The organism is Bacillus basilensis (genome assembly GCF_050630465.1).
GTDB lineage: Bacteria > Bacillota > Bacilli > Bacillales > Bacillaceae_G > Bacillus_A > Bacillus_A basilensis.
In genome coordinates this window covers 1-57,671 of the sequence record NZ_JBNTQO010000013.1, presented here as the reverse complement: position 1 = coordinate 57,671, position 57,671 = coordinate 1, and the positions used below count along the sequence as shown (strand labels likewise).

Annotated in this window: 53 protein-coding genes and 4 tRNA genes (1 of these 57 running past the window's edge); 13 read left to right on the top strand and 44 right to left on the bottom strand. The window is 35.7% G+C overall.

Annotation, left to right across the window (positions count from 1 at the left end; translation table 11 throughout):
• Positions 1-354 carry the 5' end (the start) of a LytR/AlgR family response regulator transcription factor gene (locus ACQVV1_RS21105; protein WP_242254079.1) on the bottom strand. It extends 387 nt beyond the left edge of the window, so 354 of the gene's 741 nt are visible here — the first part of the coding sequence; the start codon lies at positions 352-354; its stop codon lies off the left edge, out of view.
• Entirely contained in the window at positions 332-2,101 is a 1,770-nt protein-coding gene (gene lytS, locus ACQVV1_RS21100; RefSeq protein ID WP_431169459.1) for a two-component system sensor histidine kinase LytS, read from the bottom strand. Before lytS ends, ACQVV1_RS21105 begins: the two co-directional genes overlap by 23 nt.
• Before the next feature lie 327 nt (positions 2,102-2,428).
• Between lytS and ACQVV1_RS21095 the strand changes: the two genes are divergently transcribed.
• On the top strand, positions 2,429-3,727 hold the full coding sequence (locus ACQVV1_RS21095) for an MFS transporter (RefSeq protein ID WP_431169458.1): 1,299 nt from the start codon (positions 2,429-2,431) through the stop codon (positions 3,725-3,727).
• A gap of 117 nt (positions 3,728-3,844) precedes the next feature.
• On the opposite strand, the gene ACQVV1_RS21090 is transcribed toward ACQVV1_RS21095, so the two are convergent.
• Together ACQVV1_RS21090 and ACQVV1_RS21085 are read right to left on the bottom strand one after the other, a co-directional pair.
• Complete coding sequence (locus tag ACQVV1_RS21090) at positions 3,845-5,413, bottom strand: BCCT family transporter (protein WP_242254074.1); 1,569 nt, start codon at positions 5,411-5,413, stop codon at positions 3,845-3,847.
• Positions 5,414-5,774: 361 nt separating this feature from the next.
• The gene (locus ACQVV1_RS21085) at positions 5,775-6,845 is read right to left on the bottom strand and encodes a nitric oxide synthase oxygenase (protein ID WP_242254073.1); all 1,071 of its coding nucleotides are present in this window, start codon (positions 6,843-6,845) and stop codon (positions 5,775-5,777) included.
• A gap of 216 nt (positions 6,846-7,061) precedes the next feature.
• On the opposite strand from ACQVV1_RS21085, the gene sodA reads away from it, so the two are divergent.
• Positions 7,062-7,688 (top strand): superoxide dismutase, encoded by a 627-nt coding sequence (gene sodA / locus ACQVV1_RS21080; RefSeq protein ID WP_242254071.1) that lies wholly within the window; start codon positions 7,062-7,064, stop codon positions 7,686-7,688.
• An 88-nt stretch (positions 7,689-7,776) separates the two neighbouring features.
• On the opposite strand, the gene ACQVV1_RS21075 is transcribed toward sodA, so the two are convergent.
• Both ACQVV1_RS21075 and ACQVV1_RS21070 read right to left on the bottom strand, forming a co-directional pair.
• On the bottom strand, positions 7,777-8,658 hold the full coding sequence (locus ACQVV1_RS21075; RefSeq protein WP_309259576.1) for an NAD-dependent epimerase/dehydratase family protein: 882 nt from the start codon (positions 8,656-8,658) through the stop codon (positions 7,777-7,779).
• A gap of 105 nt (positions 8,659-8,763) precedes the next feature.
• Positions 8,764-9,354 carry an AmiS/UreI family transporter gene (locus tag ACQVV1_RS21070; RefSeq protein ID WP_000542569.1) on the bottom strand — a complete coding sequence of 197 codons (591 nt, stop codon included), beginning with the start codon at positions 9,352-9,354 and terminating at the stop codon, positions 8,764-8,766.
• Positions 9,355-9,777: 423 nt separating this feature from the next.
• On the opposite strand from ACQVV1_RS21070, the gene ACQVV1_RS21065 reads away from it, so the two are divergent.
• Positions 9,778-10,179, top strand: coding sequence for a hypothetical protein (locus tag ACQVV1_RS21065; RefSeq protein ID WP_242254069.1), 402 nt, complete (start codon positions 9,778-9,780; stop codon positions 10,177-10,179).
• Between the two features lie 170 nt (positions 10,180-10,349).
• On the opposite strand, the gene galE is transcribed toward ACQVV1_RS21065, so the two are convergent.
• Both galE and trhA read right to left on the bottom strand, forming a co-directional pair.
• Complete coding sequence (gene galE, locus ACQVV1_RS21060) at positions 10,350-11,366, bottom strand: UDP-glucose 4-epimerase GalE (RefSeq protein WP_242254067.1); 1,017 nt, start codon at positions 11,364-11,366, stop codon at positions 10,350-10,352.
• Between the two features lie 225 nt (positions 11,367-11,591).
• Positions 11,592-12,239: a PAQR family membrane homeostasis protein TrhA gene (gene trhA, locus ACQVV1_RS21055; RefSeq protein ID WP_309259578.1), complete on the bottom strand. Its 648-nt coding sequence runs from the start codon at positions 12,237-12,239 to the stop codon at positions 11,592-11,594.
• A 164-nt stretch (positions 12,240-12,403) separates the two neighbouring features.
• Between trhA and ACQVV1_RS21050 the strand changes: the two genes are divergently transcribed.
• Complete coding sequence (locus ACQVV1_RS21050; protein WP_242254065.1) at positions 12,404-12,964, top strand: DUF1836 domain-containing protein; 561 nt, start codon at positions 12,404-12,406, stop codon at positions 12,962-12,964.
• A gap of 42 nt (positions 12,965-13,006) precedes the next feature.
• Here the strand turns inward: ACQVV1_RS21050 and dbpA are convergent, their stop codons facing one another.
• Positions 13,007-14,452: an ATP-dependent RNA helicase DbpA gene (dbpA, locus tag ACQVV1_RS21045; RefSeq protein WP_309259579.1), complete on the bottom strand. Its 1,446-nt coding sequence runs from the start codon at positions 14,450-14,452 to the stop codon at positions 13,007-13,009.
• Positions 14,453-14,640: 188 nt separating this feature from the next.
• Positions 14,641-15,672 carry an acyltransferase gene (locus ACQVV1_RS21040; RefSeq protein WP_309259580.1) on the bottom strand — a complete coding sequence of 344 codons (1,032 nt, stop codon included), beginning with the start codon at positions 15,670-15,672 and terminating at the stop codon, positions 14,641-14,643.
• 240 nt (positions 15,673-15,912) lie between these two features.
• Between ACQVV1_RS21040 and guaC the strand changes: the two genes are divergently transcribed.
• Both guaC and pepF read left to right on the top strand, forming a co-directional pair.
• Positions 15,913-16,896, top strand: coding sequence for a GMP reductase (guaC, locus tag ACQVV1_RS21035; protein ID WP_063223981.1), 984 nt, complete (start codon positions 15,913-15,915; stop codon positions 16,894-16,896).
• A 136-nt stretch (positions 16,897-17,032) separates the two neighbouring features.
• The gene (gene pepF, locus ACQVV1_RS21030; RefSeq protein WP_242254062.1) at positions 17,033-18,850 is read left to right on the top strand and encodes an oligoendopeptidase F; all 1,818 of its coding nucleotides are present in this window, start codon (positions 17,033-17,035) and stop codon (positions 18,848-18,850) included.
• Positions 18,851-18,888: 38 nt separating this feature from the next.
• Here pepF and ACQVV1_RS21025 read toward each other — a convergent pair whose 3' ends face one another.
• The 24 genes from ACQVV1_RS21025 to ACQVV1_RS20910 form a co-directional block, all read right to left on the bottom strand.
• On the bottom strand, positions 18,889-19,767 hold the full coding sequence (locus tag ACQVV1_RS21025) for a radical SAM/SPASM domain-containing protein (RefSeq protein ID WP_000713633.1): 879 nt from the start codon (positions 19,765-19,767) through the stop codon (positions 18,889-18,891).
• 181 nt (positions 19,768-19,948) lie between these two features.
• On the bottom strand, positions 19,949-20,428 hold the full coding sequence (rlmH, locus tag ACQVV1_RS21020; RefSeq protein ID WP_431169457.1) for a 23S rRNA (pseudouridine(1915)-N(3))-methyltransferase RlmH: 480 nt from the start codon (positions 20,426-20,428) through the stop codon (positions 19,949-19,951).
• Positions 20,429-20,487: 59 nt separating this feature from the next.
• Complete coding sequence (locus ACQVV1_RS21015; RefSeq protein ID WP_001052824.1) at positions 20,488-20,673, bottom strand: CxxH/CxxC protein; 186 nt, start codon at positions 20,671-20,673, stop codon at positions 20,488-20,490.
• Positions 20,674-20,726: 53 nt separating this feature from the next.
• Entirely contained in the window at positions 20,727-21,902 is a 1,176-nt protein-coding gene (locus tag ACQVV1_RS21010; protein ID WP_063223985.1) for a S1C family serine protease, read from the bottom strand.
• 63 nt (positions 21,903-21,965) lie between these two features.
• Complete coding sequence (locus ACQVV1_RS21005; protein ID WP_000522836.1) at positions 21,966-22,760, bottom strand: MBL fold metallo-hydrolase; 795 nt, start codon at positions 22,758-22,760, stop codon at positions 21,966-21,968.
• The gene (locus tag ACQVV1_RS21000) at positions 22,744-23,586 is read right to left on the bottom strand and encodes a two-component system regulatory protein YycI (RefSeq protein WP_060633058.1); all 843 of its coding nucleotides are present in this window, start codon (positions 23,584-23,586) and stop codon (positions 22,744-22,746) included. Before ACQVV1_RS21000 ends, ACQVV1_RS21005 begins: the two co-directional genes overlap by 17 nt.
• Positions 23,567-24,883, bottom strand: coding sequence for a YycH family regulatory protein (locus tag ACQVV1_RS20995; RefSeq protein ID WP_242254058.1), 1,317 nt, complete (start codon positions 24,881-24,883; stop codon positions 23,567-23,569). Before ACQVV1_RS20995 ends, ACQVV1_RS21000 begins: the two co-directional genes overlap by 20 nt.
• On the bottom strand, positions 24,880-26,721 hold the full coding sequence (gene walK / locus ACQVV1_RS20990; protein WP_063223987.1) for a cell wall metabolism sensor histidine kinase WalK: 1,842 nt from the start codon (positions 26,719-26,721) through the stop codon (positions 24,880-24,882). Before walK ends, ACQVV1_RS20995 begins: the two co-directional genes overlap by 4 nt.
• A gap of 3 nt (positions 26,722-26,724) precedes the next feature.
• Positions 26,725-27,432, bottom strand: coding sequence for a cell wall metabolism DNA-binding response regulator WalR (gene walR / locus ACQVV1_RS20985; protein ID WP_000971865.1), 708 nt, complete (start codon positions 27,430-27,432; stop codon positions 26,725-26,727).
• Positions 27,433-27,713: 281 nt separating this feature from the next.
• Positions 27,714-27,786: transfer RNA gene (locus tag ACQVV1_RS20980), tRNA-Phe, on the bottom strand.
• Between the two features lie 41 nt (positions 27,787-27,827).
• A tRNA-Asp gene (locus tag ACQVV1_RS20975) sits at positions 27,828-27,903 on the bottom strand.
• Between the two features lie 21 nt (positions 27,904-27,924).
• Positions 27,925-27,996 (bottom strand) — tRNA-Glu (locus ACQVV1_RS20970).
• Between the two features lie 13 nt (positions 27,997-28,009).
• Positions 28,010-28,085, bottom strand: a tRNA-Lys gene (locus ACQVV1_RS20965).
• Between the two features lie 142 nt (positions 28,086-28,227).
• On the bottom strand, positions 28,228-29,517 hold the full coding sequence (locus tag ACQVV1_RS20960) for an adenylosuccinate synthase (RefSeq protein WP_063223988.1): 1,290 nt from the start codon (positions 29,515-29,517) through the stop codon (positions 28,228-28,230).
• A 215-nt stretch (positions 29,518-29,732) separates the two neighbouring features.
• Complete coding sequence (gene dnaB / locus ACQVV1_RS20955) at positions 29,733-31,094, bottom strand: replicative DNA helicase (RefSeq protein ID WP_063223989.1); 1,362 nt, start codon at positions 31,092-31,094, stop codon at positions 29,733-29,735.
• 27 nt (positions 31,095-31,121) lie between these two features.
• The gene (rplI, locus tag ACQVV1_RS20950) at positions 31,122-31,568 is read right to left on the bottom strand and encodes a 50S ribosomal protein L9 (protein WP_060633062.1); all 447 of its coding nucleotides are present in this window, start codon (positions 31,566-31,568) and stop codon (positions 31,122-31,124) included.
• Positions 31,565-33,538 carry a DHH family phosphoesterase gene (locus tag ACQVV1_RS20945; protein ID WP_242254056.1) on the bottom strand — a complete coding sequence of 658 codons (1,974 nt, stop codon included), beginning with the start codon at positions 33,536-33,538 and terminating at the stop codon, positions 31,565-31,567. The genes rplI and ACQVV1_RS20945 overlap by 4 nt, the downstream gene beginning before the upstream one ends.
• A gap of 78 nt (positions 33,539-33,616) precedes the next feature.
• Complete coding sequence (locus ACQVV1_RS20940; RefSeq protein ID WP_431169456.1) at positions 33,617-34,552, bottom strand: YybS family protein; 936 nt, start codon at positions 34,550-34,552, stop codon at positions 33,617-33,619.
• A gap of 81 nt (positions 34,553-34,633) precedes the next feature.
• On the bottom strand, positions 34,634-34,867 hold the full coding sequence (gene rpsR / locus ACQVV1_RS20935; protein WP_000918873.1) for a 30S ribosomal protein S18: 234 nt from the start codon (positions 34,865-34,867) through the stop codon (positions 34,634-34,636).
• A 45-nt stretch (positions 34,868-34,912) separates the two neighbouring features.
• Positions 34,913-35,434, bottom strand: coding sequence for a single-stranded DNA-binding protein (gene ssb / locus ACQVV1_RS20930; protein WP_000981963.1), 522 nt, complete (start codon positions 35,432-35,434; stop codon positions 34,913-34,915).
• A gap of 26 nt (positions 35,435-35,460) precedes the next feature.
• Complete coding sequence (gene rpsF / locus ACQVV1_RS20925) at positions 35,461-35,751, bottom strand: 30S ribosomal protein S6 (protein WP_001233781.1); 291 nt, start codon at positions 35,749-35,751, stop codon at positions 35,461-35,463.
• Positions 35,752-35,942: 191 nt separating this feature from the next.
• Positions 35,943-37,043, bottom strand: coding sequence for a redox-regulated ATPase YchF (ychF, locus tag ACQVV1_RS20920; protein ID WP_000524667.1), 1,101 nt, complete (start codon positions 37,041-37,043; stop codon positions 35,943-35,945).
• 115 nt (positions 37,044-37,158) lie between these two features.
• On the bottom strand, positions 37,159-37,356 hold the full coding sequence (locus tag ACQVV1_RS20915; RefSeq protein WP_000436051.1) for a DUF951 domain-containing protein: 198 nt from the start codon (positions 37,354-37,356) through the stop codon (positions 37,159-37,161).
• A 20-nt stretch (positions 37,357-37,376) separates the two neighbouring features.
• The gene (locus ACQVV1_RS20910) at positions 37,377-38,258 is read right to left on the bottom strand and encodes a mechanosensitive ion channel family protein (RefSeq protein WP_242254050.1); all 882 of its coding nucleotides are present in this window, start codon (positions 38,256-38,258) and stop codon (positions 37,377-37,379) included.
• 259 nt (positions 38,259-38,517) lie between these two features.
• Here ACQVV1_RS20910 and yyaC point away from each other — a divergent pair, with 259 nt between their 5' ends.
• Positions 38,518-39,114, top strand: coding sequence for a spore protease YyaC (gene yyaC / locus ACQVV1_RS20905; protein ID WP_431169455.1), 597 nt, complete (start codon positions 38,518-38,520; stop codon positions 39,112-39,114).
• Between the two features lie 20 nt (positions 39,115-39,134).
• Here the strand turns inward: yyaC and spo0J are convergent, their stop codons facing one another.
• From spo0J to rpmH, 10 genes are all read right to left on the bottom strand, one after another.
• The gene (spo0J, locus tag ACQVV1_RS20900) at positions 39,135-39,986 is read right to left on the bottom strand and encodes a stage 0 sporulation protein Spo0J (protein ID WP_431169454.1); all 852 of its coding nucleotides are present in this window, start codon (positions 39,984-39,986) and stop codon (positions 39,135-39,137) included.
• Positions 39,979-40,740 (bottom strand): sporulation initiation inhibitor protein Soj, encoded by a 762-nt coding sequence (soj, locus tag ACQVV1_RS20895; protein ID WP_000516117.1) that lies wholly within the window; start codon positions 40,738-40,740, stop codon positions 39,979-39,981. The genes spo0J and soj overlap by 8 nt, the downstream gene beginning before the upstream one ends.
• A gap of 189 nt (positions 40,741-40,929) precedes the next feature.
• The gene (gene noc / locus ACQVV1_RS20890; protein WP_000799026.1) at positions 40,930-41,802 is read right to left on the bottom strand and encodes a nucleoid occlusion protein; all 873 of its coding nucleotides are present in this window, start codon (positions 41,800-41,802) and stop codon (positions 40,930-40,932) included.
• 105 nt (positions 41,803-41,907) lie between these two features.
• Positions 41,908-42,627 (bottom strand): 16S rRNA (guanine(527)-N(7))-methyltransferase RsmG, encoded by a 720-nt coding sequence (gene rsmG / locus ACQVV1_RS20885; RefSeq protein WP_242254046.1) that lies wholly within the window; start codon positions 42,625-42,627, stop codon positions 41,908-41,910.
• A 21-nt stretch (positions 42,628-42,648) separates the two neighbouring features.
• The gene (gene mnmG / locus ACQVV1_RS20880) at positions 42,649-44,538 is read right to left on the bottom strand and encodes a tRNA uridine-5-carboxymethylaminomethyl(34) synthesis enzyme MnmG (protein WP_063223994.1); all 1,890 of its coding nucleotides are present in this window, start codon (positions 44,536-44,538) and stop codon (positions 42,649-42,651) included.
• A 46-nt stretch (positions 44,539-44,584) separates the two neighbouring features.
• Entirely contained in the window at positions 44,585-45,961 is a 1,377-nt protein-coding gene (mnmE, locus tag ACQVV1_RS20875; protein WP_309259583.1) for a tRNA uridine-5-carboxymethylaminomethyl(34) synthesis GTPase MnmE, read from the bottom strand.
• A gap of 229 nt (positions 45,962-46,190) precedes the next feature.
• On the bottom strand, positions 46,191-46,808 hold the full coding sequence (jag, locus tag ACQVV1_RS20870; RefSeq protein WP_063223996.1) for an RNA-binding cell elongation regulator Jag/EloR: 618 nt from the start codon (positions 46,806-46,808) through the stop codon (positions 46,191-46,193).
• Positions 46,805-47,572, bottom strand: coding sequence for a YidC family membrane integrase SpoIIIJ (gene spoIIIJ / locus ACQVV1_RS20865; protein WP_063223997.1), 768 nt, complete (start codon positions 47,570-47,572; stop codon positions 46,805-46,807). The genes jag and spoIIIJ overlap by 4 nt, the downstream gene beginning before the upstream one ends.
• A gap of 52 nt (positions 47,573-47,624) precedes the next feature.
• A complete protein-coding gene (gene rnpA / locus ACQVV1_RS20860; RefSeq protein WP_063223998.1) occupies positions 47,625-47,972 on the bottom strand; it encodes a ribonuclease P protein component in 348 nt (115 codons plus the stop codon).
• A gap of 76 nt (positions 47,973-48,048) precedes the next feature.
• Positions 48,049-48,183, bottom strand: a complete 135-nt coding sequence (rpmH, locus tag ACQVV1_RS20855; protein WP_000831901.1) for a 50S ribosomal protein L34 — start codon at positions 48,181-48,183, stop codon at positions 48,049-48,051.
• A gap of 565 nt (positions 48,184-48,748) precedes the next feature.
• Here rpmH and dnaA point away from each other — a divergent pair.
• The 6 genes from dnaA (at position 48,749) to gyrA (ending at position 57,408) form a co-directional block, all read left to right on the top strand.
• A complete protein-coding gene (dnaA, locus tag ACQVV1_RS20850) occupies positions 48,749-50,089 on the top strand; it encodes a chromosomal replication initiator protein DnaA (RefSeq protein WP_097951318.1) in 1,341 nt (446 codons plus the stop codon).
• A gap of 178 nt (positions 50,090-50,267) precedes the next feature.
• The gene (dnaN, locus tag ACQVV1_RS20845; RefSeq protein WP_063223999.1) at positions 50,268-51,407 is read left to right on the top strand and encodes a DNA polymerase III subunit beta; all 1,140 of its coding nucleotides are present in this window, start codon (positions 50,268-50,270) and stop codon (positions 51,405-51,407) included.
• A gap of 127 nt (positions 51,408-51,534) precedes the next feature.
• Positions 51,535-51,747, top strand: coding sequence for a S4 domain-containing protein YaaA (yaaA, locus tag ACQVV1_RS20840; RefSeq protein WP_000821369.1), 213 nt, complete (start codon positions 51,535-51,537; stop codon positions 51,745-51,747).
• 12 nt (positions 51,748-51,759) lie between these two features.
• Positions 51,760-52,887, top strand: coding sequence for a DNA replication/repair protein RecF (recF, locus tag ACQVV1_RS20835; protein ID WP_060633074.1), 1,128 nt, complete (start codon positions 51,760-51,762; stop codon positions 52,885-52,887).
• A gap of 38 nt (positions 52,888-52,925) precedes the next feature.
• Positions 52,926-54,848 carry a DNA topoisomerase (ATP-hydrolyzing) subunit B gene (gene gyrB / locus ACQVV1_RS20830; RefSeq protein ID WP_063224001.1) on the top strand — a complete coding sequence of 641 codons (1,923 nt, stop codon included), beginning with the start codon at positions 52,926-52,928 and terminating at the stop codon, positions 54,846-54,848.
• A gap of 88 nt (positions 54,849-54,936) precedes the next feature.
• Positions 54,937-57,408, top strand: a complete 2,472-nt coding sequence (gyrA, locus tag ACQVV1_RS20825) for a DNA gyrase subunit A (RefSeq protein ID WP_063224002.1) — start codon at positions 54,937-54,939, stop codon at positions 57,406-57,408.
• Positions 57,409-57,671 lie beyond the last annotated feature (263 nt).

Here is a 57,671-nt window from a genome sequence, read left to right as displayed (position 1 = left end):
TTTTTTATACTTCTTTAATGTTTGTACAATACGCTCTTCATCAAATGGTTTTAAAATGTAATCTAACGCGTCTACTTCAAATGCTTGCAGCGCATACTGATCATAGGCAGTAGCAAATACAATTGCAGGTGGATTTTTCATCTTCTTTAATATATTCGCGATTTCAAATCCGTTATCATCGGATAGCTGAATATCTAGAAACACAATATCTGGTTTATTTTTCATCAACTCTTCTAATGCGTCTTCTACACAATCAGCCTCACCTATTATATCAACTTCTTTCGTTCTCTCTAATAGATACTTTAGTTCATCACGTGCTAACATTTCATCGTCAACTACTAATACTTTTAACAACCCGCTCTTCCTCCCCTATCTTTTTTGGAATAACAAAAGTAATCTCTGTCCCCTCATTTAATTCACTTTCGATATGAAGCATCGTTTCTTTCCCAAATAACCCAATAAGACGTTCATTAATATTATATAAAGCTGTTCCTGTCCCTTTCTTTGACGAAACTACCATTCTTCCTAATTGTTCTAAACGTTCTTCCTCAATTCCTTGTCCATTATCTTTTACTTCAAAGTGAACCATACCCTCTTTTTCAAAGACATGCACTTCCACTTCGCATACTGGTTGCTTCTTCGGAAAAGCATGTCGCAATGCATTTTCAACCAATAGTTGAAGAACAAATGGTGGTACTAAGGTTATCTTTAGCTCATCCTCAATATACATCTTTACTTCATACTTATTTGGGAACCTTGCTTGTTCTAGTGATAGGTATGCCTGTACATGGTTTAATTCTTGTTCTAGTGGAATCAATAACTGACGTGCCCCTTGCAAATTACAACGGAAATACACGCTAAGCTGTAATAATAACTTCCTTGCCTTTTCTACATCTGTTCGGCATAAAGCTGATACTGTATTAATCGCATTAAATAAAAAGTGTGGGTTAATTTGTGCTTGTAATGCTTTTATTTCCGCATCTTGCAATAATTTGCTTTGCAACTCAGCTTCACCTAATTCAAGTTGTGTAGAGAATATTTTTGCTAATCCTTCTGCTAATTCCTCTTCCACACGACTTAACTGGTTAGGATTTTTGAAATATAGTTTTAATGTCCCTATCGTATTTCCATGTGAAGTTAGTGGAATAACGATAGCAGCTTGCAAAGGACAGCCTTCGTGTTGACAATTAATAACCTCACGTGATTTTGCTTTCATTATTTTCCCTGTATTTAACACTTCTTTCGATAAACCAGTTATTAAACTATGTGAAGGAATATGGTGATCTGATGCTAATCCAACGTGAGCCAATATTTTCTCTGTATCTGTTAAGGATACCGCATCTGTCCCTGTAAAGCGGTGAATAATTTGTGCCACATGCTTACATGACTCTTCTGTTAAGCCTTGGCGAAAATACGGTAACGTTTTATCTGCAATACGTAATACCTTATGAGTCTGAAGTGCCTTTGCGTTCTCTTCCTGACGCAAAATAGCTTGTATCATAGAAAGTAAAATAAAACTTCCAAAACTATTTACAAGGATCATCGGTATCGCAATTGTTTTCACAATACTCATTCCATCCTCTACAATTAATAGGATCATAATCATTTCTAAAGAAACGATAAAAACACTTAAAATCGCTGAAAATTTAGGCGTAATTGTACGATTATATCTTTTAAAAATGTATCCAATATAACCTGTTATAATCCCCGCTAAAATTGAAGAGATTGCACAACTTAGTGCTGTCGTCCCGCCAAGCATATAACGGTGAATACCAGCAATTGATCCTACTCCAATTCCGACGATAGGTCCGCCAAGTAATCCACTAATTCCAACACCCATAATACGTGTATTCGCGATTGTGCTCGATGAAGAAACGCCTTGTAGCCAATTTTCATTCATAATCGTATTTCCTGCTATTTCAATTCCTGTGTAATTGCTTACAATTGTAAACACCGAAAAAATACAAATAAGTTTAAGCTTATCTACATATCCGTCTTGCTTATGAAGAAGGCGCCTGAACGTTTTAATATGCGAAAGTAAAAACCCTAAAATAACAATAAGTCCGACGCGTTCAATCATCATAAGTACTAAATTTAGCATCTGTGATTCATTCCTTTTTATAGTAGTTAGTTTTATTATGGGAAAATAATGAAGTAGACGTCAAGAAGAATGAAATACCTTTTGAAATATTTTACACAGAACAATTCCATCTTTATTTGACAATATAATAGAAGAGTGCTAAAAATAAAGTAATATAATACAGTCCTTTAACCCAACCCCGTGAGGTTGAGAAGGAAGTCGGAATACAATATACGTATGTTCTTTTTAGGGATACGTATGCTTTTTTGGCCTTCTCATCATATCAGGTGAGAAGGCCTTTTGTTATTCTTCCATAGCGACTGTAGAAGAAAATAAGGGGGAATAATGATGAACGTCACTACTGATTTACAATCAACAACAGAGGAGACGAAAGAGAAAAGATATAAAACACTATTTGGTTCTGCGCTAGGATATGCAGCAGAAGGTTTAGATATGTTGCTCTTATCTTTCGTACTTGTCTACATTTTAAAAGAATTTCATTTAAGCCCTGTTGAAGGCGGAAACTTAACATTAGCTACCACAATAGGTATGCTAATCGGGTCTTATTTATTTGGATTTATTGCTGATTTATTTGGGCGTATCCGTACGATGGCCTTCACAATCTTACTATTTTCACTAGCAACAGCACTTATTTATTTCGCAACCGATTATTGGCAATTATTAATTCTTCGCTTTTTAGTTGGAATGGGAGTTGGTGGTGAATTCGGGATTGGAATGGCCATCGTAACTGAAACATGGTCTAAAGACATGCGTGCTAAGGCGACATCAGTTGTTGCACTTGGATGGCAATTTGGCGTACTAGTCGCTTCACTCCTTCCAGCATTTATCGTCCCGCATTTTGGATGGAGAGCTGTTTTCTTATTTGGACTCATTCCCGCTTTATTAGCTGTTTACGTTCGCAAAAGTTTAAGTGAACCGAAAATATGGGAACAAAAACAACGATACAAAAAAGAATTGCTACAAAAAGAAGCTGAAGGTAATTTAACAACTACTGAAGTAGAACAACTAAAGCAAATGAAAAAGTTCCCACTTCGAAAGTTATTTGCCAATAAAAAAGTAACGATAACAACAATTGGACTTATTATTATGTCATTCATCCAGAACTTCGGATATTATGGAATCTTTACATGGATGCCCACTATTTTAGCGAATAAATATAACTACACATTAGCAAAAGCGAGCGGTTGGATGTTCATCTCTACAATCGGCATGCTCATTGGAATTGCAACTTTTGGTATTCTAGCCGATAAAATTGGTCGCCGTAAAACTTTTACAATCTATTATGTCGGTGGTACTATCTACTGTCTCATTTACTTCTTCTTATTCACAGATTCAACATTATTGCTATGGGGAAGTGCATTGCTTGGATTCTTTGCAAATGGCATGATGGGAGGATTCGGAGCAATTTTAGCTGAAAACTATCCTGCTGAAGCTCGCTCTACAGCAGAAAACTTTATTTTCGGTACAGGACGTGGTTTAGCTGGATTTGGGCCTGTCATTATCGGATTACTCGCTGCAGGTGGTAATTTAATGGGAGCACTCTCTCTCATCTTCATTATCTATCCAATCGGTTTAGTTACGATGCTATTATGTGTCCCAGAGACGAAAGGTAAAGTATTAGAATAGATTAAAACTGTACAAAATGATTGTTCGAGAACTATCCCCCTTCAAGAAAAGTAGTTGGATAAATAGTAAAGAGGAAGCATCTCATTTAAGATGCTTCCTCTTTTATTTGTTTATTTATTATTTTGATTTACTAGCCTTCTGAAATAAGAAAGCAGTTTTATCTTCTTCTTTTACAATACCTTGTTTTAATGCTAATTCCCCTGCGACTTTAGGCGCTAGCCATAGCATTGGGAACAACAGAATTGACACTGGGACAGCCGTTACTACGATGAATGATTGCAATGCATTAATACTTCCCTCACCCATGTATAAAAGAATCGCTGCAACTGCGCCCATAATAAGCGACCAAAAAACTCGCAAACTAATTCTAGGATTTCCATCTCCAGTCACTGCCATTGAAATCGAATACGCCATTGAATCTCCTGTTGTCACTACAAATAAAATTGTTAATAAAAGAAATGCAGGTCCAATAATATTGGAGAGTGGCAGTTGCTCTGTAATTGCAATCATAGCCGCTGGCATACCCGATTCACTTAATGCGGTCGAGATAGAACCAGGATTCATTAACTCATAAAATACACCTGATCCCCCTAGTATAGTAAACCAAAACGTTGTAATAATAGGTGCAATAATTCCAATTGCAACGATGATTTCTCGGATTGTTCTCCCTCTTGAAATTCGGCTCACTAAAATTGCCATCATCGGTCCATATCCAATAAACCATCCCCAGAAAAAGATTGTCCACGATCCTAACCAACCTGTATCACCGCGGTATGTGCTCATTGGAATAAATTCATTTATATAAAATCCAAACGAAGAAACAAATGAATCAATAATAAATCCACCTGGTCCAAATAGTAATACAAATACCATTAATAGAACTGCTAATCTAACATTTAAATTACTTATAATTTGAATTCCTTTATCAATTCCTGTTACCGCGGATATAGTAGAAACAGCTACTACACAAACAATAATGGCTAATTGAGTAGTAAACACATCAGGAATGTCAAACAATGCTTGTAATCCATAACTTGCTTGTAGTCCTAAAAATCCAATTGGACCAATTGTCCCTGCCGCTACCGCAATAATGGCAAATGCATCGATCATCGTTCCAAGTATACTCTTTCGCAATTTCTCTCCAAAAATAGGATATAAAAGCGTTCGAGGTTTTAACGGCATACCTTTATGGTAATGCCCATACATCATCACTACTGCACTAATTGTCCCTAAAATCGTCCAAGCTAAGAAACCCCAATGCATATAACTTTGTGCTAAAGCCGGCATGACTGCTTCTTGCGTTCCAGCAGATATACCTTCATGTATTGGTGGCACCGTCAGCAAGTGGTACATCGGCTCTGCCGCTGCCCAAAAAACGCCACCTCCGGCAAGCAATGTAGACATAATAATAGCGAGCCATTTTGTCGTACTAATCTCAGGTTTCTCTAGCCCCCCAAGTTTAACTCTCCCATATTTCGAGAACGCCATACACATTGCAACAATAAATGTACCAATTAATAAAACTTGCCAAAAAGCACCAAAATATTTAATTGAAGCTGTAAAACTGCTATTAATGACTCCCTCTACGTAACTTTTATTTAAAAAAACCGCAATTACAAATAATAAAAGTGAGCCACCACTAATAAGAAATACAGGCCAATCCGTTTTTCGACTCTTCATCCTCATTTACACTTCCTCCTTCCTCAGCAATCTAAAAAAAAAACTTTATTATGTTTTATTTTTTACACCCAAAACACAATGATTATATAAGTATAATAATTTATCAATTTCCTACACACTTATGTTGTCCCTAAAAATATGCTAAATCCCTTATTTAAAAGAAAATTTCTATTCCTCTTACATAAAAAAGCAAAACAAAAGACCTTATATTTATATAAGGTCTTCGAAACAGAAATTTGATTATAACATAAGGAACTTCTTGGTTCAAAAAGTCCCTTCCAAAAATAACCGAGGGTAAAGGCTTCCATTTGCTACGTAACGGTAATTTTAAAAAATTATATTTTGCAGAAAAAAACTATACTAAATATCATTTATGAAAGAAATTCGGCTTCAAAATTTCATTCGGATACGGTTTATGATAAATATGAGTGGTAGCTGGAGATAACGGTGGAATGAGCCACACCCAATTCCCTGTTACAACCCGACCACAAGCGGCTTCTTGCTTCTCAAATTGCTGAAATTGTTGTGCAGCAGTATGGTGGTCAACAATACTCACTCCTTGTTGTTTAAAGGAATGTAAAACAGCTACATTTAATTCAACTAACGCTTTATCTTTCCACAACGTACCGTTTCTCGATGTATCTAGATTCATCATCTCCGCAACTGCCGGAAGTAAGTTATAACGATCATGATCCGCTAAGTTACGTGCCCCAATCTCTGTTCCCATATACCATCCATTGAACGGAGCCGCTGTATAGGAAATACCGCCAATTTCTAAGCGCATATCTGAAATCATTGGCACGCCATACCATTTTACTCCTAAAGATGAGATTGGGTACTCTGGATGTTCAATTGGTACCTCTTTCACTTCTTTTTTAGGAATTTCCTTATATACAGGCTCTTTTCCATCAACAGAAAATACAAGTGGCAATACATCAAAATTCGTACCTTCTCCTTGCCAGCCAAGTTCCTGACAAAAATCTGTAAACGCAGTGGAATGAGAGTCACCAATCACTCCCATTTCTGTTTTATATCCTGCATATCGAATTAATTGATGATTATAAATTCGTATATTATTTTCTTCACCTTGATATTGCTTAAAAATTGTAATTGTCGGTTTCACTTTTCCGTCGTTCGTTGCATATTTAATATGATGAATTAATGCATTATATACACCTTCCTCATCATTTACTTCACGTGCATCTAATATATGCATCTTGCTCCAAAATAATCTTCCGATACATCGATTGCTATTGCGCCATGCCATTCGCGATCCATGAACAAGTTCTTCAAATGTATGCTCATACGTCCCTGTATTCTCTACCTCAGCTTGAATTTCTTTCATTCGCTCTTCTATGAATTGTTCTTTATTAAGCTCTTTATAGCAAATCATAATAAAATGACTCGCTTCTTCTATTAATTGTTTCGTTTTACTCATAAACGATCTCCTTCTATTTCAACAAAACGTTACTACTTTACAGTATAAGCAAAAAGAATACGAGTCACAAATGAAAGTCGAAGTGTTACTTTTATTGTAATATTTTTCAGAAAATTAAAGAGATTACTATTGACTTGTATGAAAAATAGGTGTATTTTTGACTCAGGTAAATTATTTTTACCTAGGTCAACTTTTAAAAAGAAAGGAGGTAATGTTATGTCTTCATTTCAATTGCCAAAGCTTTCATATGACTATGATGAACTAGAGCCATATATCGATAGCAACACGCTTTCTATTCATCATGGAAAACACCATGCGACATACGTAAACAATTTAAATGCTACTTTAGAAAATTATACGGAATTACATAATAAATCTTTAGAAGAATTACTATGTAATTTAGATACTTTACCAAAAGAAATTGTTACAGCTGTAAGAAATAACGGTGGTGGTCATTATTGTCATAGTCTTTTTTGGGAAGTAATGAGCCCACGAGGTGGCGGTGAGCCTAATGGAGACGTTGCAAAAGTAATCGATTATTATTTCAATACCTTTGACAACTTAAAAGATCAACTGTCCAAAGCAGCAATTAGCCGTTTTGGAAGTGGATATGGATGGCTTGTCCTTGATGGTAAAGAACTTGCTGTTATGAGTACACCCAATCAAGATACACCTTTGCAAGAAGGTAAGATTCCATTACTCGTCATCGATGTATGGGAACATGCCTATTATTTAAAGTATCAAAATCGGCGTCCAGAATTTGTTACCAACTGGTGGCATACAGTGAACTGGGACCGGGTAAATGAAAAGTATTTACAAGCAATTCAATCACAAAAACATTAGTCGTGCGTATAAGGTAAGTTTGGTAATGTAAAATTAGTATTGTCGAAATCCTCCAGAATCCCCCGGATTGCCACCGGGGGATTTATGATTATTTCATCGCATGTATGTAATAACATAATACTTTTGCTATTTCTACTTTCAACTCTCGGAACGGGAATCCTAATTCATTAGCTTTTCCATTATGTAATGTGCAATTAATCAATTCATTATAAGGCGCTACATGATTCCCTACTTCTTGCAGGAGTGCTTTTATTCCCGTATTTTCTTCTATGAAATGAATAATTTCTCCAGTAGAAATTACCCCGTGACTACAAGCATTAATTGGTCCTTCTATGCTTTCTGTCCCGCACCAAGCTAAAAACTGCCCTGCTTCTTCTTCATGTATAAACGACAACTCTCCACCCAAATGATTCACGGCGACAGGTTCTTGCCTCACAATATGTTCAACATAAAATTGTAACCTTTTCGTATAATCGTTTTCTCCAATAACAACCGGAAAACGAACTGCCACAACTGGGAATGTCGCTTTTTGGAATAAAACTGCTTCGGCTAACCTCTTCCCTTCACTATAACTGAAGTCATTTCTATCTCCATACGCGATTTCATACTCGAACGGATTGAATTCCTCTTCTGATAAGTTTAGTGCAGGTTCATAGACTACCATTGAAGATGTCATAATGTATTTCTTCGTTTTCCCTTCCAAAACTTTACATATTATATTCGCTGCATTCGAGCTATAGCATAAATTATCGTATACGATATCATAACTTTTATCTTCTAGATGCTCTGTTAATTGCTCTTCATCTTCTCTATCTACAATAAGTCTTTTTACTGCACTTCCAAAAGAATCTTCCGTAATTCCTCTCGTCGCAATCGTTACATCGTGTCCATCTTGCAAAAGCGCTTCTACTAAATGTTTACCAAAAAATCTAGTTCCCCCTAGCACCAATACTTTTTTCAACTTCATCATCCCCATTTTGATAAATTGTAAAATACTACCTCTCTATTATAAATGCTAACATATAAAAAGCATGGAATTAGTGTAACGATTCCATGCTTTTCTACAGAAAATAGATTAACGTACTCGATATTTATAAATACAATAACAGAAGTATAAAATAGAAATTACGGATACATAAACCCATAGTTCATATACGAATCCCTCTCCCCATACTCCCATAAAATAAAAGAGTGAAGGCAACGTCAATGTTACCCATGATTGTACGAAAGCAATCCTTCCAAGATATTGATTGATATTCTTTTTTTGTGTATTTAATACAAAGAATAAATACCAAAGTAATGCCCACATAAACCACGTTAACGCATTCACAACATCATGGAATTGAACAAATGAAACAACCATATAGAATAAAGCAATAATTGCTACCCAAATACAAAACCACCCTAGACCGCTACTATCCATTCCCTTTATAAAGGTAACACCTACATATAAATAGGTTAATCCAAATAAGAAAGTAGCTGCATATGAATACACTGTCCAATTGCTTTGGTCAGAAATCATGATCAGATAGAACGGAATAATAATTTGTAATGCTCCTACAAATAAATTAAAAACACCCGCACTTTTCATCTCTGCTTTTCCTAATATAACAAGACTATTTAAAAATAAAGCTGCACCCGAAAGTAATAATCCTACGTAACCCATATATCCTCATGTGAAAACCTTACATTTTCACACTGTCCCTCCCCATCTTGTAAAAATTATATTATTCCTTATTCTCCTTCTTACTTACAACTACATACAAAGTTTTTTCGAATATAAGTCAGACTTCCTACCTTAAAAAACGATAAAAAAACCCCTTCGATACATGTCATATAGTAATCATGCCCATCGAAATGTATCACATAATAAAAACGCTTTCAATAATACGTAATTCAATCAAAAAGCTAATGATTATTTGATTATAAACGCACTTTACCAATGATACAAGTATTGGAATATTATTCAATATTACATTTTTTATTTCTATAAAAAATTAATAGAATGATACATTTTCCCTATTTCATTCTATCAATGATCTGCATAGAATATTGTACAATCATATTAAATTAGAAAGGTCTGATATTTATGCCTCTTCATTATCCACATCAAGCTGGTATTCATTCAACAGGTGTATTAACAAGAGAGCCTGCAACAGTTTCAGCAGTAATAAACATTGTAAATTTAGATGCATATTATGCACACTATATAAATATAGAGGTTTGGGATTGGTCTAACTATTCTAGTCCTGTAAAATTACCTGTACTCATTGGTGAAGATACAGTTGTAGAATTTCCATACCCTTTACAAGGCAACAATCTAGCAGTATTTTATGCCAATTTAGATGAAGCTATTAATTTGTATGAAATTCGTATTTCTTATCCTACTCACTCCAATATTATTGCAAATTGTTTCGGACGAAGCGTACCGCCTTATACAAGCCAAGAAGGTAATACGGTGTATCATAAACAACTTGTTCGCATTCATTAATAGTTCTTTCCAGTATCTAAAATTGATATAGAACAAATTGCTGTTCAAACGCCATGATCAGTAATATGTTCTCTTTCCCCAAGTGAACATATTACCGATCTCAAGCAACATGATAAAGATTACAATTTATTGTATACATAAAAGAATAAGAGAATACTTTACTAACTATCTTAAATCATTTGATATCCATTTTTATTATTTACTTGCCATCTCCAAGAATCTACACACATCTCTTCTAACCCATATTCCGCTTCCCATCCTAATTCTCGTTTCGCTTTAGATACATCAGCAAAACAGATTGCTACATCACCAGGACGACGCTCTATCACTTTATAAGGTATTTTTTTACCCGAAACCTTCTCAAAAGCCTTTACCATCTCCAATACACTATACCCTTTACCTGTGCCAAGATTATACGCTTCGATTCCTTTCGTCTTAAGTACTTTCTCAAGTGCCTTTACATGTCCTTTTGCAAGGTCAACAACGTGAATATAATCACGGACACCCGTCCCATCTTTCGTTGGATAATCGTTTCCGAATATATTTAGCTCCTTTAACTTACCTACCGCTACTTGCGTTACATATGGCATTAAATTATTCGGAATCCCATTTGGATCTTCTCCAATACGGCCACTTTGATGTGCTCCAAATGGATTAAAATAACGAAGTAACGCAATACTCCACTCATCATCAGCTTTTGCTACATCACGCATAATTTGCTCAATCATTAATTTTGTTTGCCCATACGGATTTGTCACACTCAGTGGAAATTCTTCTGTAATTGGTGATGTTTTTGGAATTCCATATACAGTTGCAGATGAACTAAAAATAAAATTTTTAACATTATGTTTCTGCATCACATCACATAGTACGATCGTACTTATTATATTATTATAATAATATGTAAGTGGGATTGTAGTAGATTCCCCCACTGCTTTAAACCCAGCAAAATGTATAACCGCTTCAATGTTATTTTCCAAAAAAATCTCATTCATTTTTTCACGATTTAAAACACTTTCTTTATAAAATTCAAATTGTTTTCCTGTTATTTCTTTTACTCGGTTTAAGGACTCGATTGAACTATTTGAAAGATTATCTACGACTATAATTTTATAATTACTATTTAATAATTCTATACATGTATGACTACCAATATATCCTGCTCCACCCGTTATAAGTATCGCCATATATATAGTCCCCCACTAATTATTAATTATAAAATTTTATAACCTCAATACAAATCTATCCTACCACAAAAAAGACTGATAATTCTAAAAATTTATCTTTAATTATTATTTATATAAAAAAGAGCCACATAACCTTTACGTTATGCAACTCTTCAACATACATATGTGTCTATATCTTTTTTTATTAATCAAGAAAAATAAAATTTGCTCAGAAATTTCATACTGTTAAATTACGTAACAATATACACTTAAAAAGTGGGCAAGGCTTCCCAATAACACGAACACGTGAAAAATTTCATGATGCCCCAAATGGTTAAACTCTAACCATTTGGGCTTTGTTCCATAAATAAATCCACCAATTGTATAAAGAATACCTCCAAGCACTAGGAGCACCATACCACCTGTACTTAAGTTAGCAGCTAACGGCGCAAAGAACAGAACAATTAACCACCCCATTGTAATATAAATTGCTGTTGATAGCCATCTTGGACAATTGAACCAAAACATTTTAAAAACAATACCACAAATGGCGGTTGCGTAAACTAAACAAAATAATAATAAACCGTGTGCGGAATGTAATGTAATTAAACAAAATGGTGCATATGTACCTGCAATCAATATAAAAATCATAGAGTGATCAAGCTTCCTAAAGAAATAAATAACACGTTCACTGGCTACAACACTATGATATACAGCTGATGCTGTATACAGAACCATCATTCCGATGCCAAACAAAATAACAGCTGTAATTGCCGCAAAAGATGGCATCTTAATAGAAACTTTTACAAGCATAGCTAGTAATGCAATAAATGATAATACAGCTCCTCCCAAATGGGTAAAAGCATTAACCGGTTCTCTTATATAAGCATTCATATAAACACCCCTCATATAATTACATGTAGTTTTAATAACTATATGTAATTATATACACATTATTATTAGAGGTCAACATTTACAATTCATTTGTTTCGTAATACCATATTTAGAGATAAACTAAACATTACGCTCCACTAAATCATAAAAGTGAGGGGTTCTACGTGGAAAATATAAATAAATTGCTTGAAACATTACATTTAGAAAAAAATATTACACTGAAAGACATTCCAAATGTCGATTTGTATGTAGACCAGGTTGTCCAACTATTTGAAAACACTTATACGGATACAACAAGAACCGATGATGAAAAGGTATTAACAAAAACAATGATTAACAATTATGCAAAAGGTAAATTGTTTATTCCAATCAAAAATAAAAAATACTCAAAAGAGCATATGATTTTAATCAGTTTAATTTATCAATTAAAAGGGGCTCTTTCCATTAATGACATAAAAAGTTCCTTAGAACATATAAATGAATCCTTATTAAGCGATGGTTCATTCGAATTAAATACACTCTATAAAGATTATCTTACTCTTACCGAAAACAACGTCGAAAGCTTTAAACAAGATATAAATAACCGCGTTTCAGAAGTAAGTGAGATTTCTTCCTTAGAAGATCCAAAACTAGAAAAGTTTCTATTACTAAACTCCTTAGTGAACATGAGTAATATGTATAGACGTTTAGCAGAGAAGTTAGTCGATGATTTAAAAGGATCTTAAACAAAAAAACTATCCACCTATTAAAGTGGATAGTTTTTTTGTTTACTTATTTGCCTCATGAACTTTCAATTGCTTACCTTTTATCGTTGTATTTCTCATAACCTTTAAAACAAGTGGTCCTTTTCCGTTTAATATTTCAACATAAGAAACATTATCTTGTATTGTAATAATGCCTATATCTTCAGCGGAAACACCTTGAATTTTAGCAATTGTACCGACGAAATCCACCGCTCTAATTTTCTTTTTCTTTCCGCCATTAAAGTACAATTTCATAATTCCTTTATTTATATCCGCATTCTTATCCTTCTTGATCATTGGTTTAGCGTGTATTTTTTCTTCAAATGCAGCTTTCCTTTTTATAACTTCTTCTTTTGAAGGTGCGTGTGCCTTCGGAATTGCAAAACCGATGTACGCCTCAATCTCCTCTAAAAATCGATCTTCATAAGGCGTTATAAATGTAATGGCTTTTCCGCTATTACCAGCTCGTCCTGTTCTTCCTGTACGGTGTACATAGCTTTCTTTCTCTAATGGAATATCATAATTAATAACGTGTGTAATATTATCAATATCAATTCCTCTCGCAGCTACATCCGTTGCTACTAAATAACGGAACTTTCCTTTTCTAAAATCATCCATCACTTCAAAACGATCTTCCTGTACCATACCACCGTGTATTTTGTCACAAGGATAATTAACTCGTTTTAGCTGTCTATATACATGGTCTACGTTTTCTTGTGTACGACAGAAAATAATGCAACTGTCTGGATTTTCAATCGTGGTTACATCCTTAAGAAGTGAAAGTTTCTCTTCTTCCCTTACTTCAAAAAGGGTATGTTCAATTTTATCTGTTGTAATCCCAGCCGCTTTAATTTCAATATGAGTTGGTGCATTCATATATGTACGGGATAACCTTTCAACATCTTCCGGTAAGGTTGCTGAAAATAGCATTGTCATTCTTTTTATAGGTAATTCATCAATAATTGCCTCTACTTGATCGATAAAGCCCATGTTTAGCATTTCATCTGCTTCATCAATCACTAAATATTTTAACCGTTCTAAAGAAAGGGTCCCTTTTTCAATATGATCCAATACACGTCCTGGAGTCCCTACTACTATATGCGTCTTTTGCTTTAACTCTAATTTTTGACGTGCAAATGGGGATTTTCCATAAATTGCAGCAGCTTTAACTCTCTTGAATCGCCCTATATTCGTAATATCTTCTTTCACTTGAACAGCAAGTTCCCTCGTTGGTGTTAAGACTAACGCTTGTGGTTTATTCTCTTCCCACTCTACCATTTCACAAAGTGGTATACCGAACGAAGCCGTTTTTCCACTTCCCGTTTGCGACTTTACAACAAGATCCTTCTTTTGCAATGCAACTGGGATAACCTCTCCTTGTACTTCTGTTGGATGCTCATATCCTAAACCAGTAAGTGCTCGTCTTATCTCTTTACTTAATGCATAATTACTAAAACTTTTTTTACTCATATATTAACCTCATTTGATTTTATATTTAACCTATTATGTTCTTCATACCTCACTTTAGACTATAGTAAGATACTATATTAATCCACTGTTTTTAATTCATTTAAACCTAAATTTATCTAAGTATAATTTTAAAATAGTAAAGGGCAGCCTTAATAATAAGTCTGCCCTATCTATACCATATTCATTTTTTACGGAACTAGTTTTTTCACAACTGGTATTCTTTGCAATACTAACGTAATTACCATACTAAGAACAATTGTAATCGTTACATTAATAGGTATCGCCAATATTGCATGCACACGCTCATTTACCTTAGGGAAAACCATGTACAACAAGTTATTTAATAAGAAGAAGTGAAGAATATAGATTCCAAGGCTTGCTTGATTTATAAAACGGAATAACAATGGTAATTCTCGTTCTGATTTTTGGAATGCATATTTAAAAAATATAAATAATCCAATCGCCATCAGTACGACACCTGGCGCAAAATATCCATACCAAAACTGCTCTAACTGCCCATTTGCTTTTACTGTATAGTAATACGTAATAAAGAATGTACTAATAAATCCTACGAATCCTCCAATGTAAGAAATATTTCTCCATTTTTTCGAAATGTCAAAATTAGACAGATAATAACCAAGTAAGAAATACCCTACATAATTTGTAACGTAAAATAATTCAATATTAAAGTTGATAGGATAATAATATTTAACTAAATTGACTACAACAGACGCGTATAGCCATAAAATTAAAAAGTATTCTATCTCTCTTTTTTTAGCGTTCTTCACAAAGATTTTCAGTAGAGGTGTAATTAAGTATATCCCTACAATCATGTATAAGAACCATAAATGTCCCCCAATGGTATCCGTTAAAAAGTGCTTTATCCCTTGCTTTAAAGATGCCGGAAAATACCCTGCATAGGCCCCATATGCATAAAATATAGCGCTCCAAGCTACAAAAGGTATAATCACTTTAATTGCGCGCTTCTGTAAAAATTCCCCGACTGAAATATCCTTTGTCCCCTTTAACAATAAAGCTCCACTAATCATTACAAAAATCGGAACACTTGCACGTGAAATCGATTCAAATAGATTTCCAGCCATCCAGCGTGAAGCATTATTTGCATCTAAAACGGAAACATAACCAGCCGAAACGTGAATTGTAACAACTGCGATTGTCGCTAATACTCGTAACCAATCCATATATACTAGACGCTTCATTAGTACCCCTCCTAAAATTCCCTCTTTAACTTTTATTTTCCAAACATAATTTTACATCAAATAATACTATGTTTAAACACATTTTCATCACATGAACTTACAAAATACGTAGCTAAACTTTAATTTTCAAATATAAACATGAAAACCTTTGACTTATGAGTGAAAATAATGTAAATTATCTTTTGGACGAACATTTTTAAACAAAATGAATAAAATATTCGTATTTTAGGGGTGTAAATGATGGAAAACGTATTCGACTATGAAGACATTCAATTAATTCCTGCAAAATGTATTGTAAATAGCCGCTCTGAATGTGATACAACTGTCACTTTAGGAAAACATAAATTTAAATTACCTGTCGTACCTGCAAATATGCAAACGATTATTGATGAAAGAATTGCAACTTATTTAGCTGAAAATAATTACTTCTATATCATGCACCGTTTCCAACCAGAGGAACGAATTTCATTCATTAGAGATATGCAATCACGTGGATTAATCGCTTCTATTAGCGTTGGTGTAAAAGAGGATGAGTATGAATTCGTACAACAATTAGCTGCTGAGCAACTTACACCTGAATACATCACGATTGATATCGCACACGGACATTCTAATGCTGTGATCAACATGATTCAACATATTAAAAAGCATTTACCAGAAAGCTTCGTTATCGCTGGAAACGTTGGAACTCCAGAAGCGGTAAGAGAATTAGAAAACGCTGGTGCTGACGCAACAAAAGTTGGTATTGGACCTGGTAAAGTTTGTATTACTAAAATTAAAACAGGCTTTGGAACTGGCGGTTGGCAACTAGCTGCACTTCGCTGGTGTGCAAAAGCTGCAAGTAAGCCAATTATCGCTGACGGTGGTATTCGTACACACGGCGACGTAGCTAAATCTATTCGATTTGGGGCGACTATGGTTATGATCGGTTCTCTATTCGCTGGTCACGAAGAGTCTCCAGGGGAAACAATCGAAAAAGACGGCAAACTTTATAAAGAGTACTTCGGTTCAGCTTCTGAATTCCAAAAGGGTGAGAAGAAAAACGTTGAAGGTAAGAAAATGTTCGTTGAGCATAAAGGTTCTTTAGAAGACACTTTAATCGAAATGGAACAAGATCTTCAATCTTCTATCTCTTACGCTGGTGGAACAAAATTAGAATCGATTCGTACTGTAGATTATGTAGTCGTGAAAAACTCTATTTTCAACGGTGATAAAGTATATTAATTTTAAAATTTAACTCGAAGGACAAGTATTTTTATACTTGTCCTTCTTTTCATGTATAAAAATGTTAAATATTTTCATTTTACTGAATTTTCTAGTATCATGTTTTTAGATACTTATAATAAGGGGGATATAATAAATGAAAGATGTAATTGAGAAACGCCATATTCGTGCAGAAGTTCCTACTGAACTAACATGGGACCTCTCTGATTTATTCGAATCTGATAAAGAGTGGGAAACTGCATTACGTGTATTAACAAATGATATAAAAAAACTTGATGCGTTTAAAGGGCAATTACACACTAGCCCCACTACCTTATTACATTGCCTACTTTTAGAAGAAGAGCTTTTAATGAAGTTAACAAAACTATACTCCTATGCAAATTTAAAAGAATCTGCTGATCGTACAAATCCAGTTATTCAAGCGAACTCTTCCAAAATTGCTGCTTTATGGACGAAAGTACATACTGCACTTTCCTTTATTCACAATGAAATCCTTTCATTCGATGAAGGCACAATTGAAAAATATATAACTGAAGAAACAAAACTTGAACCTTTCCGTAAATCATTACTAGACATACTACAAAAAAGGCCGCACACGCTCTCTCCCGAAACAGAAGAAGTTCTTGCTGCGCTTGGCGAAGTACATAGTTCTCCATACAAAATTTACGGTATGACTAAATTAGCCGATATGGATTTTACCTCTATACAAGACGAACAAGGAAAGGAACTACCTGTCTCATTTGCATTATTTGAGAGCAAATATGAGTTTTCTCCAAGCGTAGACATACGTAGAAAAGCATACTCATCATTTGTTTCCACCTTGAAACGATATAAAAATACAGTGGCAACAACATATGCGACTGAAGTAAAAAAACAAGTAACACTTTCTTGTTTACGCAAATTTGAATCTGTTACTCATATGCTTTTAGAACCACAAAAAGTCCCACTTGAAATGTATAACAATCAACTTGATATTATTTATAAAGAATTAGCGCCTCATATGCGCCGTTTTGCAGATTTAAAAAAGAGAGTATTAGGACTCGATCAAATGCTGTTCTGCGACTTACATGCACCTTTAGATCCCGAATTTAATCCGGCAATTACTTACGAAGAAGCTGGAAAACTTATTCAAGACTCTTTACAAGTACTCGGCGATGAATATAGTTCCATTATCGAAAAAGGATTCAAAGAAAGATGGGTCGATCTTGCAGATAACGTAGGCAAATCAACTGGAGCATTTTGTTCAAGCCCATATGGTTCTCATCCATACATTTTAATTACATGGCAAAATACGATGCGTGGATGCTTCACATTAGCCCATGAATTTGGGCATGCTGGTCATTTTTATTTAGCAAATAAAAACCAGCGTATTATGAATGTACGTCCATCCATGTACTTTGTTGAAGCACCCTCTACAATGAATGAATTATTATTAGCCCAGCATTTATTAGCGACTACTGACGATAAGAGAATGCACAGATGGGTGATTCTGCAACTACTCGGCACATATTATCATAACTTTGTTACTCACTTACTTGAGGGAGAATACCAAAGAAGAGTGTACACTCTAGCAGAAGAAGGAGAAGCACTTACAGCCACAACTTTAACTGAAATAAAAACAAATGTACTTTCGACATTCTGGGGTGATTCTGTAGAAATTGATGAAGGTGCTGGCTTAACTTGGATGCGTCAACCTCATTATTATATGGGCTTATATTCTTACACCTATTCCGCAGGCCTCACTGCATCTACTGCGGTAGCTCAAATGATTAAAGAGGAAGGGCAACCTGCCGTTGATCGTTGGTTAGATGTACTTCGCGCTGGTGGTACGATGAAACCACTTGAATTAATGAAACACGCCGGAGTAGATATGTCAAAACCAGATGCAATCCGTAAAGCTGTTTCTTACGTCGGTTCCTTAATCGATCAATTAGAGCGCTCTTATCAAGAATAAAAAAATAAGCCCTCGCTTTATGAGGGCTTATTTCATATTTACTTTCCAAATCTTTTACGGTATCCACATTTCCTACATAGTTCTTCGACTGCAACCCTTTTCGAAAATCCATCGACAATGTTTGTCGCTCTCTCACCTTCTATAATGTTAGAAAATGAATCATTATTAATATTCCCAAGGTTAATAATCCCTTCACCATCTAAACAACAAGGAATAACCGTTCCGTTCGCTAAAATACCAGCTTGATTTCGAAGACCATGACAGAATCCTTTTCCATCATCCTCTTCTTCGTGCAATGCTGGCCACTGGAATTCATAGTCTTGATTAATGAAGACACGTTCCGCAATTTTTATACCTTTTCCTGGTGTAAGCTTCTCTTCAATTTGATAAGATAAATCAAACTCATTTTCAATGATGGATAATAACTCTCTATTTTTCTGGATTTCAGCATTTGTTTTATTATCCTGCGTTAAATTCCATAAACGTAGTGAAACAATTAAATCCGATTGACTTGTCGCTTCTCTAATGAAGGAAAGTATACTTCTTACATAGCCTTCTTTATCCTGTGAACCTGGGTGTCCATCAAAACTATGCAATGAAAAATTCATTTGTCTTAGAGCAGGTTTATTTAACAGTCTATGCCTTCTCTTATTAATTAACGTCCCGTTCGTTGTAATATTAACTTTAAACCCTTTTTCATGGCTTAAATCTAACAATTGATCTATTTTCGGATGTAGCAACGGCTCACCCTTCACGTGCAAATAAATGTAGTCTGTGTGAGGTTTAATTTGGTCTAATCTTTTAGCAAAATCCTCCACAGAAATGAATTGCTTCTGCCTTTCCGTCGGCGGACAAAAGCTACACGCAAGATTACATACACTCGTAATCTCCAAGTAAAATTTCTTAAACTTCTTCACCTTTAACTCCTCACTTCTATGACTACTTATACTGTTTCCTCTTCATATTACAGCACACTTTTTTAGAAATAGAAACATACTTATTTTAGGAAATCTATATACCACCTATTAATATGTAAAAGACCATCGGTAATTTTTGTCCAATGGCCTTTTTTACTCTTTTTATATAGAAAAAGTAATTTTACTTATGATACGGTTCCCCACGATTAATACGAAATGCTCTATACACTTGCTCAAGCAACACTAATCGCATTAATTGATGTGGTAACGTCATCTTTGAAAAGGAAAGTGACTCGTTTGAACGCTTCATTACTTCTGAACTTAGTCCAAGTGATCCACCAATTACAAACGCAACTTTACTCTTTCCATATGTAGCAAGACGATCTAAACTTACTGCAAATTCTTCTGATGACTTTTGTTTTCCTTCTATCGCTAACGCAATTACGTGCGTATCATCAGAAATTTTATCCAGTATACGTATACCTTCTTTTTCTTTTACAATTAACATTTCTGCTTCACTTAAATTTTCTGGTGCCCTTTCATCTGGTAATTCAATTACTTCTACTTTTGCGTATGCAGATAATCTTTTTAAGTATTCTGCTATACCTTGTTTTAAATATTTTTCTTTTAATTTCCCAATTGAAATAATAGAGATATTCACACTTATTCCCCACCTTACAAACATGTTATCCACATAACTTATCCACATATCCACAATTATTACCCACATATTGTGTGAGAATCTGTGTTCGATACAACATATGTCGCCTCATTTTGACAAAATTCACATGTTTTTTTCTCTTTTTCTAAGTTATCCACATTGTTAATAACCGGTGCAACTTCACACTCATCCACAATAATATCTAAAGCTAATTCAACATGTTCTAAACAACAAGGTAAATTCATATTCTTCACCTCACTTTTCTACAATAGAAAACAGGAGGTAGGCCCTCCTGTTTTCAATACTTTTGAATGCCTAGTTTAACGGTTGTTGTTGCTCGTTTTGTACCACGATAAAACGTAAGAGTCATTTTATCATTAATTTTTTTATCATATAAGGCCGTACGGAATCCGATAATATCGCGAACCGGTTTTCCATCTACTGCTACAATTACATCGTGTTCTCTTAAACCAGCATCTGCACCTGGCGAAGGACTTTTCACATCTAAAATACAAACTCCCTCTGTTACATTGCCTGGTAAATGCAATGTTTTTGACCAATAATAATTTGGAATTTCATTTAATGATCTAAGTTCAATTCCAACATACGGTCTCCTTACTTTTCCGTACTTCTCCAGCTCATTCATAATCGGAACAGCTCTAGTAACAGGAATAGCTAGTCCAATTCCTTCTACTTCTTTTGCTGCAATTTTCATTGAGTTAATACCAATTAATTGACCTGCCGCATTTACAAGTGCACCACCACTATTACCTGGATTAATTGCTGCATCTGTTTGCAATACTTCTACTTGCCAATCATAATGTCCGTCTTGATCTAAATCTACAGGGACGATACGTTCATTAGCCGAAATAATGCCTTGTGTGACAGTCCCAGAAAATTGCAGCCCGAGCGGATTTCCAATCGCAATGACTGGTTCTCCTCTACGAACAGTGTTGGAATCGCCAATTTCAATTACCTTTTTCACATGCTTTGCATCGATTTCTAGTACAGCCAAATCTGTGACTACATCGGTTCCTAATACTTTTCCTGGAACCTTCTTACCGTCACTTAAACTTACTTCAATGCGATTTGCTCCAGCAACAACATGATTATTCGTTACAATATAAGCTTGGCCATCTGTCTTTTTATAAATGACACCCGATCCTGTGCCAGCTTCTGAATCTGCCTCTGAAAAATTATCTCGTTGGATATTAATAACGCCAACAACGGCTTCAGACGCACGATCAACAGCATCCACAAAGCTAATCTGTTTAATTCCTTGAGCTTCGGCCATATTACTTCCACTTGCTTCAGCTTGCGGAAGCGCGCCCCCATCATTTGAAAATAAAGGAGCTCCAAATGCAAATAACGAAGCTCCTACAATTGTTCCTGCTATGCTAGAAATAACAATACCTTTATGCTTCTTTTTCTTTGCACGTTTCATACGATAATTTTCTTCATCAATAAAGGACATATTTGTTCACCCATCTTCCTGAAAACAACTATATTCACCTTTATTGTTTACTAAAATAAAGAATTATACGTATTGAATTTTTGTAGGCATTTTTGGATCTGTATCATGAATTTCGAAGGCTTCTCCCACTCCAAATCCTTTTTCCTCTAATACTTGTGATACTGACATACGCGCTAGTTCTTTCATGTTGTTATCTAAACTTAAATGGGCTAAATAAATATGTTTTGTCTCATCTGTAATTACATCCGCCATCGCTAATGCAGCATCTTCATTACAAACGTGCCCTACATCACTTAAAATACGTCGCTTAATACTCCATGGATAACGACCCATACGAAGCATTTCCACGTCATGATTACTTTCAAACACGAAAGCATTCGCCCCCTTAATCACACCTTTCATACGGTCACTTACGTATCCCGTATCTGTAATAAGGGCTAACTTTCTATTATTGTTATGAAAGGCATAGAACATCGGCTCTGCCGCATCATGAGAAACCCCAAATGACTCGACCTCAATATCACCGAATGTTTTCACATCCCCAACTGAGAAAATGAACTTTTGCTCAGTTGGGATATTTCCTATTAAGTGTTCCATTGCATTCCATGTTTTCTCATTTGCATAAACAGGTAAATCATATTTACGTGCCAATACACCTAATCCTTTAATATGATCACTATGTTCATGCGTTACAAGAATACCTGATACATCATTTATATTTAGTTCTGCCTGTTTAAATAAAGCCTCTGTTGCTTTACCACTTAAACCTGCATCGACGAGTAATTTTTTTTCATCCGTTCCTACATATAGCATATTCCCTGTACTTCCACTTGCAAGTACGCTAAAATGCAACCCCATTCTTTCTCACTCCAGTATGTTCATCAACCACTTGATTTTCCCTTTCACCTAATTCCATAACTTGTCCTTCAATTGCATTTACAAAGAAGTCCTGCTTCTGCTCCGTTTTTAAATTCCAGGTTGGAGCGAGTACTTGGTTATTAGAAGTAGACGCGGTAAGGGTGGCATAACCAATTTGTGCTTCTTTTACATGTGTATTCCCATGAACTTTATTTTTTAAATACAGGTTTTCTAAAGCCGTTTGGGCCGTAATAATTTCTTGCTGTTTCGTTTTTTCACTTTCGCCCATTTCTTTTAAATCAGTTAGCATCGTCTGCGTGTAAGACACAAGTTCATTTTTTTCATTTAATTCCACGACAATCATTGCCTGTTCGTTATAGAAAATAGGCTTATCTTTATATTTTTGGAAGAAGTAAATTTTAGAGTCTTTCATTGCCCCAAACTCATACTTTTGTCCATCCAATACATAGTTCTTCAAAAAATCATTATACTTATCTTTGGATAATGATTTTGTATTTAAAAAGGGCTCTTTTAGCTTACTTTCTATCTTGTACATATTTTGTATATGCGCTGTTTGATTTTTTAAAGACTGTACATCTTCTTCTTTAAATGCCTTGTTTTCTGCTCTAATAAATGACTCTTTTTTCGGTTCTTTAGGGAAATTACCCATAGTAATTTTGTTTGCTTTTAATTCTTGATCTATCTTTGTTTCTGCAATAAGCTCCAATTGATTACTATCTTGCTTTTGAATGAATTGAAAGATGAGAAAGAGATCCAAAACAAAAAAGGTCACAATAAATATGGTTTTAATCCGATCCCAATCCATTTAGTCCTCCCTCACTCCACTCATATATTTTTTGTTTGCCAGCTTCATCTTCAACAAACTTTACATACCAAATTGGCTGTAGTCGAGCTACTTGCCCATCTAGTGATAATTTGTATCCAATACCAATGTCTTTAATGAGTCGTTTATCTACAGCGGCATTATTTTCTAAGGATGCTATCACAACGTGCCCTGATGGAAGAGTAACCTTCTGTTCTATACCTTTCGTATTTAAAGACAACAATGGTCTTTCATATTCCATTACCTCTTCTGATCCCCATACTTGCCTCAATTCAGCTAATCCATCTGTATTGAATACGGAATATCCATCTTCATGTAAACGGAATACCGTCTGCCCTTTATTCATATAGTCCAAACGATATGAATCCAGGCTTCCACTGTGACCATTTACAAAATCAAAGCTTTTTTGTAAAAGCATTAAATTATCTGTCGTTTTGTCGCTTGAAACAGAAGAATTTTTATACTTTAGCATATGCTGATTGTTTTCAATCTCCATGGACCTAATACCATCTGTAAATATTTCTTTCGATTGCTCGACAATCGGGCTTAAATAACGTGGGTCACTAAAAAGAGCATTCTTAAATGTATCAACTGCTAAATTAGATGAAATATATGTTATATTACTTAATTCTGTCGTTCCATCTGGTAAAAATAGCTTTTTCATATCATTAATTTGATAGTCAAAATAAGGTTTCGCTGATACTATAAATTGATTTTGTGCATTTACAATATCTTTTAAATACACACCACTTAATTTTGCTTCATATATTCTAGAGTTATCACCATCAGAAACGAAACTAATTTTAATCTCCTGGTCCCTACTTCTAGAAGGATCGAGAATAATTCGATTAAAGTGTTTCGGCTTATCTATACTTTTTTCTTTCATACTAAACATAGATTTAACTGCATCAAATGGGATATTGGTAGGGAAAATAAGTTCAATTTTCCCTTCACCATGCACATAAGAAAGGAAGTCAGCCTTAGCAATCGATATCTCTTTGAAACCATGTAATTCCCCGGCCTCCAAAGGTTTATAGATTGATTCTATATCTCCCTCTCTTTTGCTTCCGTAATGATTTTTATCTTTATGCACGATGATAGAAGTAGGGCGGACAACATCAGCGATTTTAGTTTGAGTAATTCCTTCATTCCCCTGCACAAATTTCGCGTTTTGCATAGACGTGGAATCTGGCACATACGTCCATAAGTTAAAAGTAAGAAATAGGCTAATTACAACTAAATTAATTAAAACTATTGTTTTAACATTTTCCATACTCATTCCCAATCGTCCTCTTCATCCGCTGCCATTGGCAAAGTGAAATAAATCGTTGTCCCTTTTCCTTCCTCACTCTTCGCCCAAATCGAGCCACCATGTGCCTCAATCATTTCTTTCGCAATTGCTAACCCAAGTCCTGTACCGCCCATTTGTCTTGAACGTGCTTTATCTACGCGATAAAAACGTTCAAAGATTTTATCGACGTTTTCTTTCGGAATACCCATTCCTTGGTCACTTACACTAATCTCTAATAATTCCCCGCGATCACGTAAGCGATATGTTACTGTTCCACCCTCTGGTGAATACTTTAATGCATTCGAAATAATGTTATACAATACTTGCGTAATTTTATCCGTATCCATATCAATAAATCGAGATTTTTTAGAGAAAGATCGTTTGAAACTTACATTTTGCTCTTTAGACATTTCAAAACGATCAATAATGTTATTAAAGAAGTCAGTAAAGTCGACCCATTCTTTCATTAAACGATGTTCTGTACTATCAAGTTTAGATAGTTGCAATAACGCATTTACAAGTCTAATCATTCTTTCCGTTTCTTCTTGTGTAACTGTTAAAAATTGCGGTGCAATATTCGGATCTTGCCACGCACCGTCAGTAAGTGCTTCTAAGTAACTGCGCATTGTTGTTAATGGCGTTCTTAATTCATGAGAAACGTTTGCCACAAACTCGCGGCGTTCCCTTTCTATACGCTCCTGCTCAGTTACATCATATAATACGGCAATTAAACCATTCGCTTTCCCTGTCTCTTTTTGAATAACAGAGAAACTTGCGCGTAAAATATATGGCTCATTTCTCGTACTAAAATCTAATAAAACAGAATCAGGCTCTTCGTATAAATGATCGAGCGTAAATTCTTCTTGTATCCCTAATACTTCTAAAACAGATTGATCGAGCGCGGTTTCACGCGAAACATTTAGCATCTTTTCTGCAGGATCATTTAATAAAATAATGTCCCCTTTTCGGTCAGTAGCAATTACCCCATCTGTCATATGTGATAAAACGGATGATAATTTACGTCTTTCACTTTCCGTTGAAGAACGAGCTTGTTGTAATTTTTTTGATAAATTATTAAAAGATAGTGCTAATTGCCCAATTTCATCATGGCTATGCACCTTTACTTTTCTTGAATAGTTCCCTTTTGCCATTTCAATTGCTTGTCTTCGCATATCTGAGATTGGTCTCGTAATTGTTTGAGCTAACAAAATTCCAAGTACAGCTGTTACGAGTAATGCAATAACGGTTCCGGTTGCAAAGATTTGATTAATATCCTTCATCTGTTTATAAACATCTTCCATAGATGCAACAATGTAAATAACACCAAGTGCATCTTTGCCGTTATCAGCTAGAATAGGAGTAAGCATAACTTGTACACGATGACCTGTACGACCATCCTTCTCAATTTTCACTTCTGGCTTTTTTTGTACCAACACCCGCTGAACAGCTATATCAGTTGATGTTCTATTTACCTTGTTTTGCTTTGACTCATCTGAAATAGCAAGCAGCTTTCTATTCGAATCAAATACACTTACCTCTTGGATATCTTTCTTTCGATCAGAGGCAAATTTTCGAATTGAAGTTTTAATCGTTTCATCTGTTGACTCTGTCTCTGCTTTTGTATAACTTTTATTAAACTCTTGTTTCAAGTTATACGATAATAAGTTCGTTTGCTGCGTTAACGAATCTTTAAAACCTTGTACAAGACTCTTTTCTAGCTCTCTTACGAAATATACCCCAATAACTTGCATAGCTATCAATATTAATAGCATATATATGAGTACAAATTTTAAATGAATAGATTGAAAAAAACCGACTTTCTTCATATACTATTCCTGCTCTGGGTCACGCAAGTAATACCCTACCCCACGCCTAGTAACAATTAAAGTAGGATGACTTGGATTATCTTCAATTTTTTCACGTAAACGACGCACTGTTACATCCACTGTACGTACATCCCCAAAATAGTCATAACCCCAAACTGTTTGTAATAAATGTTCGCGTGTCATAACTTGTCCTAAATGTTTTGCTAAATAATGTAGTAACTCAAATTCACGATGTGTAAGTTCAATATTTTCCTCACGTTTTGTTACACTATACGCATTTGGATTGATAACAATTGGTCCAATAACCATTTCCGTATTTTCTTCTTTTTCTGCAGCACCGCCTTGTTGATGGCGACGTAAGTTAGCCTTTACGCGAGCAAGCAATTCCCTCGTACTAAATGGCTTTGTTACATAATCATCTGCCCCAAGCTCAAGCCCTAATACTTTATCAATTTCAGAATCCTTCGCCGTAAGCATAATAATCGGCATTTCTGAGCTTTTACGTATTTCACGGCAAACCTCTAAGCCATCCTTACCTGGTAACATAATATCTAATAAAACCATATCTGGCTGTTCTTCATTCGCTTTTTCAATCGCCTCATCACCATCATGCGCCATTACAATTTCAAAACCTTCTTTTTCTAGATTGAACTTCAAAATATCCGCAATCGGCTTTTCATCATCAACTACTAAAATTTTCTTTCCCATCATCGTCTATTTCCTCCTTATAAAAATATGGTCAATATCCCTAAACACATTGATGTCTACATAGTATGTCCCTATATGACCGCATCTTTTGCTTAAGTGCTTTCTCCTCTATTCTCACAGACTCATGTATGATCCACTTTTACACGGAATCCTATACGATCTATAGAAAAACCTCTAGCTTCAACTGCTAGAGGCTCCTCATTCTATTTTAAAATAACTACTCAATTTTGTAAAATTACACAAATAAAAAGGATATTAAGTGGGCCCACTTAATATCCTGAGAGTGGCTCGGGACGGAATCGAACCGCCGACACGAGGATTTTCAGTCCTCTGCTCTACCGACTGAGCTACCGAGCCAAAACTATATATAAAACCACTAATGGTGGTATAAACAAAAGTGGCGGTCCCGACCGGGGTCGAACCGGCGATCTCCTGCGTGACAGGCAGGCATGTTAACCACTACACCACGGGACCAAAAATGAACATAAAAAAACATGACCCGTACGGGATTCGAACCCGTGTTACCGCCGTGAAAGGGCGGTGTCTTAACCACTTGACCAACGGGCCACGAAAAATAAAATGGTGAGCCATGAAGGACTCGAACCTTCGACCCTCTGATTAAAAGTCAGATGCTCTACCAACTGAGCTAATGGCTCATACTCACCAACGTCATATTTTCGTGACGACAAGATGTATCATAACATGTTTCCTTTTCTTTTTGCAATACTTTTTTTATTTTTTTATAAAAGATAAGAAAAAAACTCATGCGGACATGAGTTTTTTTCTTGAAAATATCAATTAAGCTTCGTATACGTTACGAACGATATTTGTTTGGTTACGATCTGGTCCAACTGAGAACATAGATAATTGAATTCCTGTTAACTCAGAAACACGTTCTACGTATTTTCGTGCATTTTCAGGAAGCTCATCTAATGATTTTACACCAGTAATATCTTCTGTCCAACCTGGAAGCTCTTCGTATACAGGCTCACATTTCGCTAAAATGTTTAAGTTTGCTGGAACTTCATCGATAACTTTGCCATCGCATTTGTAAGCAACACAAATTTTAAGAGTCGGAATACCCGTTAGAACGTCGATAGAATTTAATGATAGATCTGTTAAACCACTAACACGACGTGCATGTCTTACAACAACACTATCGAACCAACCTACGCGGCGTGGACGACCAGTTGTTGTTCCATACTCACGACCAACTTCACGAATTTGGTGACCAATTTCATCATTAAGCTCAGTAGGGAATGGACCATCACCTACGCGGCTTGTATATGCTTTACATACACCTACAACGCGCGTAACTTTCGCTGGACCAACTCCAGTTCCAACTGTTACACCACCAGCAATTGGGTTAGAAGATGTAACGAATGGATACGTACCGTGGTCAATATCAAGCATAACACCTTGTGCACCTTCAAATAATACACGGTGATTGTTATCTAATGCATCATTTAATACAACAGACGTATCACATACATATTGTGCGATTTGTTGGCCGTACTCGAAGTATTCTTCAAAGATTTCTTCTACACTGAAACCTTCTGTATCGTACATTTTTTCAAACAAACGATTTTTTTGTGCTAAATTGCGCTCAAGCTTCTCTTTAAATGCTTCACGGTCTAAAAGATCAGCCATACGAATACCAATACGAGCAGCTTTATCCATATATGCAGGACCGATACCTTTTTTCGTTGTACCGATTTTGTCATCACCTTTACTTGCTTCTTCTAACTCATCTTGTTTTAAGTGATAAGGTAAAATAACGTGCGCACGGTTACTTACGCGTAAATTATCAGTACTTACACCACGGTCGTGTAAGTATTTTAACTCTTCAAGTAATGCTTTCGGATCTACTACTAAGCCGTTTCCGATTACACAAATTTTCTCTTTATAAAAAATACCAGATGGAATTAAGTGTAATTTATATTTAACTCCGCCGAAAACAATTGTATGTCCTGCGTTATTTCCACCTTGATATCTTGCAACTACTTCCGCATGCTCAGAAAGAAAGTCAGTGATTTTCCCTTTTCCTTCGTCGCCCCATTGTGTTCCTACAACTACTACTGAAGACATTATTAAAGCACCTCCGCAATTTTCAAACGATCTATTCAAACAATATAATTGTACCAAAACCGAAAAAGAAGTCAACCAAAAAGCGAACATTTTTTTATTAAAAAACATTTTCGTTCGTAAGAATTATATTTTTACATTATGAAAGCCTTATCTTTCCTATAAAAAAAAAGAAACACATCTTATTATAAGAAATGCGTTTCTTTTTTATACTATCTTTATGCAGGCGGTGCATGTCCATCCTCGAAGCGGCGTTCTAAGTTAACGAACTTATTGAACTCTTTAACGAATGCCAGCTCTACTGAACCTACAGGACCGTTACGCTGCTTTGCAATAATAATTTCAATCGTGTTTTTATTTTCCGTTTCTCGGTCATAGTAATCTTCACGATATAAGAAGGCTACAATATCAGCATCCTGCTCGATACTCCCCGATTCACGAATATCAGACATCATCGGACGTTTATCTTGACGAGATTCTACACCACGAGATAACTGTGACAAGGCAATAACAGGCACTTGTAATTCACGCGCAATCCCTTTTAGTGTACGAGAAATTTCAGATACTTCCTGCTGACGGTTTTCTCCTGATTTCCCACTTCCTTGAATAAGCTGTAAGTAGTCAATCAAAACCATCCCAAGACCTTGTTCTTGCTTTAATCTACGACACTTTGCTCGAATCTCATTTACTTTAATCCCTGGTGTATCATCAATATAGATACCAGCATTAGAAAGGCTACCCATCGCCATCGTTAATTTCGCCCAATCATCAGAAGTTAATGAACCGGTACGAAGTCTTTGTGCATCAATATTTCCTTCTGCACAAAGCATACGCATAACAAGCTGATCAGAGCCCATCTCTAGACTGAAAATCGCTACATTTTCATCCGTTTTCGTCGCTACGTTTTGTGCGATATTTAATGAAAATGCGGTTTTCCCTACCGATGGACGTGCCGCTACGATAATTAAATCATTTCGCTGGAACCCTGCCGTCATCTTATCTAATTCAGTAAATCCAGTTGGTATCCCAGTAACTTCACCTTTTTGATTATGCAAAAGTTCGATTTTATCGTAAGCATCTACAAGAACGTCTTTAATATTTTGGAATGCTTTAGCATTCGTTTGATGAGATACTTCTAATATCTTTTTCTCAGCCTCATTTAAAAGGCCATCCACGTCATCTTCTCTCTCATACCCATCAGACACGATATGAGTCGCCGTTCGAATCAAGCGACGTAACAGTGCTTTTTCAGCGATGATTCGTGCATAATACTCTACGTTAGCGGCAGTTGGAACAACTTCTGCTAATTCCGCTAAGTAAGAAACCCCACCAACTTCTTCTAGTAATCCTTGATCAGCCATCGCTGATGTCATTATTACTAAGTCAATCGGCTCTCCTTTATCAGATAACCCAAGCATGACTTCAAAAATCTTTTGATGTTTCGTTCGATAGAATGAGTCAGGTACTAATAACTCTGATGCTGCCGTTAATGCATCTTGATCAATTAATATAGCTCCTAAAACCGCCTGCTCGGCCTCTATATTATGCGGAGGGGTACGATCAGCAAGTACATCACTCATACGCAATCCTCCTTGCTTAATTTATTTTTATTGTTCACTAACATGAACTTTTACTGTCGCTGTTACTTGCGGGTGCAATTTCACAGTAACGTTTGTATAGCCTAATGCGCGAATTGCATCATCCATTTCAAATTTACGCTTATCAAGTTTAATCTTGTGTGATTTTTGCATTGCATCTACGATTTGTTTACTTGTGATTGAACCGAATAGACGGCCACCTTCACCAGATTTAGCCTTTAATTCTACAGTTAGTTTCTCTAATGTTTCTTTTAATTGTTTTGCACTTTCAAGCTCTGCTGCTGCATCTTTTTCTTCTTTGCGTTTTTGAGCTTCTAAAGTTTTCATACTGCTATTTGTCGCTTCAGCAGCTAATCCTTGTTTTAGTAAGAAGTTATTTGCATAGCCATCTGGTACGTTTTTTATTTCTCCTTTTTTCCCTTTACCTTTTACGTCTTTTAGAAAAATTACTTTCATGATTGTGTGCCTCCCTGTAAATAGTCATCAATAACAAATCGAAGCTTCTCCTCAGCTTCATCTACTGTAACATTTTTCATTTGTGTGGCCGCATTCGTTAAATGCCCGCCACCGCCTAAGTTTTCCATAATTAGCTGCACATTCACTTCACCTAAAGACCTGCCGCTAATTCCAATGAAATTCTCGCCACGTTTCGCAATAACAAATGAAGCAATAATTCCTGTCATTGTTAATAATGTGTCCGCTGATTGCGCAATAAGCACTTGATCGTAGTAATCATCACTATCAACTTTTGCAATCGCAATTCCATTTGTATAAATGTACGCATTTTTAATAGCTTTTGCAACCCGTAAATACTGATCCATATCTTCTTTTAGAAGCTCTTGTACAAGTACAGTATCTGCACCATGTGAGCGTAAATAAGAAGCGGCATCAAACGTACGAGCACCCGTACGGAATGTAAAGCTTTTCGTATCAACGATAATACCTGCTAACAATGCCGTTGCTTCTAACATTGTCATTTTTAAATTTTTCGGTTGATATTCAAGTAATTCTGTAACAAGTTCTGCCGTGGAAGAAGCATATGGCTCCATGTAAACAAGCAATGGATCCTCAATAAAATCCTCTCCTCGGCGATGATGGTCAATAACAACTACATTTTCAATTTTGTGTAACAGCTTTTCCTCCATCACCATTGAAGGTTTATGCGTATCAACAACAACAAGTAAAGAATCGTCATTTGCAAATTCCATCGCTTGTCCTGGTGTAATAAAGTGAGACCATAACTCTTCGTTTTGTTTCACTTTATCCATCAAACGCTTAATTCCCTTGTCAGAATCATTTTCATCTAGCACAATATATCCTTTGCGCTCATTTAATTGCGCTACCTTTAAAATACCAATCGCAGCACCAATTGCGTCCATATCAGGAGCCCTGTGCCCCATTATAATGACATTACTACTTTCTAATACTAAATCCTTTAATGCATGCGAAATAACTCTAGCACGTACACGAGTACGTTTTTCAACTGGATTTGTCTTACCACCATAAAACTTAACTTTACCCGTTGCTTGTTTAATAGCTACTTGATCTCCACCACGGCCAAGCGCAAGGTCTAAACCGGACTGAGCCATCGCCCCAAGCTCTGATAAAGGTAAATCACCTGATCCAACACCTACACTTAAGGTGAGTGGTATATTCCTTTTGGATGTTTCTTCACGCACCTGATCTAAAATGCTAAATTTCCCTTTCTCCATCTGCGCTAAAATACTTTCATTTAGTACAACGAAGAATCTTTCTGAAGATGCACGTTTTAAATATGCCCCATACTTAACGGCCCATTCATTTAGTCGTGATGTTACAAGACTTGTTATATTCGTACGTAATTGATCATCTAAACCTTGTGTAACTTCATCATAATTATCTAAATAAATGACCGCCAAAACAGTACGTTGATCCTCATACATCTTTTCAATCTCTGTTTGTTCCGTTACATCAAAGAAATAAATTAACTTTTCTTCTTTCCTTACAAAAACACGAAACTTTCGATTATTTAAAGAAACTATATCATCGGAAGTTTCTCCTTTAATAAAAAGAAGTAACGTTTCTGATACATCATAAAGGTGCCATCCAGCTAATGCATGCTGTCCCAGACATGAAGATAAATAAGGATTCGCCCAATCAATCCCATAATCCTTATTGTATAACAAAATACCAATAGGCATTTGGTTAAATGCCTCATTACTCACTTTCTTTACCCTTGTAATCATATCTGTCGTATGCTTTTCGAAATTCTTTTGAAAGGTAAGTTCAAATCGTACAACAACAAAAAGGACGATACAAAAAATAAAAAAGGCGGCTATCCCCATCATTAAATGAAAATAACAAAGGATTGAAATGAGCACAAACACGAAAAATGCCAATACATAAACAGGATATAAAAACCACTGTTTCTTATAAAATTCAGGCATGTATACAACTCCTATAAAGTAAAACTAACTCACCTTCCAGTTAGTTAAACAGATTAAAATAGTATAAGGAATATTACTTCATCCTCCTATTTTAGAACGCAATGAAATCCCTAAATCAATTATACCTAAGATTGTCACAAGAGGAAACAGCATCGGAATAAACATGCAGACAATAAAACTAATAATAGGAACCCCTTTCGTAAACCCTTTGCTATGCGCTAAAAAAGCGATAAATGTCAGACCTTGCAGTACGAGTAGTAAAGCAAATATGACATATAGGTTAGAAAATACCATATGTAAATATGATGTCGGTTCTACTTTTATAAAAGTTGATAGCAAAATAAATATAACGTAATACCAAACAATACCCTTTGGTAATTGTATATCTTTAAATTTAGGCCAAGCTATAACATCGTGTTTTAACTTTCTCAAAACACTGCCCGACAATATTACTGTGATCCAAGAACAACATGCAGAAACGAGCACAAGTATACTTGGAAATAACGTTTGTAATATATCATTCATTTGTGCAAATAACTCTTTTTGCTCTTTACTAATCGGCATACCAGCAGCACTAACTATCTTTTCACTTTGCGCCATACTTTCATTAAACATATTTTGCATTTGCTTCATTAAATCTATGTTAAAAAACTTTATACTCACAACATAAATGAGCATAATACCAATTAAGTATGCAACCGTCCCGGCCATCAAAATTTCTACCGGCTTTTTTCGTTTTTTATACATATATCCTAAAACGATACCTATCAATCCAAACATAGTTGTCTTCACTAGGTTCATCGGCTGACTAACAATAACAGTAATAAAAAGCGCCGCTGTAAAAATTACAAAGGCATTAGATAATTTATATCTTATCGTTAGCAATATAAATGGCAATGGCAACGCAAACGTTACAACCGTACCTAAAATCGGAACATACATAGATATAAGCAACAATATTGCATATATCGCTAACAACGCTGCACCTTCAGTAATAAATTTCGTATTTTTCATCCTCTAACCTCTCTTTCAAAAAAAGAAAAGCATAGCAAAATGCACAGTAGAGTTCGACTCTACTGTGCATTTCATACGCTATTATTCACCAACATATGGTAAAAGTGCCATTTGACGAGCACGTTTAATTGCAACTGTAAGTTTGCGTTGGTATTTCGCGCTTGTTCCTGTTACACGACGAGGTAAAATTTTACCACGCTCAGAAACGAAACGTTTTAATAAATCAACATCTTTATAGTCAATGCGAGTGATGCCGTTAGCTGTGAAGAAACACACCTTACGACGTTTCGCACGTCCACCTTTGCGTCCTGCCATGTCTATTTCCCTCCATTCTTAGTTAAAACTAACAAATTTACTGTATTAGAACGGTAAATCGTCGTCGGAAATGTCGATCGGTTGACCTACATTTGAAAATGGATCGTCATTCTTCGTAAATCCAGAGTTTCCTTGGTTACCTTGGTTGCCTGAATTACTAGATTGACCAAATGGGTTAGAGCTTTGGTTACCGAAACCAGCTCCTGATGGTTGCTGATTAAATGAACCACGTTGCTCCCCACCGCCATTACGCGGCTCTAAAAATTGTACGCTTTCCGCAAGAACTTCTGTTACATATACACGTTTACCATCTTGTCCATCGTAATTACGAGTTTGAAGACGTCCATCTACGCCTGCTAAGCTACCTTTTTTCAAATAATTTGCTACGTTTTCTGCTTGTTTACGCCATATTACACAATTAATAAAGTCAGCTTCACGCTCACCTTGTTGATTCGCAAATGCGCGATTCACAGCTAACGTAAAAGTAGCTACTGCAACACCATTGGGCGTGTAACGTAAGTCAGGGTCCTTAGTTAAACGACCAACGAGGATAACACGATTCATCAATCGAACCACTCTCCCTTATATATCAATTATTTTTCTTCTTCTTTAACAACGATATGACGAAGGATGTCTTCGTTGATCTTAGCTAAACGGTCGAATTCGTTAATCGCTTCTGCGTTAGAGTTCACGTTTAAGATCATGTAGAAACCTTCACGTAAGTCGTTGATTTCGTAAGCTAAACGACGCTTACCCCACTCTTTCGTGTTAATGATTTCTGCACCATTGTTTGTTAAAACACCTGCAAAACGTTCAACTAAAGCTTTTTGAGCTTCTTCTTCAACGCCAGGACGAATGATGTACATAATTTCGTACTTTCTCATTACACTTTCACCTCCTTTTGGTCTAAACGGCCCATAATGGGCAAGGAGCAATTAATTTATAGTAATTACTCACGAGTTTAGATTATATCATAGTAAGTTAGATGAATCAACTCACCCATACATAAAAAACTTGGCAAACACATAATATATTTGCCAAGCTCATATCTTTATTTTTCCTAGGAAATATTAAATTAAACGTTGAAGCGGAAGTGCATAACGTCTCCGTCTTTTACGATATACTCTTTTCCTTCTAAACGTACTTTTCCAGCTTCTTTTGCAGCTGTCATAGAACCGTTTGTCATTAAATCATCATAAGAAACTGTTTCCGCACGAATAAATCCACGCTCAAAGTCTGTATGAATTACACCCGCACATTGTGGTGCTTTCATACCTTGTTTAAACGTCCATGCACGTACTTCTTGCACACCGGCTGTGAAGTAAGTAGCAAGTCCTAATAAATCATATGCAGCACGAATTAGTTGATCTAAACCAGATTCTTCAATGCCTAGTTCTTCAAGGAATACCTTTTTCTCTTCCTCGTCTAACTCAGCGATTTCTGATTCGATTTTTGCACATACAACGATTACTTGAGAATTTTCATTTGCAGCAAATTCTTTTACCATCTGTACGTATTTGTTTTCAGAAGGATCGATAACATCGTCCTCGCTTACGTTTGCTACGTATAACATTTCTTTCGTTGTCAGTAAATGAAGACCTTTAACAATCTTCATCTGCTCTTCTGTAAATTCAACAGTACGAGCCGGTTTTCCCTCTTCGAAAGCTTCTTTTAAACGTACTAAAATTTCATGCTCATATACTGCTTCTTTATCCTTTTGTCTTGCTAGTTTCGCAACACGCTCGATACGTTTATCAACAGATTCTAAGTCTGCTAAGATTAGCTCTAAGTTGATTGTTTCAATGTCATCGATTGGATCTACTTTCCCTGAAACGTGCGTAATATTTTCGTCCTCAAAACAACGAACAACTTGGCAAATTGCATCTACTTGGCGAATGTGAGATAAGAACTTATTTCCTAATCCTTCACCCTTACTAGCGCCTTTTACGATACCTGCAATATCAGTAAACTCAAATACAGTCGGAACAGTTTTTTTCGGTTCTACTAATTCCGTTAATTTATTTAAACGCTCATCTGGTACTTCTACAATTCCTACGTTTGGATCAATTGTACAGAATGGATAGTTTGCAGATTCTGCTCCTGCTTGTGTAATTGCATTAAATAAAGTGGACTTCCCTACGTTAGGTAATCCAACAATCCCAGCCGTTAATCCCATATTTTTCACTCCTATGTCTCAATCTTTCATCATTATAGATAGTAACGAAAAAAATGACAAGTTTCCTCCAAACGAAAAAAAGTAACAGCTACCCACTGCAACTGTTACTTTCTCTCTATTCTTCGTGCTTCACAAGTATTTTTTTCACCTTACGATCAAACTCTCTTCGAGGAATCATTACTGAATGGTCACATCCCTCGCACTTAATGCGGATATCCATTCCCATACGAATAATCTTCCAACGATTCTCACCACATGGGTGGGCTTTCTTCATTTCCACAACATCGTACAAGTTATACTGCTTTTGCTCCATTCTCCAAACCCCTCTCCATACTAAATTGCTTTTCCACTCACCAATTCTTCACGATTATATAAAACCATACGTGGATATGGAATTTCAATACCATGTAAATCTAGACGATTTTTAATTTCTTTACGAAGTGCTCTTGCAATAACCGCATGTTGCATCGGCTCTACTTCTGCAATAACACGTAATATAACTTCTGATGCAGCTAATGTTTGCACGCCTAATAACAGAGGCGTTGTTACCATTTGCTCATATTGCGCAGGTAATTCTTCTAATAATTCTTCAATGACTTGCTCTGCTTTCGCTATGTCAGCCTCATACGAAATAGATACATCAACAAATGCAACACTATTACTAACTGAATAGTTAGTAACTTGAATGATACTTCCGTTTGGTAAAGTATGAATTTCGCCTGTCCAGCTCTTTATTTTTGTTGTACGAAGTCCAATTTCTAAAACGACTCCCTCAAACTGGCCAATTTTCACATAGTCTCCCACTGAAAATTGGTCTTCTAGCAAGATAAATAACCCTGTAATGACATCTTTCACTAAACTTTGAGCACCAAATCCGACCGCTAAACCAATTACCCCGGCACCGGCTAATAAACCAGATGCATTAATATTAAACACACCTAAAATCGCAATTAGCATAATGAACATAACAACGTATGCCACAATATTTTCAAGTAACTTTGCTACTGTAACTGTACGACGTTCTGAAATTTGAATTGGCGAACGACTTCCCATACGAAACGCATTTCGTACAATTGCACGCGCAACTCGTACAACAACTGCACCAATGATTAAAATAATACATATTTTCAATGTCGCTGTTCCAATATCAGCCCAACGATCAGCATTTAATAAATACTGTTTCGTAGCATTAAACCACTTCGTTAATAAATCCATGTACCTCTACCTCTCCAGCCAAAATTTCTTTTTAGTTATCCTTCTTATTGTATCAGAAGTCTTCTAATTGCTGAAAAATTTTTATGATTTTAATTACATTTGTTAACTTCCATGCAGGTATAAAATGGAACGAATAGATATATACTAGTACTATTATTTCCGTTTTCACTCAAGTTTTACAGAAAGTACGCACTTATAGTTTTCCATTTTACTCACCATATAACATATTTTGAAAATTTATTAAAAGGATGGATGCTTCATGAATATTGGAAGTTTTCGCTTACCCTTTTTCGAAAAAGAAACTCAAAATGTTATGCACCAAGACGTAGAAGCCTCCGAGACAATCAGTAACTTCTTACTTTCCCATATCCCTATTAAAACGAATATACCGATTATTCTCGTTTGCATCGGAACAGATCGTTCTACAGGCGATGCACTCGGTCCGTTAGTCGGTACGAAATTAGAACAAGTAGGAATTAAAAACTTCCAAGTGTTCGGCACACTAGATGAGCCGGTACATGCGCTAAATTTAGAAGAAAAATTTCAGAATATACAGAAAGAAAATCCTACTTCATTTATAATTGCGGTTGATGCCTGTTTAGGAAAGTCTCAAAGCATCGGTTCCATCACTACCGGAATGGGGCCTAGTAAACCCGGAGCTGCAATGAATAAGAAATTACCTGCAGTTGGTGACCTACATATTCATGGCATCGTAAATCTAAATGGTTTTATGGAGTTTTTCGTTCTGCAAAATACAAGATTAAGTTTAGTTATGAAAATGGCTGATGTAATTGCACAAAGTATAAAAGAAACAGATCAAAAATTATCTGTATTAAAAAAAGCAAACCATCTATAAATAATAAGATGGTTTGCTTTTTAATTTTTCTGCGCTAATAATTCTAAAATACGATTTAAATCTTCTTTATTAAAAAATTCAATTTCGATTTTACCTTTTTCTTTTTTCGTTTCTTTAATTTTCACATCTGTGCCAAATTTTTCTCTTAAGAACGTTTCGCGTTCTACAAAAAATATGTTTCTCTCTTTTTTCACTTGTTTTGTTTCACGTGAAACGCGCTGATTAATCTCCTGAACAATTTTCTCTAATTGACGAACATTTAATCCTTCTTTTTCGATTCGTTTCAATAAAGATTTCAATTGTTCTCCATCTTTTATTGTAAGTAACGTTCTCCCATGAGCCATTGAAAGTTGACCATTTGCAATCATGTCTTGTACAAACGGAGGGAGGCTTAATAACCGCGTATAATTTGCAATGTAAGGTCTGCTCTTACCAAGACGTTTTGCTAATTGTTCTTGCGTTACATTTAGCTCATTCATTAACATTTGATAGGCCATTGCTTCTTCCATTGGATTTAAATCTTCACGTTGTAAGTTTTCAAGCAATGCAAACTCCATCATTTGCTGCTCATTTAATTGTCTTACAACGGCAGGTACCTTTTCGAGTCCGGCCTCTTTAGCAGCACGATATCTTCTTTCACCTGCAACAATTTCATATCCTTTAATACTCTTCCTAGCAATTAACGGTTGTAATATGCCGTGCTCTTTAATAGAAGCCGATAATTCCTGAATCGCATCTTTATTAAAGTGTTTACGTGGTTGATATGGATTCGGTCTTAATTCAGTTATCGTAATCTCCTGAATTGTTTCTTCTTCTTTCACATCTAAATCAGGAAAAAACACATTGATTCCTCTTCCTAATCCTTTAGCCACCTGCAATCACTTCCTCTGCTAAATCTATATATACTTCTGCCCCTCTTGATTTAGCGTCATACTGCATAATTGGTTTCCCATGACTTGGTGCTTCACTCAAGCGAACATTACGAGGGATAATTGAACGATATACTTTATCTCTAAAATACTTTTTCACTTCATCTATAACCTGAATCCCTAAATTTGTACGGGCATCCAACATTGTTAGCAATACACCTTGAATTGCTAGATTTTTATTTAAGTGCTTTTGCACAAGTCGAACTGTATTTAATAGCTGACTTAATCCTTCTAGTGCGTAATATTCGCATTGAACAGGAATAATAACAGAATCTGCTGCGGTTAATGCATTAATCGTTAATAACCCTAAGGACGGGGGACAGTCGATAATAATATAGTCATATTCATCACGAACTGGCTGTAATGCCCTTTGTAAACGTACTTCCCGGGAAATAGTCGGTACCAATTCAATTTCAGCACCTGCCAATTGAATTGTAGCGGGTAGAACATCTAAGTTTTCAGTTGCGGTTTTACGTATAACCCCTTGAACATCTGCATCTTCCACAAGAACGTTGTAAATACATTGATCTAATTCGGATTTTTCAATTCCCACACCAGTCGTTGCATTTCCTTGAGCGTCAATATCTACAAGAAGGACCTTTTTACCTACTTGTGCCAATCCAGCCCCTAAATTAACAGATGTTGTTGTTTTCCCAACGCCACCTTTTTGATTGGCAATAGCAATGATTTTTCCCATGATGTCACCTACTTTCAACCTTTCTATCTTATTCTAGTAACAATTACGTTTATTGTAACATGAAATAAAAGTTTTTCTTTTACGTCCTTATTAAACTTCAAAATTTATTTGTAAACTCCTTCTTCATCTCACAAGAAAATATAGTAAAAGAGACCTATCCAATAGGATCAGGTCTCTAACGCGCCATTATTATTTTTTCTTCGGAATTTTAATTGTAATTTGATAGTACTCATCAAATTCTTCTTCCTCAGAATTAACATTTAAACCACTGTCAGCAACCATTTGTAAGGACTGCCTAATTGTATTCATAGCAATTCTAGTATCTCGACTTACTGCTTTTTGCTTTGCCTTACGCTTCGGTTTTGCTTCCTCTAGTAATTTCGCAATTCGTTCCTCTGTTTGCTTTACATTCAGTTGTTTCTCCACAATTTCCTGTAAAACCTTCAGTTGTAATTCCTCGTTTTTTAAAGGAATGAGCGCGCGAGCATGGCGTTCTGTAATGCTTTTTTCTAATAATGCGCTTTTTATTTCTTCAGGCAACTTTAACAATCGCAACTTATTTGCGATTGTGGATTGTCCTTTTCCAAGTCGTTGTGCCAATGCTTCTTGTGTTAAATTATGTAACTCAATTAGCTTTTGATAGGCCACAGCTTCCTCGATTGCTGTTAGTTCCTCACGTTGCAAGTTTTCAATTAAAGCTACAGAAGCTGTTTCTGTATCATTTAAGTTCTTTATAATTGCAGGAACCTTCTCCCAACCTAACTTTGTTGCCGCACGAAAACGTCTTTCTCCAGCAATAATCTCGTACTTATCATCCTCATACTGCCTCACAACAATTGGTTGAATAAGTCCGTGTGTACGAATCGTTAATGCTAGTTCCTCAATACGCGCATCATCAAAAACTGTTCGTGGTTGATAACGGTTAGGGGTAATATTTACTATCGGAATTTCTTGTATTTCTTCATATACCTTTTTATCTATTTCTTCATGGCTTTCGTCTTGTAATTCGAATTCGCTCTCTTTATCTCCAAAGCCAAATAAACGAGAAAACGTATTTTTCATACATATTCCACCACCTTTTAGGCCTATTGACTATTCTCCATAAAATGTTTCCTATGAAACATTTACGTTTTCATTTATATAATTTAATCTTACGTCTAATAAGATTTATTTTTCAATAGGTAATTTATTGGGTGTTCCCGGTTTGCGTGGATATTTCTTTGGTGTCTTGCGCTTTTTCTCGATTAATAAAATATTACGTTCACTTTCTTCAAACGGTAATTGGAACGTAGACATTTCTTTTAAATTCCCGCCTAGCACCTCTAAAGCATACTTGCCATTTTCAATTTCTTCGTTTGCTGCAGCACCTTTCATTGCAATGAATGTTCCCCCAACTTTTACAAGTGGTAAACATAGCTCACTTAATACTGAAAGACGTGCAACTGCACGTGCCATTACAATATCGTACGATTCACGTACACCTTCTTTTTTCCCAAATGTTTCAGCACGATCATGACAAAACGCGACGTCACTTAATTCCAACTTTTGTGCTAAATGATTTAAGAAATTAATACGTTTTTGCAACGAGTCTACAATCGTCACTTTTAAATGCGGGAAACAGATTTTTAATGGAATACTTGGGAATCCAGCTCCTGCGCCAACATCACAAATTGAGAATGGTTTTGAAAAATCATAGTAAAAAGCAGCTGTAATGGAATCAAAAAAGTGCTTCAAATATACTTCTTCTTTCCCCGTAATAGCCGTTAAGTTCATTTTTTCATTCCATTCTACTAATGTTTCGAAGTAGATTTCGAACTGCTCTAACTGTCTAGAAGAGAGGGTGATACCCTTCTCTTCTAGCATAGATTGAAATTGTTCTATGTTCATCTAACAATATCTCCTTACTATTTATTGGTTCGATACTCGCGCAATTTTTCCTTGTTCAATATACACAAGTAAAATGGAAATATCCGCTGGATTTACGCCAGAAATACGTGAAGCCTGCCCCATTGAAAGTGGACGAACATCTTTCAATTTCTGTCTAGCTTCTGATGCAAGGCTAGAAATCGCATCATAATCAATATCTACAGGAATTTTTTTGTTTTCCATTTTTTTCATACGCTCTACTTGCTGTAAAGATTTTTCGATATATCCTTCGTACTTAATCTGAATTTCAACTTGTTCTGTCACTTCATCACTTAATTCTACTTCACTTGGTACTAAAAGATGAATATGCTCATATGTCATCTCTGGACGACGTAATAAGTCACTTGCACGTATTCCATCTTTCAATTCACTTCCACCAATGCTGCGAATCAATTCTTGAACTTCAGGACGTGGTTTAATAATAATGCTGCTTAAACGTTCCTTTTCCTGTTCAATTTGTAACTTTTTATTTGTAAATCGCTCATAGCGCTCTTCTTTAATTAATCCAATTTCACGACCAACTTCAGTTAAACGAAGATCAGCATTATCGTGGCGTAATAATAGACGGTATTCTGCACGAGACGTTAATAAACGATATGGTTCATTTGTACCTTTCGTAACAAGATCATCAATTAAGACACCAATATAAGCATCCTCACGCCCTAAAATAACTTCTTTCTTACCTAAAGAACGACATGCTGCATTAATCCCAGCCATAAGTCCTTGTCCTGCTGCCTCTTCGTAACCAGAAGTTCCGTTAATTTGTCCTGCTGTATATAAATTTTTAATTTTTTTCGTTTCAAGTGTTGGCCATAGTTGTGTTGGCACAATTGCATCGTATTCAATTGCATAACCTGTACGCATCATTTCAACGTTTTCTAGACCAGGGATTGTTCTAAGCATATCACGCTGCACGTCTTCTGGTAAGCTTGTGGATAAACCTTGTACATACACTTCTTGTGTATTACGTCCTTCTGGCTCTAAGAAAATTTGATGACGTGGTTTATCATTAAACCTTACTACTTTGTCTTCAATTGAAGGACAATATCTAGGTCCTGTTCCCTTAATCATACCAGAATACATAGCTGAGCGATGTAGGTTTTCATCTATTAAACGATGTGTTTCCGTACTTGTATACGTCAACCAACATGGAATTTGATCCATAATAAATTTTGTCGTTTCAAAAGAGAAAGCTCGTGGTTTATCATCACCTGGCTGAATTTCTGTTTTACTATAATCAATCGTATTACTATTTACACGCGGAGGTGTACCTGTTTTAAATCTAACAAGATCAAATCCAAGCTCCTCTAAATGTTCTGATAACGTAATAGATGGTTGTTGATTATTCGGACCGCTCGAATATTTTAAATCTCCCATAATAATCTCACCGCGTAAAAACGTTCCAGTCGTAATTACAACTGTTTTTGCTGTATATTCAGCACCAGCTTGCGTAATTACCCCTTTACATTCGCCATCTTCAACGATTAAACGCTCTACCATTCCTTGGAACAACGTTAAGTTTGGTGTTTCTTCAATTGTTTTCTTTAATTCATGCTGGTAAGAGAACTTATCTGCTTGTGCTCGAAGTGCGCGTACAGCTGGTCCTTTACCTGTATTTAACATACGCATTTGAATATACGTTTTATCAATGTTGCGTCCCATTTCTCCGCCTAATGCATCAATTTCACGAACAACAATCCCTTTTGCTGGTCCACCAACAGAAGGGTTACATGGCATAAACGCTACCATATCTAAATTAATTGTTAACATTAATGTTTTGGAGCCCATTCGTGCTGCCGCAAGACCAGCTTCACATCCTGCATGACCTGCACCGATTACTATGACATCGTATGAACCGGCATTGTATCCCATCGTTTATTCCTCCTAATAATCTCTATCTTTCTAAAACATCGCTATATTATTTTCCTAAACAAAATTGAGAGAACAACTGGTCAATTAGGCTTTCATGAACGGTATCACCAGTAATTTCACCAAGTATTTCCCACGTCCGTGTTAAATCAATTTGTACCATATCAATTGGCACACCATTTTCTATCGCCTCAATTGCATCTCCAATTGTTCTTCCTGCTTGTGTTAATAATCCAATATGTCTCGCGTTAGAAACATACGTCACATCTGCAGAATCAATTGTTCCTTCAAAAAATAAATCAGCTATTGCCTTTTCAAGCTCATCTATTCCTTGTTCCTCAATTAACGACGTTGTAATAACACGATTTCCCGCTGCCAATGCTGTAACACGTTCCATATCGATTGCTTGTGGTAAATCTGTCTTATTTACAATGACAATGAAATCTTTTCCTTGTACGGCACGGAATAGATCTTCATCCTCATTCGTTAAAGCTTCACTATAATTAACGACAACTAACACTAAATCAGCTTGGCTCATCATTTCCTTTGAACGCTCTACACCAATTCGTTCAACAACATCTTCTGTTTCACGAATCCCGGCTGTATCTATAAGTTTAAGTGGTACACCACGCACATTAACGTACTCTTCAATAACATCACGAGTTGTTCCTGCAATATCAGTTACAATTGCCTTTTTCTCCTGAACGAGACTATTTAATAGCGATGACTTCCCAACGTTAGGTCTACCGATGATTGCAGTAGCAATACCTTCACGTAAAATCTTTCCTTGCTTCGATGTTTCTAATATTTTTGCAATTTCAGCACGAACATGTGTAGCTTTCTCAATTAAAATAGTATGTGTCATTTCTTCCACATCATCATATTCCGGGTAATCTATGTTTACCTCAACATGAGCTAACGTTTCTAATATGTCCTGACGCAGACGGCCGATTAATTTAGATAATCGCCCTTCCATTTGATTAATTGCTACGTTCATTGCACGATCTGTTTTTGCACGGATTAAGTCCATAACAGCTTCTGCTTGTGATAAATCAATACGGCCATTTAAAAAAGCACGTTTTGTAAATTCACCAGGCTCTGCTAATCGTACTCCTTGCGCTAAAATAAGCTGCAATACTTTATTTACCGAAACAAGTCCACCATGACAGTTAATTTCTACTATATTTTCACGTGTAAAAGTCCTTGGTGCACGCATAATAGACACCATCACTTCTTCAATAACCTGATTTGTATCTAAATCAACAATATGACCATAATGAATTGTGTGAGAAGAAACCTCTGTTAAGTCCTTCCCTTTAAAAATACGATTAACTTTTTCAACCGCATCATCCCCACTTACTCGAACAATGGCAATTGCACCCTCTCCAAGCGCTGTGGAAATCGCGGCAATTGTATCGAATTCCATGTCCTTTCACCTCACTTGCTTATTTATCTCTATTTCAACATGATTATTTTCTTCACTAAATTATTAGAATACCATAACGAACCTATCTACAAAAGAATAATAACTCATTTTATTATGTCCTCATGTAAAAAACACTAAACTTATTCACAGTGGATAAGTTTAGTGTTTTTCAGTTATCCACACCTGTTTTCCCCTAAAAAAAAAAACCGGCACTCAATTGAGTAACCGGTCATTTGGAAGATATTACAACATGTCGATGTGGTTCTTTTCCTTCAGAAGTTGTAATGATATTTTGATGATTAGATAATGCTTGGTGAATAATCTTTCGTTCAAAAGATGGCATAGGTTCCAACACAACTCTTTTTTTCGTACTTACTACTTGTTTTGCTAATCGATAAGAAAGTGCTTCTAATGTAGCTTTTCTTTTACTACGATAATTTTCAGCATCTAGTGTGATACCAATATACTGCCTCGTATTGCGATTTGCCACAAGTTTCGTTAAATACTGTAAAGAATTCAAGGTGTTTCCTCTTTTCCCAATCAAAACACCTATGTTTTCTCCAGAAATTGTAAATTCAACTTCGCGTCCTTTTACAATTTTACTAATCTCAGCTTCCACACCCATATCGTGAATAACATTTTTTAAATATTCTTCACATTCTTGAATTGGATCTTTCTTCAATACAACTTCTACTACTGCAGGTCGGTTCCCAAATAAGCCTAAGAATCCTCTTTTACCCTCATCGATAATATTTATATCCACTCGGTCTTTTGAAACATTTAATTGCCTTAAAGCATCTTGTACTGCCAGCTCGACTGTTTGTCCTTTAGCAGTAATTATACTCACTTGCTTGATCCTCCTGCCTTACTAGCCTTAATTTCCGGCCCTTTGATCAAGTACATTTGAGCGATACCAAAGATATTACCAACAACCCAGTAAAGTGATAATGCAGCTGGGAAGTTAATTGCAAAGATTAAAATCATGATTGGCATTAGCCAAATCATCATTGCCATTTGCGGATTTTGACCAGCAGTTCCTGCCATTGCAAGTTTTTGCTGAATAAATGTCGTAATTGCCGCAACAACCGGTAAGATATAGTACGGATCTGCCTGTCCTAAGTCGAACCATAAGAATGTATGCTTACTAATTTCTGCTGTTCTCATAATCGCATGGTAAAACGCGAATAAAATAGGCATCTGAACAAAGATTGGTAAACATCCTGCTAATGGGTTTACACCATTTTTCTGGTATAACTGCATCATTTCTTGTTGTAGTTTTTGCTGTGTTGCCTGATCTTTAGAGCTATATTTCTCTTTTAACTTCACCATTTCTGGTTGTAACGCTTGCATTGCCTTCGTACTCTTCGTTTGTTTAATCATTAATGGTAATAATGCAAAACGAATAATAAGAGTCGTAACAACGATTGCTAAACCATAATTACTACCAAATAAGTTGGCAAAATACGTAATTAATTGAGAAAGCGGGTATACGAAGTATTCATTCCAAATTCCAGTGCTTTTTGGTGTAATTGGCTGATTTACTTCACTACAGCCAGCAGTAATCGCCATTAATGCAACAACCATGGCTAGTAAACCTAATTTCTTTTTCAAAGCCTACTCCTCCTTGTATCGGTATGTATATAGTGTAATTCATTTCCTTACGCTACTTTTTATTTTTTTTCATACCAGAGCGTTTAAAGACATGAATTAAGCTTTTCTTTAATTCTTCATATGTCATCTCTGCACAAGGCTTCCTTGCTATTATAACAAAATCTTTTCCAGAATCTATCTCATCTTTTAATTCTGTGATCGACTGGCGAATCATACGTTTAATTCGGTTACGCACTACTGCATTTCCTATTTTCTTGCTGACAGAAAGGCCAATACGAAAGTTTGGCTGCTCTTCTTTATCTAGTTGATAGACAACAAACTGACGATTCGCATTCGATTTTCCTTTTTGAAAAACCGTCTGGAATTCATCATTCTTTTTTATACGATGTTTTTTCTTCATATCAATTGACACTCCTGTAGTTCATCAGCGGAAATTCACTATTATTAGAAAAAAAGACCACTGAACGATCAGTGGTCTACGCAGATAATACTTTTCTTCCTTTACGACGACGAGCTGCTAGCACTTTACGTCCGTTCGCTGTGCTCATACGGCTGCGGAAACCATGTACTTTGCTGCGCTTACGTTTATTTGGTTGGTAAGTTCTTTTCATTATATGACACCTCCCTGAGGAATATCTGTTAAAGACAGTCCTATAAATTATAGTTAATCAACTAGGAAAATGTCAATGGTTCTCGAAATTTTCATCAAATATTCATTTTGAACCTATTCACATACTTTTTCACAGATCCTATATTTCCTTGTGGATAAATGTTTTTTCTTGTTTTTTATATCCACAAACTCGTTTCGTACTTTTACACAGTATATCGTGTTGTGGACAAGTTTATTCCACAAGGTATTGATTTTGTGGATAACTTTCTTAATTTCATTGCTATAGCTACTTTTTTTTGATATTATAGTTGTGTTTTCACTTTGAATAAGTTTTCCACATCTTTATCTTATCCACAAATTGTGTATAACATGTGGACAGTTTTAATCACATGTGGGTAAATGCTTATCCACATTCGCTTTTTTTGTCGAAAACCCTATCTCATATACAAACGACGTTTTTAGGTTTTAAAATACGTTTCGTATAAATATACATTTTATATTTATTTAGGTTGTACATTTGTTGCGCAACCTTATTCTTTTACCATCTTAGTAAAGGAGGGACACCTTTGGAAAACATCTCTGATTTATGGAACAGTGCCTTAAAAGAACTAGAAAAAAAGGTCAGTAAACCCAGTTATGAAACATGGTTAAAATCAACAACCGCACATAATTTAAAGAAAGACGTATTAACAATTACGGCTCCAAATGAATTCGCTCGTGATTGGTTAGAATCTCATTATTCAGAGCTAATTTCGGAAACACTTTATGATTTAACAGGGGCAAAATTAGCTATTCGCTTTATTATTCCCCAAAGTCAAGCGGAAGAGGAGATCGATCTTCCTCCTGCTAAACCAAATTCAGCACAAGATGATTCTAATCATTTACCACAGAGTATGCTAAACCCAAAATATACGTTTGATACATTTGTTATTGGCTCTGGTAACCGTTTTGCTCACGCTGCTTCATTGGCCGTAGCCGAAGCACCAGCTAAAGCATATAATCCCCTCTTTATTTACGGGGGAGTTGGACTTGGAAAGACCCATTTAATGCACGCAATTGGTCATTATGTAATTGAACATAACCCAAACGCAAAGGTTGTATATTTATCATCAGAAAAATTTACAAATGAATTCATTAATTCTATTCGTGATAATAAAGCGGTCGATTTCCGTAATAAATACCGCAATGTAGATGTTTTATTAATAGATGATATTCAATTTTTAGCAGGAAAAGAACAAACTCAAGAAGAGTTTTTCCATACATTCAATGCATTACACGAAGAAAGTAAACAAATTGTAATTTCAAGTGATCGGCCACCAAAAGAAATTCCAACTTTAGAAGATCGTCTTCGTTCTCGCTTTGAATGGGGACTTATTACGGATATTACGCCGCCAGATTTAGAAACACGAATTGCAATTTTACGTAAAAAAGCAAAGGCTGAAGGACTTGATATACCAAATGAGGTCATGCTTTATATTGCAAATCAAATTGATTCAAATATTCGTGAACTAGAAGGCGCACTCATCCGAGTTGTAGCTTATTCATCTTTAATTAACAAAGATATTAATGCTGATTTAGCAGCTGAAGCACTTAAAGATATTATTCCAAATTCTAAACCAAAAATTATCTCCATTTATGATATCCAAAAGGCTGTCGGGGATGTTTATCAAGTAAAATTAGAAGATTTCAAGGCGAAAAAGCGAACAAAATCAGTTGCCTTTCCTCGCCAAATTGCAATGTATTTATCACGCGAACTTACAGACTCCTCCTTACCTAAAATAGGTGAAGAATTCGGTGGACGTGATCATACAACCGTTATCCATGCCCATGAAAAAATTTCTAAGCTACTTAAAACGGATACGCAATTACAAAAGCAAGTTGAAGAAATTAACGATATTTTAAAGTAGTAGCTGAATAGTGTGAATAACTTCCCTTGTTTTACGCACAGTCTATCCACATGTAGATAGACTGTTTTTACATCTTTCAAAGGAGTTATCCACATATCCACAAGCCCTACTACTATTACTACTATTTTTTATCTTTATTAATTAAATAAAATCATATACTTACCGGAGGTTTTTCTTTATGCGTTTTACAATACAAAAAGACTATCTTGTAAGAAGTGTACAAGATGTAATGAAGGCTGTTTCTTCTCGTACAACAATTCCGATCCTTACAGGAATTAAAGTTGTCGCTACGGAAGAAGGAGTTACATTAACAGGAAGCGATGCTGATATTTCGATTGAATCTTTTATCCCAGTTGAAGAAGATGGAAAAGAAATCGTAGAAGTAAGACAATCAGGAAGTATTGTTTTACAGGCAAAATATTTTAGTGAAATTGTAAAAAAATTACCTAAAGAAACTGTAGAAATTTCTGTGGAAAATCATTTGATGACAAAAATAACTTCTGGAAAATCAGAGTTTAATTTAAATGGTTTAGATTCTGCAGAATATCCATTGTTACCACAAATTGAAGAACATCATGTTTTTAAAATTCCAACGGATTTACTTAAACATATGATCAGACAAACTGTATTCGCAGTTTCCACTTCTGAAACAAGACCGATCTTGACAGGTGTAAACTGGAAGGTATATAACAGCGAACTAACTTGCATTGCTACAGATAGTCACAGGTTGGCCCTGAGAAAAGCAAAAATCGAAGGCATTGGAGATGAATTCCAAGCGAGTGTTGTTATTCCAGGGAAAAGTTTAAATGAATTAAGCAAAATTCTAGATGAATCTGAAGAAATGGTAGATATCGTTATTACGGAGTATCAAGTATTATTCCGTACAAAACATTTATTATTCTTCTCAAGATTGTTAGAAGGAAACTACCCTGATACAACTCGTTTAATTCCAGCAGAGAGTAAAACGGATATTTTTGTAAATACAAAAGAATTTTTACAAGCAATTGATCGTGCATCTCTATTAGCAAGAGATGGTCGTAATAATGTTGTGAAATTATCAACCTTAGAACAGGAAATGCTAGAAATTTCTTCCAATTCACCAGAAATCGGAAAAGTAGTAGAAGAAGTTCAATGTGAAAAAGTAGATGGGGAAGAGTTAAAAATATCTTTTAGTGCAAAATATATGATGGATGCACTAAAGGCATTAGATAGTACTGAAATTAAGATTAGCTTTACTGGAGCAATGAGACCATTCTTAATTCGTACAGTAAATGATGAATCCATTATTCAATTAATTTTACCGGTTCGTACTTACTAAGTAAGAAATAAGGGTTGCTAGTTTTCAGATGCTAGTAGCCCTTATTTGATTTTTGGGTATTACTTTCCTAATGCTAGTTTATTTAGTACAATGAAAGAATGAACACTTTCAGAAAGTGAGCGATTTTATGAAACGTATTAAAATTTCAACAGAGTATATTACACTAGGACAATTTTTAAAGTTAGCCGATGTAATTGATACAGGTGGCGCTGTAAAATGGTTTTTACAAGAATATGAAGTGTACGTGAATCAAGAACTTGAAAATAGAAGAGGTCGCAAACTGTATGCGAACGATATTATTGAAATTCCAGGAAGCGGAACTTTCCAAGTTCAGGCATAAAGGGGGAGCCCTTTGTTTATTAAAGAAATACAATTAAAAAACTATCGCAATTATGAAAAATTAGAGCTTTCCTTTGAGGATAAGGTCAATGTAATTATTGGCGAAAATGCACAAGGGAAAACAAATTTGATGGAAGCTATTTACGTATTAGCGATGGCGAAATCTCATAGAACCTCTAATGATCGTGAGCTCATTCGCTGGGATGAAGATTATGGTCAAATCAAAGGTAGCTTGCAAAAAAGAAACAGTTCTTTGTCTTTAGAGTTAAATATTTCTAAAAAAGGCAAAAAGGCAAAGTTAAATCAACTTGAACAACAAAAACTAAGCCAATACATCGGTGAAATGAATGTTGTCATGTTTGCCCCAGAAGATTTAAATCTTGTAAAAGGAAGCCCTCAAGTAAGAAGACGCTTTTTAGATATGGAACTTGGACAAATAGCACCCGTTTATTTGTATGAACTAAGTCAATATCAAAAGGTGCTCACGCAACGAAATCACTTGCTTAAAAAAATGCAAGGGAATAGCAAAAATGAGGAAACGATGTTGGATGTATTTACACTTCAACTCATTGAACATGGTACAAAAATATTGCGAAAACGTTTTGAGTTTTTGCACTTACTACAAGAATGGGCTGCACCAATCCATCGTGGGATTAGTAGAGGATTAGAGGAGTTAGAAATCATCTATAAACCAAGCGTAGATGTATCAGAATCAATGGATTTGTCGAAAATAAAAGAAGTATACTATGAAAGTTTTCAATCCGTGAAACAACGTGAAATTTTCCGTGGTACGACTTTAATAGGTCCTCATCGTGATGATTTACAATTCTTCGTTAATGGTAAAAATGTTCAAGTCTTTGGTTCGCAAGGACAACAACGAACGACCGCACTGTCCCTAAAATTAGCTGAAATTGAATTGATTTACTCAGAAGTTAAGGAATATCCAATTCTTTTATTAGATGATGTTTTATCAGAGCTAGATGATTATCGTCAATCACATCTGTTAAATACAATTCAAGGTAAGGTGCAAACATTTGTGACAACGACGAGTGTCGACGGAATTGAACACGAAACATTGAAAGAAGCAAAAACAATTCATGTAACGAACGGCACGGTAGATTGTGAAATAGATAGGGCATAACCCCCGTTTAAATGGAAAAGTAGGTGATCTTTGTGTCAATGGACCAAAAACAAATGCAAGAGAACGCATATGATGAAAGCCAAATACAGGTGCTTGAGGGACTAGAGGCAGTTCGGAAACGTCCAGGTATGTATATTGGATCTACGAGTGGAAAAGGACTTCACCACCTTGTGTGGGAAATTGTCGATAATAGTATCGATGAAGCATTAGCAGGATATTGCGATGAAATTAATGTTAGCATCGAAGAAGATAATAGTATTCTTGTAACCGATAATGGACGTGGTATTCCAGTTGGTATACAAGAAAAAATGGGACGTCCTGCAGTAGAGGTTATTATGACTGTCCTTCACGCTGGTGGTAAATTTGGCGGTGGCGGTTATAAAGTTTCTGGCGGTTTGCATGGTGTTGGAGCATCTGTTGTAAATGCATTATCAACAGAACTAGAGGTATTTGTACATCGTGATGGTAAAATCCATTACCAAAAATACGAAAGAGGTATTCCGGTTGCTGATTTAAAAGTTATCGGTGATACAAATCAAACAGGAACAATAACTCGCTTTAAGCCAGATCCAGAAATCTTTAAAGAGACGACAGAATATGAATTTGATACGTTAGCAACTCGTATGCGTGAGTTGGCGTTTTTAAATCGTAATATTAAATTAACAATTGAAGATAAGCGTGAACATAAGCAAAAGAAAGAGTTCCATTATGAAGGTGGAATTAAATCTTATGTGGAGCATTTAAATCGTTCAAAACAACCAATCCATGAAGAGCCTGTATATGTGGAAGGTTCAAAAGATGGAATCCAGGTTGAAGTTTCGTTGCAATATAACGAAGGATATACAAATCATATTTACTCATTTACAAATAATATTCATACGTATGAAGGTGGTACACATGAGGTAGGATTCAAAACTGCCCTAACGCGTGTAATCAACGATTATGGTCGAAAAAATAATATTTTAAAGGATGCGGATAGTAATTTAACTGGTGAAGATGTTCGTGAAGGTTTAACAGCGATCGTATCAATTAAACATCCAAATCCACAATTTGAAGGACAAACGAAGACGAAACTTGGAAATAGTGAAGCGAGAACGATTACAGAATCTGTATTCTCGGAGGCCTTTGAAAAGTTCTTACTAGAAAATCCAAATGTTGCGCGTAAAATTGTAGATAAAGGTACGATGGCAGCGCGCGCGCGTGTAGCTGCTAAAAAAGCTCGTGAATTAACACGTAGAAAGAGTGCATTAGAAGTTTCAAGTTTACCAGGTAAATTAGCGGATTGTTCTTCGAAAGATCCAGCAATCAGTGAAATTTACATCGTAGAGGGTGACTCTGCCGGCGGATCTGCGAAACAAGGACGTGACCGTCATTTCCAAGCGATTTTACCACTTAAAGGTAAAATTATTAACGTTGAAAAGGCGCGATTAGATAAAATTTTATCTAATGATGAAGTGCGTACAATTATTACAGCAATTGGTACAAATATTGGTGGGGATTTCGATATTGAGAAGGCTCGTTATCATAAAATTATTATTATGACGGATGCCGACGTGGATGGTGCACATATACGTACCCTATTATTAACGTTCTTCTATCGTTATATGCGTCAAATAATTGAGTGTGGTTATATCTATATTGCACAACCACCATTGTTTAAAGTACAACAAGGTAAAAAAATTCAATATGCTTACAACGATAAGGAACTTGAAAAAATACTAGCTGAATTACCAGCCCAACCTAAACCTGGAATTCAGCGTTATAAAGGTCTAGGAGAAATGAATCCAACCCAGCTGTGGGAGACAACAATGGACCCAGAAGTACGTTCGTTACTTCAAGTTTCTCTTCAAGATGCAATTGAAGCAGATGAAACATTTGAGATTTTAATGGGGGATAAAGTAGAGCCACGCCGTAACTTTATCCAAGAAAATGCAAAATACGTGAAAAACCTTGATATTTAAATGAGTAATGACAGGAATTTAAGTATTCCTGTCTTCTACATATAAATCAATGTATGTGTAACGGAAATGTAAGAGGAGGTGCTCGTTGATGTCAGACAATCAACAACAAGCACGAATTCGAGAAATTAATATTAGTCATGAAATGCGTACCTCATTTTTAGATTACGCGATGAGTGTTATCGTATCTCGTGCATTACCAGATGTTCGTGATGGGTTAAAACCGGTTCATCGTAGGGTTTTATATGCGATGAATGATTTAGGAATTACAGCTGATAAAGCATATAAGAAGTCGGCGCGTATTGTCGGCGAAGTAATCGGTAAGTATCACCCCCACGGAGATTCAGCTGTTTATGAAACGATGGTACGTATGGCGCAAGATTTTAGTCAACGTTATATGCTTGTTGATGGTCATGGTAACTTTGGTTCTGTTGATGGAGATTCAGCGGCAGCAATGCGTTATACAGAAGCAAGAATGTCTAAGATTTCTATGGAATTAATACGTGATATTTCAAAAAATACAATTGATTATCAAGATAACTATGATGGTTCTGAAAGAGAGCCAATTGTATTACCAGCTCGTTTCCCTAACCTACTAGTAAATGGTACGACGGGTATTGCAGTTGGTATGGCAACAAACATTCCGCCGCATCAACTTGGCGAAGTAATTGATGGTGTATTGGCATTAAGCCATAACCCTGACATTACGATTGCGGAATTAATGGAGTATATTCCTGGGCCAGACTTCCCAACGTCAGGTTTAATCTTAGGGCGAAGTGGTATTCGTAGAGCTTATGAAACAGGACGAGGTTCTATTATGCTTCGTGCCAAAGTTGAAATTGAAGAGAAATCAAATGGTAAACAATCTATTATCGTAACGGAACTACCTTATCAAGTTAATAAGGCACGATTAATTGAAAAAATTGCAGAATTAGTTCGCGATAAGAAAATTGAAGGTATTACAGATTTACGTGATGAATCAGATCGAAATGGTATGCGTATTGTTATGGAAGTACGTCGTGATGCAAATGCCAATGTACTATTAAATAATCTATATAAACACACGGCACTTCAAACAAGCTTCGGTATTAATATGTTGTCTCTTGTAAATGGAGAGCCGCAAGTCCTAAATTTAAAACAAAATCTATATTACTATTTAGAGCATCAAAAGGTAGTAATTCGTAGACGTACTGCTTACGAATTAGAGAAAGCAGAAGCACGTGCCCACATTCTAGAGGGATTACGCATTGCGTTAGATCACCTTGATGAAGTTATTACTTTAATCCGTAGTTCAAAAACAGCTGATATCGCAAAGCAAGGTTTAATGGAACGTTTCGGTTTAAGTGAGAAACAAGCACAAGCGATTTTAGATATGCGCTTGCAACGTTTAACAGGATTAGAACGTGAGAAAATCGAGCAAGAATATCAAGATTTAATGAAGTTAATTGCTGAATTAAAGGCGATATTAGCAGATGAAGAGAAAGTTCTTGAGATTATTCGAGAAGAATTAACAGAAGTAAAAGAGCGCTTCAATGATAAGAGACGAACAGAAATTACAATCGGCGGTATGGAATTTATTGAAGATGAAGATCTAATTCCAGAGCAAAATATTGCAATTACGTTAACTCATAATGGTTACATTAAGAGGTTACCAGCTTCTACGTACAAAACACAGAACCGTGGTGGACGTGGTGTACAAGGAATGGGAACGAACGATGATGACTTCGTAGAACATTTATTGACTACTTCTACACATGATCATATTTTATTCTTCACAAACAAGGGTAAAGTATACCGTACAAAAGGATATGAAATTCCAGAGTATAGTCGTACAGCGAAAGGGCTACCGATTATTAACCTATTAGGGGTAGATAAAGGTGAGTGGATCAACGCCATTATTCCAATTCGTGAGTTTGGTGACGATCAGTTCCTATTCTTTACAACGAAACAAGGTATCTCTAAGAGAACGCCACTCTCATCATTTGCAAATATACGTACGAACGGTTTAATTGCAATTTCGCTTCGTGAAGAAGATGAAGTGATTTCTGTACGTTTAACATCTGGTGATAAAGATATTATCGTAGGGACAAGTAACGGTATGTTAATCCGCTTCAACGAACAAGATGTACGTTCTATGGGCCGTAATGCAGCTGGTGTAAAAGCTATTACACTAGGCGAAGAGGACCAAGTCGTAGGTATGGAAATTGTTGAAGAAGATACGAATGTTTTAATCGTAACGAAGAATGGGTATGGTAAACGTACGCCGGTTGAAGAGTATAGACTACAGAGTCGTGGTGGTAAAGGTCTGAAGACTTGTAACATTACAGATAAGAACGGTAAATTAGTAGCGGTTAAGTCTGTAACAGGTGAAGAAGACATTATGTTAATTACAGCAGCGGGTGTTATTATTCGTATGCCAGTTGATCAAATCTCTCAAATGGGACGTAATACACAAGGTGTTCGTCTAATTCGATTAGAAGATGAGCAAGAGGTAGCGACGGTAGCAAAAGCACAAAAAGATGACGAAGAAGAAACAAGCGAAGAGGTTTCTTCAGAAGAATAAGAGAGGGAGATTTCTCCCCTCTTTATTTTTTTATAATAATACTTGCATAGATAAGAGAAAGCTTATATAATAGGCAGAGTCAGCAAATGAGAGATACAAGTTATCGAAAAAAACTTGTTGACGAAAATAATATACTATGATATATTATAAAAGTCGCTGAAACGCGATGTTGAACTTTGAAAACTAAACGAAACAAACAACGTGAAACGTCAATTTTTATTTTTAGATGCTAGACAAACTAACTTTATTGGAGAGTTTGATCC

What these genes read in the sequence shown, in the direction of transcription:
- galE (WP_242254067.1), bottom strand. Translation starts at nt 11,366, where the DNA reads ATGGCGATACTTATAACGGGTGGAGCAGGATATATTGGTAGTCATACA.
- rpsF (WP_001233781.1), bottom strand. Translation starts at nt 35,751, where the DNA reads ATGAGAAAGTACGAAATTATGTACATCATTCGTCCTGGCGTTGAAGAA.
- soj (WP_000516117.1), bottom strand. Translation starts at nt 40,740, where the DNA reads ATGGGAAAAATCATTGCTATTGCCAATCAAAAAGGTGGCGTTGGGAAA.
- mnmG (WP_063223994.1), bottom strand. Translation starts at nt 44,538, where the DNA reads ATGGGATACAATGCCGGTTCATACGATGTCATAGTAATCGGTGCAGGT.
- ACQVV1_RS21075 (WP_309259576.1), bottom strand. Translation starts at nt 8,658, where the DNA reads ATGATGAAGTTGAAAAAAGTATTGGTGCTAGGGGGAACTAGATTTTTT.
- mnmE (WP_309259583.1), bottom strand. Translation starts at nt 45,961, where the DNA reads ATGGAATTCGATACAATTGCCGCGATTTCCACAGCGCTTGGAGAGGGT.
- ychF (WP_000524667.1), bottom strand. Translation starts at nt 37,043, where the DNA reads ATGGGATTAACGGCTGGGATTGTTGGATTACCTAACGTAGGGAAGTCC.
- yaaA (WP_000821369.1), top strand. Translation starts at nt 51,535, where the DNA reads ATGAAACGTATTAAAATTTCAACAGAGTATATTACACTAGGACAATTT.
- guaC (WP_063223981.1), top strand. Translation starts at nt 15,913, where the DNA reads ATGGAAAACGTATTCGACTATGAAGACATTCAATTAATTCCTGCAAAA.
- lytS (WP_431169459.1), bottom strand. Translation starts at nt 2,101, where the DNA reads ATGCTAAATTTAGTACTTATGATGATTGAACGCGTCGGACTTATTGTT.
- ACQVV1_RS21010 (WP_063223985.1), bottom strand. Translation starts at nt 21,902, where the DNA reads ATGTCCTTTATTGATGAAGAAAATTATCGTATGAAACGTGCAAAGAAA.
- dbpA (WP_309259579.1), bottom strand. Translation starts at nt 14,452, where the DNA reads ATGAGTAAAAAAAGTTTTAGTAATTATGCATTAAGTAAAGAGATAAGA.
- ACQVV1_RS21040 (WP_309259580.1), bottom strand. Translation starts at nt 15,672, where the DNA reads ATGAAGCGTCTAGTATATATGGATTGGTTACGAGTATTAGCGACAATC.
- ACQVV1_RS21090 (WP_242254074.1), bottom strand. Translation starts at nt 5,413, where the DNA reads ATGAGGATGAAGAGTCGAAAAACGGATTGGCCTGTATTTCTTATTAGT.
- ACQVV1_RS21065 (WP_242254069.1), top strand. Translation starts at nt 9,778, where the DNA reads ATGCCTCTTCATTATCCACATCAAGCTGGTATTCATTCAACAGGTGTA.
- ACQVV1_RS21085 (WP_242254073.1), bottom strand. Translation starts at nt 6,845, where the DNA reads ATGAGTAAAACGAAACAATTAATAGAAGAAGCGAGTCATTTTATTATG.
- ACQVV1_RS20960 (WP_063223988.1), bottom strand. Translation starts at nt 29,517, where the DNA reads ATGTCTTCAGTAGTAGTTGTAGGAACACAATGGGGCGACGAAGGAAAA.
- gyrB (WP_063224001.1), top strand. Translation starts at nt 52,926, where the DNA reads ATGGACCAAAAACAAATGCAAGAGAACGCATATGATGAAAGCCAAATA.
- sodA (WP_242254071.1), top strand. Translation starts at nt 7,062, where the DNA reads ATGTCTTCATTTCAATTGCCAAAGCTTTCATATGACTATGATGAACTA.
- walR (WP_000971865.1), bottom strand. Translation starts at nt 27,432, where the DNA reads ATGATGGGAAAGAAAATTTTAGTAGTTGATGATGAAAAGCCGATTGCG.
- rnpA (WP_063223998.1), bottom strand. Translation starts at nt 47,972, where the DNA reads ATGAAGAAAAAACATCGTATAAAAAAGAATGATGAATTCCAGACGGTT.
- ACQVV1_RS21095 (WP_431169458.1), top strand. Translation starts at nt 2,429, where the DNA reads ATGAACGTCACTACTGATTTACAATCAACAACAGAGGAGACGAAAGAG.
- yyaC (WP_431169455.1), top strand. Translation starts at nt 38,518, where the DNA reads ATGAATATTGGAAGTTTTCGCTTACCCTTTTTCGAAAAAGAAACTCAA.
- ACQVV1_RS21015 (WP_001052824.1), bottom strand. Translation starts at nt 20,673, where the DNA reads ATGAATTTACCTTGTTGTTTAGAACATGTTGAATTAGCTTTAGATATT.
- trhA (WP_309259578.1), bottom strand. Translation starts at nt 12,239, where the DNA reads ATGAATGCTTATATAAGAGAACCGGTTAATGCTTTTACCCATTTGGGA.
- rpmH (WP_000831901.1), bottom strand. Translation starts at nt 48,183, where the DNA reads ATGAAAAGAACTTACCAACCAAATAAACGTAAGCGCAGCAAAGTACAT.
- noc (WP_000799026.1), bottom strand. Translation starts at nt 41,802, where the DNA reads ATGAAAAATACGTTTTCTCGTTTATTTGGCTTTGGAGATAAAGAGAGC.
- dnaN (WP_063223999.1), top strand. Translation starts at nt 50,268, where the DNA reads ATGCGTTTTACAATACAAAAAGACTATCTTGTAAGAAGTGTACAAGAT.
- rpsR (WP_000918873.1), bottom strand. Translation starts at nt 34,867, where the DNA reads ATGGCAGGACGCAAAGGTGGACGTGCGAAACGTCGTAAGGTGTGTTTC.
- ACQVV1_RS20915 (WP_000436051.1), bottom strand. Translation starts at nt 37,356, where the DNA reads ATGGAGCAAAAGCAGTATAACTTGTACGATGTTGTGGAAATGAAGAAA.
- pepF (WP_242254062.1), top strand. Translation starts at nt 17,033, where the DNA reads ATGAAAGATGTAATTGAGAAACGCCATATTCGTGCAGAAGTTCCTACT.
- walK (WP_063223987.1), bottom strand. Translation starts at nt 26,721, where the DNA reads ATGAAGAAAGTCGGTTTTTTTCAATCTATTCATTTAAAATTTGTACTC.
- ACQVV1_RS20910 (WP_242254050.1), bottom strand. Translation starts at nt 38,258, where the DNA reads ATGGATTTATTAACGAAGTGGTTTAATGCTACGAAACAGTATTTATTA.
- ACQVV1_RS20995 (WP_242254058.1), bottom strand. Translation starts at nt 24,883, where the DNA reads ATGAGTATGGAAAATGTTAAAACAATAGTTTTAATTAATTTAGTTGTA.
- dnaB (WP_063223989.1), bottom strand. Translation starts at nt 31,094, where the DNA reads ATGAGTGATGTACTTGCTGATCGTACCCCTCCGCATAATATAGAGGCC.
- ACQVV1_RS21070 (WP_000542569.1), bottom strand. Translation starts at nt 9,354, where the DNA reads ATGGGTTACGTAGGATTATTACTTTCGGGTGCAGCTTTATTTTTAAAT.
- rsmG (WP_242254046.1), bottom strand. Translation starts at nt 42,627, where the DNA reads ATGAACATAGAACAATTTCAATCTATGCTAGAAGAGAAGGGTATCACC.
- gyrA (WP_063224002.1), top strand. Translation starts at nt 54,937, where the DNA reads ATGTCAGACAATCAACAACAAGCACGAATTCGAGAAATTAATATTAGT.
- rplI (WP_060633062.1), bottom strand. Translation starts at nt 31,568, where the DNA reads ATGAAAGTAATTTTTCTAAAAGACGTAAAAGGTAAAGGGAAAAAAGGA.
- ACQVV1_RS21005 (WP_000522836.1), bottom strand. Translation starts at nt 22,760, where the DNA reads ATGGGGTTGCATTTTAGCGTACTTGCAAGTGGAAGTACAGGGAATATG.
- ACQVV1_RS20945 (WP_242254056.1), bottom strand. Translation starts at nt 33,538, where the DNA reads ATGCCTGAATTTTATAAGAAACAGTGGTTTTTATATCCTGTTTATGTA.
- ACQVV1_RS21000 (WP_060633058.1), bottom strand. Translation starts at nt 23,586, where the DNA reads ATGGATTGGGATCGGATTAAAACCATATTTATTGTGACCTTTTTTGTT.
- ACQVV1_RS20940 (WP_431169456.1), bottom strand. Translation starts at nt 34,552, where the DNA reads ATGAAAAATACGAAATTTATTACTGAAGGTGCAGCGTTGTTAGCGATA.